Here is a 57,671-nt window from a genome sequence, read left to right as displayed (position 1 = left end):
GGTGGCCAAGGTCCGCGACCGGATCGGCAGCCGCCCGCTCTACATCTCCGTGGACATTGACGTCCTGGACCCCGCGCATGCGCCTGGAACCGGCACGCCGGAAGCCGGCGGCATCACCAGCCGCGAACTTCTGGAAATCATCCGCGGCTTCCGCGGCATGAACCTGGTGGGCGCCGACGTCGTCGAAGTGTCCCCGGCCTACGACCACGCCGAGATCACCGGCGTCGCGGCCAGCCACGTCGCGTACGAGCTGGTGACCCTGATGGCGGACAACGCCGTTCCCGGGGACCGCTTCGGTGCGGCAAACGGCTACGAGGCCCAGGCGCTGGGCCGGGAGGCCCACCGGCCCGCCGGTTTCGCTGCCGCCGCCAAGGAGTAGATCCATGACCGAACCTGTACACCCCACTCCTGCCGGCGCCCCCGGGGGAGGCGCGCGCAATGGCGGGGATCTCGTCGTCGAAACGCTTGAAGCCCTGGGCGCCAAGACGGTGTTCGGCATTCCGGGCCAGCACGCCTTGGGACTCTTTGATGCGATGGGCCGCGGCAACCTGCAGTTCGTCTCCTCGCGGGTGGAGAACAACTCTGCCTTCGCCGCCGACGGCTACTCCCGAGCCACGGGAGAGGTCGGCGTTCTCTTCCTCTCCACCGGCCCCGGCGCGCTGACGTCCCTGGCCGGGCTGCAGGAGGCCTATGCCACCGGCGTGCCGATGGTGGTGGTGGCAAGCCAAATTCCGCTCGAAGGCCTCGGTGCCCGCCGGAAGGGCATGCTGCACCAGCTCGATGACCAGAAGGCCTCGGCCGCCAACGTCACCAAGAGCCAGCGGCTGATTCAGCACGCGTCCGGCATCCCCTCGGCCATCCAGGACGCCTGGACCGAGGCGATCTCCTCGCCGCAGGGCCCGGTGTGGCTCGAAATCCCGCAGAACGTCCTGCTGGATCCCATCATGGTGCCGCCGGTGGAGGATGCGCTCGCCGAGGCCGCGGACAACCCGCCGCGCGTTGAACTGGTCCGCGAGGCTGTGTCCTGGCTTTCGGAGGCGAAGCGCCCGGCGATCATTGCCGGCGGCGGCACCCGGCGCGGCCGCGCGGAAAAGTCCCTGCTGTCCCTAGCCGAGAAGCTCCGCGCCCCGGTGATCTGCACGCCCGGCGGCAACGGCGCGTTCCCCTGGAACCATGAACTCTCACTCCAGTCCTGGATCGAGGACCAGTTCATGACGGAGCTGCTCGAGGACGCCGACGTGCTGGTGGTCATCGGCTCCTCACTCGGCGAGGTCACGTCCAACTACTTCACGTTCGAGCCGCGCGGCCGGATCATCCAGATCGACGCCGAACCCCGGGTCCTGGAGTCGAACCGGCCGGGCCTGGGCATCCGTGCCGACGCCGGCCAGGCGCTGGCGGCGCTCGACGGCGCCCTGACGGAGCCGCACGGGGAACAGGCGGACTGGCACGGCACCTCGCCCGAGGACTTGGTCAGGGACACGCTCGCCAAGGTCAAGGCCCGGCTCGAGTCCCAGGACCTCGGCAAGGAACTGAAGTTCATGGCGGACATCCGTGAGGCAGTGCCGGCGGACATGCAGACGTTCTGGGACATGACCATCAGCGCCTATTGGGGCTGGTCCTGTTGGGACGCCCGCCAGGGCCAGTTCCACTCGGCCCAGGGCGCCGGCGGGCTCGGTTTCGGCTTCCCGGCGGCGATCGGCGGTGCGGTGGGACTGGAAACCACCGGCAAGGGCGCCAACGCCGCCCGGGTGCTGGCAGTGTCCGGGGACGGTTCGGCGATGTATTCCATTGCCGAGCTGGCCACTGCCAAGCAGCACAACGTGCCGGTCACCTGGCTGATCGTGGACGACGGCGGCTACGGCATCCTGCGCGAGTACATGGTGGGTGCCTTCGGCAAGGCCACGGCCACCGAACTGGCCCGCCCCGACTTCGTGAAGCTGGCGGAGTCCTTCGGCGTGCCGGCAACCCGGGTGGCCCCGGAGGATGTGGGGAACGCACTCAAGGCAGCGTTCGCCGCAGACGGCCCCAACGTCGTCGTGGTTGAAACGCTCCTGAAGATGTTCGCGCCCACCCATCTGGACCGCTGAACCCAAGGCTTCTGCGCATACGCTCCCTTACGCGCCGGCAACGGCTGCGTGGGGGAGCGTATGCATTTAAGCGACATCCACGACAATAACTTCGTTTCCCTAAGCAACCTTTTGCTGGTACAGTTGCTTGCAGCAACTAATTCTTTAGGGAGGATCATGTCTGTCGCACCGGCCACCGCAGCCGACCTCGTCAGCCATATCTATGACCTCCAGCGCGCGCTGCGCTGCGTCACCATGGTCAACGTCAAAGGTCAAGATACGGGCATCGCACTCCAAGGCGTGCTCAAGTTCATTGGCGAAGGGGAAACCCGTGCCGCGCACCTCGCCGAACGGCTGGGGGTCAGCGCTCCGGTCCTCAGCCGGCACGTCGCGGAACTGGCGGACGCCGGCCTGGTGCTTCGCACTCCGGACCCCGACGACGGGCGGGCCCAGCTGCTGGCCCTCTCCCCCAAGGGAAAGGAAAAGCTCGCAGAGCTGGTGCGCCACCGGGCAGAAACCCTGCAGGGCTACCTCGCCGACTGGAACGAGGACGACGCCGTTGCAACCGCCGCGATGCTGAACAAGCTCACCGCATCCCTGAAGAATTCCATCCGGGCAAGGGCGGCCGGAACCACCAACGAACACGCAGGAGTCAACTAATGGCCAACGTCACCGCCGCCGCGGACCAGGAGCAGGAGCGCCAGCGCCAGCGCTCCGCTAAACAGGAATCGCGGCAATCCAAGCGCCACGAACCCGGCGCACCCATGAACCACCGGCAGATCATGGAAGCCCTGACCGGCCTCCTTGCCGCCTTCTTCACCGCCATCCTCAGCAGCACCATCGTGGCGAACGCGCTGCCCACCATCATGTCCGAGCTCAAGGGCACCCAGACCGACTTCGCTTGGGTCATCACGGCCGCCCTGCTGGCCAACGCTGCCACCACCCCCATCTGGGGCAAGCTCGCCGACCTCTTCGACAAAAAGGTCCTGGTCCAGCTGAGCATCGTGATCTTCGTTGCCGGCTCGGTCATGGCAGGTTTCTCCGAAAACATTCCGTTCCTGCTCACCGCCCGCGTGATCCAAGGCATCGCCATGGGCGGGCTGACCGCCCTGGCGCAGGCCATCATCGGCTCCATCATCCCGCCGCGCGAGCGCGGCAAGTACTCCGGCTACATGGGCGCCGTCATGGCTGTCGGCACGGCCGGTGGCCCGCTGCTCGGCGGCTTCATCGTGGACAGCCCGCTGGGCTGGCGCTGGACCTTCTTTGTCTGCGTGCCGCTCGCCGTCGTCGCCCTGATTTTGCTCCAGATCACGCTCAAGGTTCCGCATATTAAGCGCCCCGCCAAGATCGACTGGCTCGGCGCCATCCTGCTCACGTCCGGCGTCAGCCTGCTCCTGGTCTGGGTTTCCTTCGCCGGCAACCCCGACTACTACGACTGGTGGTCCTGGCAGACCGCGGTAATGGTGGGCGGCGGTGTCCTCCTGCTGGCACTGCTGGTCCTGGTGGAATCCAAGGTGTCCCAGCCGATCATCCCGCTCAAGATCATCTCCGAGCGCACCACCGCCCTGGCCATCGTTGCGTCCGTGGCCGTTGGCGTGGCCATGTTCGGTTCCTCCACCTTCCTGGGCCAGTACTACCAGGTGGCCCGCGGCGCCACGCCCACCGAGGCCGGCCTGCTGACCCTGCCCATGATCGCCGGCAACCTGGTCGGTTCCGTCGTGTCCGGCCAGCTGATCAGCCGCTACGGCAAGTGGAAGCGCTTCCTGATCGGCGGCACCATCATGTTGATCGGCGGCCTGGCCCTGGCCGGGACCATGGACCACACCACCGAACTCTGGCTGACCGGCCTGTACACCGGCATCTTCGGCCTCGGACTGGGCATGCTGATGCAGAACCTCGTCCTCGCCGTGCAGAACACCGTCCAGGCCAAGGACATCGGTTCCGCCAGTGCCTCCGTCGCGTTCTTCCGCTCGGTGGGCGGCGCCATCGGCGTGTCCGTCCTGGGCGCCGTCATGGCCAACCACGTCAAGGACCTGGCCACCGACGGGCTCGCGAAAATCGGCATCCAAGCCGGCGGCAGCAGCGGTGCCACGCTGGACCTCAAGGACCTGCCCGCGCCGATTGCGGACATCATGCGCGCGGCCTACGGCGACGCCACGGCAGGCATCTTCATGATCACTGCCATTGTCAGCGTGGTGGCCCTCATCGCCGTCATCTTCATCAAGGAAAAGCCGCTGCGAAGGACCGTGGACATGACCCCGGAGGCGACCTTGCAGGCCAATGCCGCCGGTGAAGCGGGAATGACCGCCATGACCGGCCAGCTGCCGGTGGTTGCTGCCGCCGGGAACGGGCCCGTCCCCGGCGGACTGGGAACCGCGGCACGGACTTCGACGCATGCCGGTGCCGCAGTTGCCCCTGCCAAGACGTACGACGGCGGTGCTGCCGCCGCGGCGGCAGCGTCCGGAAGGGTTGCCACGGAGGACTTCGAGGAAGTCTTCGCCAGGAGTTTCCGCTCCGACGGGCTGGACCTGCGGTCCGCCGACAGCGTCGACAAGGCCGCGGACGCCGTGGCCAGCGCCGCTGACACGCTCCGGAAACTGCAGGACACCCAACAGCTCCTGGCCCGCCAGCAGGTGGAACTGGGCGGCCTGGTCCTGGATGTCCAGGAGCAGCTGCGTTCGCAGCGGGAGGTTGCAGCCAAGCAGGCGGCCACGGCCGCTGAGCTCAGCAGGGTCCAGCGCAAGCTCCTGAAGGAGCGCAAGCTGCAGGCTGCGGCCGCGCTGTACCTGGCAGGCCACGGCAAGCACAGTGCCGCCGCCCCCTCGCAGTCTGGCGCCGACCGGCCGGAGTCCGTGCAGGGAAGCTAGCCCGCCGCCGGCGGACCAGCCACGGCCCCCTTCCCGCCGACCTAGTGCCGCGGACCCAATGCCGCAGCCCGCGCCCGGAGCACCCTCCGGGCGCGGGCTGCGCATTTCCATCTGGTCACGGACCACTTTGGGGCAGAAAAAGCATTGATGCCCGGCGTCAATGTCAGTGGGGATCGCTAGAGTGAAACCATGCTCCTGACCCTCATTCGGCGCTACTCCAAACCGTACGCGCCGTACATCCTTGCTGTCGTCGTTTTCCAGCTTGCATCCACCATCGCCGCGCTTTACCTTCCCAGCCTGAACGCGCAGATCATTGATGAAGGGGTGGCGCGCGGAGACACCGATTTCATTTGGCGTACCGGTGCCATGATGCTCCTGGTGGCCTTCGCCCAGGTGGGTGCGGCCATTGCCGGCGTGTATTTCGGCTCCCGCACGGCCATGGCGGTGGGCCGGGACTTGCGGCGCGCGGTGTTCCGGAAGGTCACGAGCTTCTCTGCCAAGGATGTCAACGGGTTCGGAGCCCCCACCTTGATCACCCGAGGCACCAACGATGTCCAGCAGGTGCAGATGCTCCTGCTGATGGGGCTGAACTTCATGGTTGCCACCCCCATCATGTGCGTCGGCGGCATCATCATGGCGCTGCGCGAGGACCTCAACCTGTCGTGGCTCGTCTGGGTATCGGTTCCGCTGCTGGCAGTCGTGGTGGGGTACCTGGTGGTCCGGCTCATGCCGCTGTTCCGCACCATGCAGCGCAAGATCGACCGGATCAACGCCGTGCTGCGGGAGCAGATCATTGGCATCCGGGTGGTCCGGGCCTTCGTGCGTGAACCGTTCGAAACCGAACGTTTCGGCGGCGCCAACAAGGAACTTACGGACGTCTCGCTCCGGATTGGGGCACTGTTTGTCCTGATGTTCCCGGCCATCAGCATGATCCTGCACCTGTCCACCGCCGCGGTGCTCTGGTTCGGCGGCCAGCGGGTGGACGCCGGGGCCATGCAGGTGGGATCGCTGACGGCGTTCCTGCAGTACCTGCTCCAGATCCTGATGGCCGTCATGATGGGCACCTTCATGGCAATGATGATCCCGCGCGCCTCCGTCTGCGCCGACCGCATCGGCGAGGTGCTCGGCGTGGAACCCTCCATCCACGATCCCCAGGACCCGCAGGCCCCGGCCTCGCTGGCCGGCGTGGTGGAGTACCGCAACGTCACCTTCGCCTACCCGGGAGCTGAGTCACCGGTGCTCAGCAACATCAGCTTCACGGCCCGGCCCGGACAGACCATTGCCATCATCGGGTCCACGGGTGCGGGCAAGACGTCACTCCTGTCCCTCCTCCCCAGGCTGTACGACCCCGTGGAGGGCCAGGTACTGCTGGACGGCGTTCCAGTGGACCGCATGGACCGTGCCGAGATCACCAAACGGGTGGCCCTGGTGCCGCAGCGTCCCTACCTGTTTTCAGGGACCATCGAGCACAACCTCCGCTTCGGCAAGACCGAAGCCACGGACCAGGAATTGTGGGAGGCGCTCCGGGTAGCCCAGGGCGAGTCCTTCGTCCGGGAGAAGAAGAACGGGTTGGAATCACGGATCGCACAAGGTGGAACCAACGTATCCGGCGGCCAGCGGCAGCGCCTCTGCATTGCCCGTGCGCTGGTGACGAAGCCCCGGGTCTACCTCTTCGACGACTCCTTCTCGGCCCTGGACGTGGCCACGGACGCCCGGCTCCGGGCCGCCCTCAAAGGCACAACCTCGGACGCCACCGTCATCATCGTGGCCCAGCGGATCTCCACCATTACCGACGCCGACCAGATCCTGGTGCTGGACAACGGCAGGATCGTGGACCGCGGCACCCATGAGGAACTGCTGGAAACGTCGCCTACATACCAGGAAATCGTCGAATCCCAGCTGAGCGTGGAGGAAATGGCATGAGCGCCCGCAAGAAGGACTCCAGCCCCATGGAAGAAACCCCGCTGCCCGCCCAGCCGGCGGCAGGCGCCGGAGAGGTCCCGCCCGGGCAGCCCGGCGACGAGGACTTCGTCGAGGAGGAGTTCACGCCCACCGAAGCGGACGGCGGCATGTTCGGTGCCATGCCCGCCAAGAAGGCCGAACACTTCTGGCCATCGGCCAAACGCCTCATGGGCCTGCTGAGGCCCGAAGCCGTTGGCATCTACGCCGTGGTGGGCCTGGTGGTGGTTTCCGTGGTCCTCAATGTCATTGCCCCCAAGATCCTCGGCCAGGCCATGGACGTCATCTTCGCCGGGGTCGTCGGCAAGCAGCTGCCCGCCGGGGCGAGCAAGGAGCAGTTCGTCGCCGGCCTTCGCCAGCAGGGCCAGGACAACTTCGCGGACATGGTGTCGCGGATGGAACTGGTACCCGGGACCGGCATCAACTTCGACAAGCTCACCACGCTGATCGCCGTGGTCCTGCTGATGTACTTCGTTGCAAACATCTTTATGTGGCTGCAGGGGTACGTGCTTAACCGCATTGTCATGAAGGTCATCCGGCGGCTGCGCGACGACACCGAGAGCAAGCTCAACCGCCTTCCGCTGAACTACTTCGACACCCGGCAGCGCGGCGACGTGCTGTCCCGGGTGACCAACGACGTCGACAACATCCAGCAGGCACTCCAACAGGCCTTTGCCCAGTTGGTCAACTCCGTGCTGACCGTGGTGGGCATCGTGATCATGATGTTCATCGTGTCCTGGCAGCTCGCCCTGATCGCCCTGATCGCCCTCCCGCTCTCCGGCGTGGCCGCGGGCATGATCGGGGTTCGAAGCCAGAAGCTCTTTGCGGCCCAGTGGAAGAACACCGGAACCCTTAACGGCCAAATCGAGGAGTCGTTCTCCGGGCACGACCTCGTCCGCGTGTTCGGCCGGGATGCGGACATGCTGGAGCGGTTCGAGGAACGCAACGAAGCACTCTACAAGGCAAGTTTCGGAGCGCAGTTCGTTTCCGGGATCATCTTCCCCGTCATGCAGTTCGTGTCCTACCTCAGCTACGTGGGCATCGCCGTGGTGGGCGGCCTGCGGGTGGCCTCCGGCGCCATGTCCCTGGGCGATGCGACGGCGTTCATCCAGTACTCCCGCGAGTTCACCCAGCCGCTGGGGCAGATGGCCGGCATGGCCAACATGCTGCAGTCGGGCGTGGCGTCCTCCGAGCGCGTCTTCGAATTCCTGGACGCCGACGAAGAGGAAGCGGAAACCGCCACCGAGCACCTGCCCGCCAAGACCGACGGCCATGTGGACTTCAAGAACGTCACCTTCAGCTACACCCCTGACAAGCCGCTCATCGAGGACCTGTCCTTCACGGCCGAGCCTGGAAACACCGTCGCGATCGTCGGTCCCACCGGGGCAGGCAAAACCACCTTGGTGAACCTGGTCATGCGGTTCTACGAGCTCAACTCCGGCTCCATCATGCTCGACGGCGTGGACGTGACCCACCTCAGCCGGGCGGAGCTGCGCTCCAAGGTGGGCATGGTGCTCCAGGACGCCTGGTTGTTCGGCGGGTCCATTTACGACAACATCCGGTACGGCAACCTCGAAGCCTCCGAGGAACAGGTCATGGCAGCGGCGAAGGCGACCTTCGTGGACCGCTTCGTCCGCGCGCTCCCCGAGGGCTACGACACCGTGATTGATGAAGAAGGAAACAACGTCAGCGCCGGCGAGAAGCAGCTGATCACCATCGCCCGCGCCTTCGTGGCCAACCCCTCGCTGCTGATCCTGGATGAAGCCACCAGCTCCGTGGACACCCGCACGGAACTGCTGGTGCAGAAGGCCATGGCGGCACTGCGCAGCGATCGAACCAGTTTCGTGATCGCGCACCGCCTCTCCACCATCCGTGACGCGGACACCATCCTGGTCATGGAGAACGGACGAATCGTCGAACAAGGCAACCACCAGGTGCTGCTCGCGGCCGGGCGCGCCTACCACCGCCTGTACATGTCCCAGTTTGCCGGTGCGGATGCGGGCGAGATGCCGGTGGATGATTCGACGGCGGTGCACAGCTGAGCGCGCACGGGGGCGGCCGGATCGAAGTCCTGGTGCCCATGCGGTGGGGCGACATGGACGCCTATGGCCACATCAACAACGTCCAGATCGTACGCATGCTGGAGGAGGCGAGGATCGCAGCCTTCGGACCGCCCCGGGGCGCCGGCCTGCCGGGCATCGAGCCGCACGTGTCCCTCTTCAATGACCTTCCGCCCGGAACCTTGGCCCTGGTGGTTGACCATAAGATCCGGTACGTACGGACACTCGAGTACCGCAACGTCCCGGCCGTGGTCCAGGTATGGATCGGCGCCGTCAAGGGGGCCAGTTTCGACATCCACTACGTCCTCCAGGACCCCGTCAGCAGGGAGGACTGCGTGAAGGCCAGCAGCCACCTGGCGTTCGTGGACGAAGCCACCGGCAGGGTACTGAGGCTCACCCAGGAACAAAAGGACCGGATGGCCCCGTACAGGCACTAAGCCCCTGTACAAGTCCGGCCCGACCCATTGGACTGGACCTACGACGGACAGCGAAAGGAAACCCTGATGGCCAGGACTAAGAACCGTGCCGCGCGGAAGAAGAAGACATGGAAGGAGATGTCCCCTTCCGGCAAGGCGGGCACCATCCTGACGGCGATTGTGCAGGTGTCCCTGCTCATTGCCGCCCAGCGGGACATCTCCCGGCGGCCTGCGGAGCTCATCAACGGGCCGAAGGCTGCCTGGCGGGCGGCTTCCTTCGTCAACTTCATCGGACCCATGGGGTACTTCGTCTTTGGCCGGAAGCGGTCTGCCGGCGGCGCCTAAACCGGCAGGCGGGGACGCCAGGCCGCGGCGGCAGCGAACCGGCGTGGAGCCGCCGCCCAGCTTGACCCTGTAAATTTGAGGGCATGACCCCCACCGCCATTGCTGCCATGACCCGCGCCCTCGGCATCTCCAGGGAGATCGAAGACGCAGCGTGGTTTGTCCTGGGCCCCGGCCTGCAGGGAAAGGCGTCGCCGCTGGACGGGCGAACCCGGACGTGGTCGGTCGCGGCGGCTTCAGAGCTTCTGGACCGCCTGGAGCGGGGTATTCCGGACGCCAAGGCGCCGATGATGACCAACCTCCGCGAGAACCTGGGCGGCGCCACCCGTGGAGCCAAGCAACTGGCGGTGGAGCTGCTCTTCCTGCAGTCCCTGCCGTTGGCCCACGAAGTGAAATCCCTCAAGGTCAAGCGCGCCCGCGTCGCCGAGGCCGCCGGCTGGCTGGAGCCGCCGCTTGAGCTTCCCGAAGAGCTTTACGCGGGCATGACGGACCACGGCGTGATCCGCGACCGGACGGCTGAATTCAACTGGACCATCTGGGACCACCTCAAGTGGCTTTGCCGGTTCGTCCGGAACGTCGCACAGCGGCCCGCCGCCGTGGTGCAGGCCGCCATCAAGGATCCCCTGCAGTTCCACCGCCTTGCGGCCTCCACGCCGGATGACCAGCCTGCCATCCGCCGCAGCATCGAATTCCTGGCGTGGCCCAGCTACTTCGAGCCCGTGGTGGCGGATGTGGAGCGGCAGGAAATCCGTGACGCGTTCGCCTCGCTCGTGGGCGGGGCCAACGGCGACAGCGAAGAGGACATCACCGCGGACATCCACCGCATCCGCCTGCACCTGGACGAGCAGGCGGGCCAGCGCATCGACTGGTACTCCCGGCAACTGGTCAGCCAGTGGCGCAAAGTCGGGGACCCCGGACGGCGGGCCTGGCTGCTCCGGACCCACGGCGACCACCCCGAGCTCCTCACAGCCTGGCACGCGGAGGAGAAAGTGACCCTGGACGTCGAACATCTCCGCCCCCTGGAGCCGGGGGTCAGTGCAGGCGTGGTCCAACACGCCGTGGACGAGGACTACAAGCACCTTGGCTACGTGGAGCGTGAGGACACCAAAACCGCTGCCCTGGCGTTCCTCACCGTCATGAAGCCCGGGGACCTGGTGCTCTACCAGCACGCCGGTACGGTGCGGCTGGGCGGCGTGCTGGGGGAGCCGGAGTATAACGACGACAACCGCCGGCTGCGGCGCAAGGTGCGCTGGTTCGACGACGGCCACGCCACCACCAGCCTGCCCCGCCACGTCCAGCGCCAGCTCAGCACGCCCGGCATCGTCGTGGACGCCACCAGGGTGGTGCAGGCGCTGCAGGCGCTCCTGCCCGCAGAAGCGGAGACCGAGCCAGACGCCGATACCGAAGGCGCCGCCGTCGTACCCCCCGTCCAGGAAGGCTTCCGCGCACTGACGCCCGAGTTCGCCGCGTCCCTGCACATGGAGCTGGAACCGCTCCAGGAGATCGCCGAGCTGCTCGAGGAAAACCGCCAGGTGGTCCTCTACGGTCCGCCCGGCACCGGCAAGACCTACCTGGCCAAGCACCTCGCGGCGGAGCTGGCGGATGACACCACGGACGAACGGGTCAAACTGGTCCAGTTCCACCCGTCCTACGCCTACGAGGATTTCTTCGAGGGATACCGGCCGGACAAGACCGACGACGGACAGGTCTCCTTCAAACTGGTGGCCGGCCCCCTGCGCCGGCTGGCGGAAGAAGCCGCGAAACCCGGGAACGAGAAGAAGCCGTACTTCCTCATCATTGACGAGATGAACCGTGCCAACCTGGCCAAGGTGTTCGGCGAGCTGTACTTCCTGCTGGAATACCGCGATGACCGGATCTACCTGCAGTACAGCCCCAACGAACCCTTCACGCTGCCGGACAACCTCTACATCATCGGCACCATGAACACCGCGGACCGGTCCATCGCCATGATGGACGCCGCCATCCGGCGCCGTTTCTCCTTCATTGAGCTGCACCCGCAGACGGAGCCGGTGAAGGGGTCCCTGCTCCGGTTCCTGGCGGCCCGGCAGCTGGACACCACCCCGGCTCTGTTGCTGGATGCGCTCAACGGTGCCATCGACGAATGGGACCGGGACCTGATGATCGGGCCGTCCTACTTCATGAAACCGGCAGCCCAGACCCCGGCCGGGCTGCGCCGGATCTGGAAATACGAGCTCATGCCGCTGCTGGAGGAGCACTACCATGGCCAGCTGACCAGGGCCCAGCTGGAGGAACGTTTCGGGCTGGACCAGCTGCTGGGACGCCTTGCAGCGCGCTGACCCCCGGGCGTCCGTCCGGCACCTGGTCCTGGACGAGCTGTCCGGCGGCATGGTGGAACGGCTGGACGCACCAAGCGCCTCCTTCCTGAACGCCAGCGGCCTGGCCAGGGCCTCGCCCATGGGCATGGGGTTGTACCGGATCGAGCCGGTGGGCAAGGTGGGCTCCGTGCGGACCCCAACGGTGCAGCTCGACGTCCGGCCCAAGGACCGGCTGGGTCTGGGCAGGCTCCTGTTCCTGCTCAGCTACGCGGGGGAACAGGGCTTTCGCCCGGACGCCGTGGCCGCCGACGAAGAACGCGACCTGTGGAGTGCGCTGGCGGAATCCCTGGCGCAATTGGCCGAACGCGCCTTGGGCCGCGGCGTCCTGCAGGGCTACCTCACGGTGGACGAATCCTTGCGGACCGTCAAGGGGCGGATCCGGATTTCGGACCAGATCTCACGCCGGCCGGGAATGCTGGTTCCCTTGGAGGTCTCCTACGACGAGTTCACCGAGGACATCGCGGAAAACCGGATCCTGCGGGCGGCCCTGGAACGAATGGGGCAGGTGCCCGGCGTGCGGCCGGAGGTGCTGGGCCGGCTGCGGCAGCTGAAGGGAAAGCTCGACGCCGTCACCCGCCTTCCGTCCGGGGCGCCGGTTCCGCCGTGGAAGCCAACCAGGATGAACCTGCGCTACCACGCCGTCCTGCGCCTGGCCGAGCTGATCCTGCGCAACGCCTCCGCGGAATCAGGCGAGGGCAAGCAGCAGACGGCCTCATTCGTGGTGGACATGGCGCAGGTGTTCGAGGATTTTGTGGGCACCGCGTTGCGCAGCGCGATGGCCGCCTACCCGGGGGAGCTGCGGCTTCGCTACAACGCCCTGCTCAGCGAGGCCGTGCGCGATTCCGACCGTTTGTCCGTCCGTCCGGACGCCGTGCACCTGCTGGGTGGGCGCCCGGTGGTGGCCTACAACGCCAAATACCGGGCAGCCTCCGACGCCGGTGCTTCCCTGACAGCTGACCACTACCAGGTGCTGGCGCACTGCACCGCCCTTGCGGTGCCTACCGCCTGGCTCGTCTACGCCGGGAAGGGCGAAATGAAACTCCGCCGGATCCTGAACACGGACATCGACATTGTGGAGTTCCCGCTGGACCTCAGCCTGCCGCCGTCGGACATCCTGGACTCCATTCGGGACCTTGCCCGGCAGTCTTGGGGCGAAGTCGCCCGCGTTTCGGCAAGCTCAACCACCGGTGGTTGAGCCGGTCGAAGTCAGACCGGCACCCGGAACGTAAACGTCGTCCCCTTGCCGAGCGTGCTGTCGACGTCGATGGTCCCGCCGTGGGCCTCGACGATCGCCTTGCTGATGGGCAGGCCCAGCCCCACCCCGGGGATCGCGGTGCGCCGGACGTTGCTGGTGCGGAAGAACTTGGCGAAAACCTCCGACGCGTCTTCCGGGCTCATGCCCATGCCCGTGTCCGATACCCTGCAGGCCAGGTGTCCGTCCTCCTGCGCCAGCGAGACCACCACCTGGCCGCCGTCGGGGGAATACTTGATGGCGTTGGACACCAGGTTGTCCAGCACCTGCGAGATCCGGGCGCTGTCCACGTGGGCCTCGAGCTGCGGCGGAGTTTCGGCACGCAGCTCCACCCCGGCCGCGGCAGCCCGCGGCATCGCCGAGGACACACTGCTTTGCACCAGTTCGGCCACGTCAACGGTGTGGGGTGTGACGATCAACTGGCCGTTCCGGCTGGACAGCAGGTCCGAGACCAGGGTCAGGAGCCGCTCGGAATTGCGGTGGATGATCTCCAGCATCTCCCGCTGCGACTGGTCCGGTTCGTCCGCGAGCAGGATCTCGACGTAGCCCAGGATGGACGTCAGCGGGGTGCGGAACTCGTGCGAGACGCTGGAGACGAAGTCGTCCTTGGCGGCGAGGGCGTTCACCAGGTCCGTGACGTCGCTGAAGACGATCACGGAACCGGCGAAGCGGCCGTCCGAATCCTTCATGGGCCGGGCTGTGGTCACCAGGGCCCGTTGTTTGCTTCCTTCACCCAGCCACACCAGGTAGTCGGTGAAGGTTTCCCCCAGGACGGCGCGGCGGACCGGACGTTCCGCCACGGGGACCAGGGTCTTCCGGTCCGGGCCGAAGACCAGGAGCTGGGACTCGTTGGGGTCCGCAATATCCTTTGGCCGTGCCAGCTCGTGGTTGGCCCGCTGCTTCCGGTTCATCAGCACGTCGTGGCCGTCGGCGTCCACCGCCAGGACACCAAGGTGCACGGTATCCAGGACGGTGTTCAGCAGCGACTCCTGCCGCTTGCTGGTGCGCAGGCTGGCCCGCAGTTGCTCGTCCTTGTCCTCCAGTTGGTTCTGCTGGCGCATCATGCTCAGCGTCAGGACGCTGACGGACACTCCAATCCCCAGCATCATGACGGGCAGCAGGAGGGACCGGGCGAAGTCCTGCGGGGTGTAGTTGCCTTTCAGGAGCAGCGGCACCCAGATGATGGCCAGTGGACCCAGGAAGGAGAACCACAGTGCCGCCTTGGGATAGTACCCGGAGGCGCAGAGCCAGATGACGGGGAACACGGCCAGCAGGCTGATTCCGGTAAGGCTTTCCTGCCCGCCTTCGCGGCCTGCACCGATGGAGATGAAGTCCAGCACCGGGATGGCCAGGAAACTGGTGTACGGCAGCCGGTCCCACGGGATGGCGTAGCAGAGCGCCATGAGCACCAGCTGGGAGATGAGGAACGTGACGAACAGGGGATTGTCCATGGTGTCCGGGAAGAACGCCCACACCAGGAATGCCGTGAGGAGAGTGGTGACGAACAACGGCATCTGGCTCAATGCCACCCGGTCCGTCAGCCGGTATTCATGGAAGGGCCGCTTGAAAAACCGCAGCCGACCGGATGACCAGGCCGTCGGGGCGCTCATCGTTCGGTAGACGCGGAAGTCGGGGTGTTCGAGACCATACCAGCAGGATATCCGCAGCCAGCTATACTTCTGACGTTGGCACTGAGGGGGCTCTATGAGTGAGGCACGTGTGGGTCTGGTCATCGAAGATGACCACGACATTCGGGAACTGGTTCGCACTGTGCTGACCCAGGCTGGATTTGACGTTACCGTCGCCAGTGGCGGCGCTGAGGGCGTTTTGATGGCCAAGAGCCTGAATCCTGACGTTATTACGCTGGATTTGGGACTGCCGGACATTGACGGCTTTGAAGTGTCCCGGCAGATCCGGGAGTTTTCGGACGCCTATATTGTGATGTTGACGGCGCGTACCGAAGAGCTGGATACGTTGATCGGGCTCGAATCGGGTGCGGACGACTACCTCACCAAACCGTTCCGGCCCCGGGAGCTCCGTGCCCGGGTCGCGGCCATGATGCGGCGCCCACGGTCCGTTCCGGACTCCGGCGACGTCGCGGTGGACCCGTCGTCGGACGGCGCCGCCCACCCGGAGCGTGGAAACTTCAGCCACAACGGCCTTGAGTTGAGCTACGCGTCCCGCACCGTAACCGTCGACGGCACGGAAATGAACCTGACCCGCACCGAATTCGAGCTGCTGTACGCGCTCCTTGAGGCGGGCCGCACGGTCCGGACCAAGTCGGACCTGGTGCGCCGGCTCCGGGACGAGGATTACGACGTCGGCAGCTACATCAGCGAGGCTGACGAACGTTCCGTCGAAGTCCACATGGGAAACCTTCGCAAGAAGCTGGGCGACTCGCCGCAGCAGCCGCGGTGGCTGCAGACGGTCCGCGGGGTCGGTTACCGGTTGGCGCCGGGACAACACTGAGCCTGTAACCGGTGGATGGTCTGCCGGCTGCACTGGGTGATGGGCCGCAGGAACGTCGCCGCCAGCCTCGGCAACGCCACCGACATGTCAGCGTGGCGGGCCTCGGCCCTGATTTCGGCTTCCAGGTCCTGGGCCATGCCCGCCAGCCGTTCAGCACCGACCATTTGGCTTGCCGTCTTCAGGCTGAGGACCGCGTCCATTGAACCTTCCAGGTCACCGGTGGTGAGGGCGAGCCTCAGCTTTTCCAGCCGCTCCGGGAGGTAGTCGATGAAGTTGGCCACGAAGACCCGGCTGTAGCCCTCTTCCTCCTCAAGCTCTTCCCGCAAACGGTCCAGGACCGATGGGTCCACCAGCGGTCTGGGTGCATCATCTGAGGTGCTCATGACACTCCTTTCGGCTGACATTGCGGACTCTGGAACCACGTGAAATTGCGGACTCTGGAACCACACGGTTAGGCGTGGGAACCGGTGTTTGTTCAGGTTAGGACTGTTCCCGGGCGGCATTCGGGGTTGGGAAATTAATTGCGGGTTTCTTGATGAGATTGCGGTTTTTGGCCCTATCATCAAGCCAGTGCTTTTCGCGCTATCACACAAGCGGCCTGGCCGCCTTCAAATCTGGGGATAGATTGCCGTGTTTCGTTCGCTGAAGATTCTTGTCCTGGCTTTGTTGGTGGCCTCCGGATTGGTGGTGGCCGCGGTCCAACCAGCCAGCGCGGCCACCTCGCCTCAAATCACCCTCAACCCGGCGTCCGGTCCGGCCGGTTCGGCAGTGACGATGGCTGGAACCGGGTTCAAGGCCTCCACTACCGGGACGGTGATTGTGGGTTCGGCGACTTTCGCGTTCCAGACCAGCTCCACCGGGGCGTTCAGTACCGGCATCACCATTCCTGCCGCGTCCACCGGAAGCATCACCATTACCGCCAAGACCTCGTCCATCAAGGCATCCGCCACGTTCGTGGTGCAACCGGCGCCGGCCCCTCCCACCGTCAGCAGCGCGGCCCTTCGCTTCGGGGTGGCCAACCCCGGGGGGCCGTTGGCCGGCAGTGAGTTGGACGAGGTAGCCACCCTTGCCGGGGAAAGTCCGTCCATCCTGATGATCTACAAGGATTTCCTCCAGGCGCCTCCGGTGGCTGAGATGGACGCCGCCCGCTCCCGGGGTGCCACCCCGTTGATCACCTGGGAACCGTGGGCGTGGGGTGGTGGGGTGAACCAGCCTGCCTACGCTTTGGACCGGGTGGCCGCCGGCGATTTCGACGCGACCATCACCCAGTGGGGCCAGTCAATCGCTGCCTGGGGCAAGCCGGTGATGTTGCGTTTCGCCCATGAAATGAACGGCAACTGGTACCCGTGGGCGGAGGGCGTCAACGGCAACCAGCCAGGCGACTACGTGGCCGCCTGGCGGCATGTGCACGACGTCGTCGCCGCCACGGGTGCCGCCAACGTCCAGTGGGTGTGGTCGCCCAACGTGCCCTACTGGGGGTCCACGGACTTGGCAGGTTTGTACCCGGGCGCGGGATACGTCGACGTCGTGGCCCTGGACGGCTACAACTGGGGAACGTCGCAAACCTGGAGCAGCTGGGTTTCACCCGTGGACCTCTTTGCCCCCGGCATCACCCAGCTCCGTTCCCTTGCCCCGGGGAAACCGGTCCTGATTGCCGAGACCGCCTCCAGCGAGCTGGGCGGTTCCAAGGCGACGTGGAACACGGACCTGGTGTCCTACCTGGCCGCGCAACCAGACGTTATGGGCTTCGTCTGGTTCCACATGCAAAAGGAAACCGACTGGCGCATCAACAGCAGCGCGTCGTCGGCCACCGCGTTCAAGTCAGCCTTGTTGGCCCGGAGGAGCTAGGGGATAGGGGCACTGCTCCGGAACGACGGGTGGCGGGCTGCCGTATCCCGGCAACCCAATGATCTTGTCCTGTCCGGATCAAGGACGGCGGCGGAAACAACCAAAGATTGCCTCAAGATTGCGGTGTCAGGGGCGGGCATCGAGGAACTCGAGCAGGTGGGTTTCGAGGGCTGAACGGTCCTTCATTTCGCACTCCCAGACGGTCAGCACCTTCCAGCCGGCGCTTTCCAGTTGGCGCAGCTGATCGGCGTCGCGTTCACGGGTGCGGGTGCGTTTTGCCTTCCAGAAGTCCGCATTGGCCTTGGGTGCGTGTTGACCCACCCGGCAGGTATGGAAATGCCAGAAGCAGCCATGGACAAAGATCACTTTGTGGCGCCCGGCGAAAACCAGGTCCGGATTGCCCGGGAGCTTAGTGCCGGCGGAGGTGCCGTGCAAGCGGTACCTGTAGCCCTTGGCGTGCAGGAGCCGGCGCACCAGCAACTCCGGTTTGGTGTCCTTGCCGCGGATCCTGGCCATGTTCCAGCTGCGCCTCTCCGGGGAGAGCTTGTCCGCGGTGGGTTCGGCTGCGCTGGAGGTGCCCGGCATCTTTCCAGTCTAGGAGTGCTAGATCTCGCGCTCCGGCTGTTCGCCAAAAACGAAGTGCCTGCCGCTCACGGAGGAGGGGGTGATCTCCACGTAGAAGTCTTTGAGCGTGGGAACCCAGGTTTTCAAGCCGAGCTCTTCAATGGCGGCCAGCTCGTCCGAGTTGCTCAGCACGCGCGCCGTGCCCCGCAGCACAACGGACCACGCCTCAGCGGACAGGATGCCATCGGTCTCAAAAAGGACCCGGGCGTTGATGGTCAGCTGCGCCAGTTTGTTCCCTGGTGCCGTCCGGAGATAGACCTTCCGGTTCGACGTCACGTAATTCACCGGAAAAATATCGGGTTCGCCCGCAACGGAAACCACCAGCCGGCCATGTTGCGTGGCCGCCAGAAGCCGCCAGGACTGCTCATCGTCGAGTTCCAGGACGGGATTGCCGTCCGCATGTTCAAACATCATGCCGCCATTGTTCTCGTCCGGCTGGAAACGCACCAGAGTCCGGAGTCCCCTTTACGAAGCATGCAATCCGTGCCGGGAGCAACTGGCCCACCAGCCCAGCGGGGAAACCTGGACCCGGAGCCGGCGGCCGCATGACGCGCAGAAGCGCGGCGGCTCCAGCTGGAGAAGGTCCGCGCACCTGGTGTGGTGGTACGACGGCGGTGCGTCGCCGCCGTCGTCCTCCTCCTGCTTGGGCGCGTTCTCCTCCGCGGGCGCGTTCCCGTGCAGGGAACGGGGCTGCAGAGGAAGTCCGCAGAGTTCGCAGTAGGGCGTCCCAGCTGAAGGGATCAGGTCCGGGGTGCTCACAGGGTTTTCTGCAATTCCTTGATGGGCATGTTCAGGTCCACCAGGAGGTTCAGGTCGGCGGTGGCCGGGCGGCCCAGGGTGGTCAGGTAGTTGCCGACAATCACGGCGTTAATGCCGCCAAGGAGGCCTTGCCGGGTACCGAGGTCGCCGAGGGTCAGTTCGCGCCCGCCGGCGTAGCGCAGCACGGTACCGGGCATGGCCAGCCGGAAAGCCGCGATTGCCCGCAGGGCGTCTCTGCCGTTCATGAGCGGCTGGTCCTGGAGCGGCGTGCCCGGCCTGGGGTTGAGGAAGTTGAGCGGAACCTCGTGCGGTCCAAGGGCCGCCAGTTGCGCGGCGAGTTCGGCCCTTTGCTCGAGGGTTTCACCCATCCCGATCAATGCCCCGCAGCACAGCTCCATGCCGGCATCCTTGACCATGGCGCAGGTTTCCAGCCGTTCCTCGTAGGTGTGGGTGGTGACCACCTGCGGGAAAAAGCTGCGGGCGGTTTCCAGGTTGTGGTTGTAGCGGTGGACGCCCCAGCCGGCCAGCTGCTCCACCTGCCGGCGGGTCAGCATGCCCAGGGAGCAGGCGATATTGATGTCCACTTCCTGCCTAATGCGGTCGATGGCGAACTTGACTTGGTTCATGAGTTTGATGTCGGGGCCGCGGACAGCAGCCACGATGCAGAATTCCGTAGCGCCGGTGGCTGCGGTTTCCTTGGCGGCCTTGACCAGTTCCGGTATGTCCAGCCATACGCCGCGGACCGGGGAATCGAACAGCCCGGATTGGCTGCAGAAATGGCAGTCCTCGGGGCAGCCTCCGGTCTTGATGGAGATGATGCCTTCCACTTCCACGTCTTCGCCGCAATGCCTTAACCGGACGTGGTGGGCCAGTTCCAGGAGCGCCGGGAGTGCCTCGTCAGGAAGGCGGAGAACGTCCAGCAGCTGTTCCCGGGCCAGGCCGGCGCCCTGTTCAAGGACCTGCCGCCTGGCCGTTTCCAGGATGGAGTGGTCCTGCAAGGGAGGGGAATTCGTCATTGCTGTCCTTTGGCTCGCCTTCATGTCCTTTCCTTTCCGACGCTAGTTCGGTGCGCGCCTGCTGTTTTTGTGGACCGCATACAAGGCGGGATCGCGGACTTTGTTGACACCTGCAGTCAATACTTAACGCTGCCGAAACAGTTCCGTGACCGCCCTGTCGTTTCGGCTGGATAGCGTCGCTTCGAGACGTTCCCCTCCCATCGAAAGAGACAGGCATATGAGCCAGGACCTGGATACCCAGCAGTTGCTGGAACCCGCGGCACCCGCCGGGGCCGCCGTCGTCGGACATCCTCCGGCGACCACGACGGCGGGCAACACCGCCGCCCTCAACGCCACCAAGGAAAGCCTGGAAGACTACACGCTCCGGTTCGCGCCGCGTTCCTATCGCAAGTGGAGCGCCGGGGTGGTGGCCACCAGCGCGCTGGGCGGCATCGCGTATCTTGCAGACTTCTCGATCGGCGCCAACATCGGCATTTCCTACGGAACGGTCAACGCGATCCTGGGGATTGTGGTGGCCGCCGTCGTCATCTTCGCCACCGGATTCCCGCTGGCCTACTACGCTGCCCGCTACAACATCGACCTGGACCTGATCACCCGTGGCTCCGGTTTCGGCTACTACGGGTCCGTGGTCACCAACGTCATCTTCGCTACGTTCACCTTCATTTTCTTCGCGCTGGAAGGCTCCATCATGGCCCAAGGCCTGGAGTTGGGGCTCGGAATTCCGCAGTGGATGGGCTACGCCGCGTCCACCATCATCATCATTCCGCTGGTCATTTACGGGATGAACACCCTTGCCAAGCTGCAGGTGTGGACCACTCCGCTCTGGCTGCTCCTGATGGTGGTGCCGGTGGGATACTTGCTCTTCTCCCACCCCGAGAGCATCGACAGCTTCTTTGCGTACACCGGCGCGTCCGGGGACGGCGGCCCCAACCTGGCGTCCGTCATGCTTGCCGCCGGGGTGTGCCTGTCGCTGATGGCGCAGATCGCTGAACAGATCGACTACCTCCGGTTCATGCCGCCGCGTACGGACGCCAACAGGGGAGCCTGGTGGCGAGCTGTCATCCTGGCCGGTCCGGGCTGGGTGATCTTCGGTGCCATCAAGCAAATCGTTGGGCTGTTCATTGCCATCTACCTGATCGCCACGCTGGACCCTGCCGCTTCGGCAACGGCCAACGAGCCGGTTCACCAGTTCCTGGGCGTCTACCAGGAAATGATGCCGGCCTGGCTGGCCATGACCCTTGCGGTGGTGCTGGTGGTCATCTCCCAGATCAAGATCAACGTGACCAACGCCTACTCAGGCTCGCTGGCGTGGACCAACTCTTTCACCCGGATCACCAAGACCTACCCGGGCCGGATGGTGTTCGTGGTGGTGAACCTGCTGATCGCCCTTGTCCTGATGGAAGCGAACATGTTCGATTTCCTCAACACCATCCTCGGGTTCTACGCCAACTGCGCCATGGCCTGGGTGGTCACGGTGGCGTCCGATATCGCTATCAACAAGTACCTGCTCAAGATCTCGCCCAAGGTGCCGGAGTTCCGCCGCGGCATGCTGTACGCCGTGAACCCGGTGGGATTCGTGTCCATGCTGGTGTCAGCCGGTGTTTCGATCGCTGTCTTCTTCGGGGCGTTCGGGGCCGCCATCCAGCCGTACTCGCCGATCTTCGCCGTGGGCCTGGCGCTGGTCCTTCCTCCGGTCCTCGCGGTGCTCACCCGGGGGAGGTACTACCTGCGGCGCACGGATGACGGCATTGAGCTCCCCATGTTCGACGCCGACGGCAACCCCAGCGACGCCAAGCTCCTCTGCCACGTGACCGGGATGGAATTCGAACGGCCGGACATGGTGCGCTCAGCGCAAGACGCCCCCGACGGCGGACCGCAGTACGTTTCGTCGCTCGCCTTGTCCACCGACAAGACAGGCGAACTGGTGCTGCCGGCCGCGAAATAGCAGTTCATTCTTTTCTTAGGAAGGAAGCCGGTGCGGTATGGCGCCGGCTTCCTTTATGACTTTTCCGTGCTGCGGGCTGGTGGTAGAACCGAGGACGTTGGCCTGTGGATAAGTCTTAGCGCCACATTGTGACCTGGGCTACCCTTAAGTCACTGTTCGGAGCAAGCCGTCTTGAAACTACTGGGGGAATAGCGGCCCATGACACTACAGAAGCCTTTTACGTCGCGCATTTTTTGGTCCCGTCCGCAGCGGTCCACCGCGGGGGCCCTTGTGATTGCGGGCTCGCTCCTGCTGGCCGGTTGCGCGGGCTCATCACCCGCAGATCCAGGCACAACCTCGCCGGCTGCATCGGAGAGCGCCACGCCAAGCGCCGCGGCCACCCCAACCCCGACGCCCAGCGCCGTCTACAAGCCGGCCGACGCATCCGGCCCCGCACAGAACGTCCCGGTCCCCGTGCTTCCTGACGTTGCGAAGACGGAGACGAAGGAAGGGCTCGAGGCGTTTGCTAAGTACTGGTTCGATCTGCTGAATTCCGCCTATCAGACCGGGGACGTTTCCGGATTGCAGTCAGTCACGGACCGAAACTGCGAATACTGCTCGAAACTCACCGCTTCTCTAACCACCAACTATCAAGGCGGTCGATGGTTGGCTGGCGGAAAAATCACTACCCCGGCCATCACTACATCTTTTGAGAGGTCTAGCGACGGCAACTTCCAGGTCATATTGCAGGTGTTGCAGTCTCCAATTAGCTACTACGAGACTGGCGGCAAGGAATTCAGAGCCGCGAGCAATGGGTCGAATACCGGCAACGTACTATTAGCCAATTACGTGGATGGCGCTTGGCGCGTCAACGACCTGCACCCGATACGCTGATGCTCAAGTCAGGGCCGCGAAGTCTTGTAGTTTTACTGGCAATTTTGTTTTGCGCCATCTGCGCGCCGGTCTCTCCCGTATTTGCGGACGATGGTCTTGAAGCTGACTTTGGTGAAGTAGGCATTGATATTGACGGTTGGACTATGGATCCAGCAACCGGTCACATGGTTCCGCCTGAACCCGGCGCCGTTGTTTCTGACCCCAACGAGTACAAATACGAGCTGCAGTGCCACCTTGGCGGCGGAGACTTCGACACGCCCTGCCTTGGCCGACAGCTCGACTGCAAGGACAGGGAAGACGGCGCCAAGGGTATTCCGGTCATGTGGCTCTCGCGGCCACGCGGTGTTCCCGGTGCGGTCTGGGCACACCACTCAGGCCCCACCTGCCTTTACGATGCCAAACCGGAGGATCTCCTGCCACGGATCGCTGCGGACATTCAACGGCAATTCCAGAACCTGCCTGTGAATGCGGGCAGCGTCGTGGCCCAGCCCAGCCCCAATACTCTGCGTGGCGCCGAAACCAATTTCTACGCGGAGGCCGTCGAGCAGCAGTTCGACATCACCATGTTCGGCCAGCAGGTCCATGTCGTGGCAACACCCGTCCAGTACACCTGGAACTACGGTGACGGGACTGTGTTCGGCCCCCAGCCGTCTATGGGCGGTCCCCTCCCGCAGGACCGGTGGGGAGAAAAGACGCGGACCAGCCACGCCTACGCCGCAACCGGGGATTTCCAGGTGGTGCTGACGACGTCCTTCCAAGGCACGTACTCGGTGAATTCCGGTCCACCACTGCCCATCCCGGGCCAAGGCCAGTTCAGCGCCCCGCCGCAAGGCATCAGCGTCTGGCGTTCGCTCACCCGCAACTACGCCAACGACTGCAACGCCAACCCCCAAGGCCAAGGTTGCCCAGGTGCCGTGACACCGCGCTGAGCCCGCTCCCGGATCCGAACGCCCAAAGTCCAAGAATGTGATCCCGGTCCCAGAAGGAATAGTTGCACGCGCCCTACAGTTGGCATGAACAGTACGTCTCCAGCCTTCGAAAGGAACTGCGCATGCTGTTTTCCCCCCTCACCCTCGGCGAACTCGAACTTCCCAACCGCCTGGTGATGGCGCCCCTGACCCGCCTCCGTGCAGGCGAAAAGGGCGTCCCGGGCCCGCTCCTGGCGGAACACTACCGCCAGCGCGCTTCCCTGGGCCTCATCGTCAGCGAGGGCACCTACCCCACTCCCGCCGGCCAGGCATACCCCGGCCAGCCCGGAATCGTCACCGAGGAACAGGTCGCCGGCTGGAAGAAGGTAACGGATGCCGTCCACGCCGAGGGCGGCCACATGTTCGCCCAGATCATGCACGGCGGACGGGTTTCCCATTCGGACATCACCGGGGGCCTGGAAATCGTCGCCCCCAGCGCGGTGGCCATTGACGGCGTCGTCCGCACTCCCGAAGGCAAGAAGCCGTACCCTGTGCCGCACGCGCTGACCACCGACGAACTCCCCATGGTCATCCAGGAATTCGTCAACGCCTCACTGAACGCCATCGAGGCAGGCTTCGACGGCGTGGAACTGCACTCGGCCAACGGCTACCTCCTGCACGAATTCCTGGCCCCCAACTCCAACGTCCGCACTGACAGCTATGGCGGATCACCGGAGAACCGTGCCCGCTTCGTCATCGAAACCGTCAACGCCGTGGTGGCAGCCCTCGGCGCCAACCGGGTGGGCCTGCGCATTTCCCCCGAGCACAACGTCCAGGGCATCTCCGAAACGGATGCAGCGGATGTCCGTGACACCTATGAGGTCCTGGTGGACAGCATCGCGCCGCTCAACCTGGCGTACCTGAGCATCCTGCACCACGAGCCCACCGGCGAACTGGTCCAGGACCTCCGCGAACGCTTCGGCGGCCCCTTCCTGGTCAACACCGGCTTCAGCGTGATCACCACGAAAGAAGAAGCCGTGACCCTGGTGGCCGACGGCCACGCGGACGCCGTGGTGGTGGGACGCCCGGCCATCGCCAACCCGGACCTGGCCCGCCGCTGGAAGGAAAGCCTTCCGCTGAACGAGCCGGACCCGTCCACCTTCTACGCAGAAGGCGCCACCGGCTACACGGACTACCCGGTGTACCAGGGCTAGGCATTTCCCCGGCCAACCCAAATCAAACGACGACGGCGGCACCCAGCGTGGGTGCCGCCGTCGTTGGCTGTCAGGGGTGCTGGTCCCGGGCAGCAGTGCCGCGAGGCCATCCGACGGCCTCCGGCTGAGAATTTATGTGGCCCGCCGGACTCCCTCGGAAGCCGGCGGTGATCAGATGATACTCCAACGAATGGACTCCTGCCAGAGCCACTTTGTGAGTCGGCATCCGGCTCACATCACGGCCTCACGGCCAGTGCTCCCGCATCAGCAGCCTGCCGTCCTCAATGGAGACCAGCACGCTTTTGGGCCTGCCGCTGACCTTGGTGATGGCCTTGAGCCCGCGGTTGGTGACTTCAACTCCCACCTGGGCACCCTTGGCCGGAAGCTCCACCGAAACTTCAGAGGCGATGCCCAGCAACGGATTGGTGGAAACATCCATGTCCCTGCGCACAACTTTGCCGTTGACCGTCACGGTGATGTTGGCTTCTTCAAACCCCTCCTGAAACACGACAAGCAGTTCCCGCATGGTGGCCTCTTCCTCGAGCATGGGTGCCAGTGACTGCAAGACCACTACAGCACTTTGCGGGCCCGAGTGGAATACTCGCTTTCGCTGGCGCTTGCCGGTCATTGCCGGCCGCGGTGGAGCCATGCGGGCCGGTAGGGCAAGATGTTCTGGTGACCCAACAGCCTGTGCCTTCCCCCGCTTCCACCTCCTCAGCCGTGACCGCCGAGGACCCCATCTACGGCCAGATCGCCGATGAACTGGGGGTCAAGGCCTGGCAGGTGAAGGCGGCGGTAGGACTGCTCGACGCCGGGTCAACCGTCCCCTTCATCGCCAGGTACCGCAAGGAAGCCACGGGGACGCTCGACGACACCAAACTCCGCGACCTCGACGAACGCCTCCGCTACCTCCGCGAACTCGAGGACCGGCGTCGAACAGTGCTTGAAGCGGTTGAGGCGCAAGGCCAGCTGACGCCGGAACTCCGCAGGGCGATCCTGGCGGCGGACACCAAGTCCAGGCTGGAGGACATCTACCTGCCGTTCAAGTCCAAGCGACGCACCAAGGCCCAGATTGCCCGGGAAGCCGGACTGGAACCGCTCGCGGACGCGCTGCTGAAGCGCCCGGACCTCCACCCTGGACGGGAGGCCGCAAAGTACCTCAACAGTGAGCACTCCATTGGCGATGCCGCCGCCGCGCTCGCCGGCGCCAGGGCCATCCTGGTGGAGCGGGTGGCCCAGGATCCAGACCTTGCCGCCACCCTGCGGGACCGGCTGTGGAGCCAGGGCCGGATGGTATCCCGCGTCAAGAAGGGCAAGGAAAACGAGGGCCAGAAGTTCTCTGACTACTTCGAATTTGCGCAGGCCCCGGACCGGATGCCGTCCCACCGGGTGCTGGCGCTGCTTCGCGGCGAGAAAGACGGCATCCTGGACCTGGATCTCACCGAAGCCGACCCCTCCGACGACGCCGCGCTGACCGCCGCCCGGGCACGCTACGAGTCCGCGGTGGCCAGGTTCCTCGGCGTCGCCGACCGTGGCCGTCCCGCCGACGCCTGGTTGCTGCAGACCGCCCAGGTGGCATGGCGTTCGCGCGTCCTTGCCCGGCTCACCGCCGACCTCCGGGGCCGGATGTTCGCCGCAGCGGAGGACGAAGCGGTGCGGGTGTTCGCCGCCAACCTGCGCGACGTCCTCCTGGCCGCCCCCGCAGGGAACCGAGCCACCCTGGGACTGGACCCCGGGCTGCGGACCGGAGTGAAAGTCGCCGTCGTGGACGGTACCGGCAAAGTCGTCGCCACGGACACGGTGTACCCGCACGCGCCAGCGCGAAAATGGGACGAAGCCCTAACCACCCTGATGCACTTGGCCCGCCGGCACTCGGTCGAACTCGTGGCGGTCGGCAACGGGACCGCGTCGCGGGAGACGGACAAGCTCGCCGCGGAACTGATCAAGCTGCTGCCGGACGTGGACCGAAAGCCACAAAAGCTCGTCGTGTCGGAAGCCGGCGCCTCGGTCTACTCAGCGTCGGCGCTCGCCGCCGCCGAACTCCCGGGGATGGACGTTTCGCTCCGCGGCGCCGTGTCCATTGCCCGGCGCCTGCAGGATCCACTCGCCGAACTCGTCAAGATCGATCCCAAGTCCATCGGCGTGGGCCAGTACCAGCATGACGTGACAGCGTCCAAGCTGGACCGTAGCCTTGACGCCGTGGTGGAGGACTGCGTGAACGCCGTGGGCGTGGACGTCAACACAGCTTCACCCGCGCTGTTGAGCCGGGTGGCCGGCGTCGGACCGTTGCTGAGTGAAAACATCGTGGCGTACCGCAACGAACACGGGCCCTTCTCCAAGCGGACCGACCTGAAGAAGGTCCCACGGCTGGGCGCCAAGGCGTTCGAGCAATGCGCCGGCTTCCTCCGGATCACCGGGGGAGCGGAACCGCTTGACGCCTCGAGCGTGCACCCGGAATCGTATGCCGTGGCGAGGAAGATTCTGGTGGCCGCCGGGTCGGCGCCCGCGACATCCCTGGACCCCCGGAACTTCGTCGACGATTCCTTCGGGCTCCCCACGGTCAAGGACATCCTGGCCGAGCTGGATAAACCCGGCCGGGACCCACGCCCCGCCTTCGCCGCAGCCACCTTCTCGGAGGGGATCGAGAAGATCTCGGACCTCAAGCCCGGCATGGTCCTGGAGGGGACGGTGACCAACGTTGCGGCGTTCGGGGCGTTCGTGGACGTGGGAGTGCACCAGGACGGACTGGTTCACGTTTCGGCCTTGGCCAACCGGTTCGTCTCCGACCCCCGCGAGGTGGTCAAGTCCGGGCAAGTGGTGCGCGTCAAAGTCTTGGAGGCTGATCCGGAACGGAAGCGGATTTCGCTGACCCTAAGGCTCGACGACGAACCGGCCGGCGGCGGGGCAGCTTCGGGGCGGCGCGGCCCGGGCGCCGGTAAGACGGAGCGGACTGGAAAGCCTGAGCGCGGCGGAAAACCTGACCGCGGCGAGCGTGGTGGCCGCCCCGACCGCCAACAGCCAAAGCAAACGGCCGGAGCGCCCGGCTCTGTCCGGTCGGCTCCCAAACCCCAGCCCGGCAGCAATACGGCCATGGCCGAGGCGCTCCGGAAAGCCGGCCTGGCTTAGCAGCCTTGCGGTGAGCCCGGACACGCTGTTATCCGGGCCCACCGATCATGCGCGGCCGTCCGAACCTGGTCCGGACTCCCGGCGAATAGAGCACTGAATCCGGCGGTCCGTCAACAGTGATCCCGGCAGCTCCAATCAGTCCATCGGTTAGCTGCCGCACCTCCGCGTGGAAGAGCGGCCACGCCTGGTGGGTGTTCGGCACGTAGGCGGTCCGGCCCAAAAAGCAGCCGTGCATCCCGAACCTCGCGGTCAGGAAGACAGACAGGGAATCAGTGGCCGGCTCCCGGAGCTTGGGGACGACCACGAAGTCGCTCCGTGCTCCCGTGCTGCCAAACCGGCGCACGGTGTAGCCGACTGGAAATTCATCAGTGGACCCGGCAGCGTCTCCGCCGGGATGCTGTGGTCGGCTCCTGGCGTCCGGAAAGGGCGGACGTTGCCGGATACGCGACCAGACGTAGGGGATGCCAGCCGCCCGTGTGGCCAGGACCACCGGCAGCCGGTTCGCATCCAGGCTCAGGAACACCACTCCGCGGGTCCCGTCCGGCTCACGGGAGTACAGCCGGACGTTCACCTCGTTGAAGCTGCCCAAGTACGGAACGCCTGGGCCGCGCCCAAGCCCCGCCTGCTCCATGCGAAAGCCGATCAAACCCACCCAGGAACTGCCGTCGAACACGTCCGGCCGGATTCCCTCAGGCATGAACGCCGCTGCCTCCGCCTCCGGGATACGCCAGTGAAGGAAAACGGCCTCAAGCCAGCGTTGGTCGGAGAACACCGGCGCAGGAAGTTCCGGAGGCCGCGGCCACACTCCTGCCGCACTTGCACTTCCGGTCACAGTCAATCGACTCCTTCGCTGGGCACGGCTGCCGACCCTCCTAGTTCAAGGGACGGGTGTCTTCGGGAAGCTGTCCGCCGGCGAGCAACGCGGCCGCGGTGTCGGCCAGTGCGGTCAGTGCCACGCGCTGTGTCCACGGACCGTAGGAGATGCGGGCAACGCCCAGTTCCTGCAGCCGGGCCGGGGGAAGGGACCCGGGGACGTTGATGACGGAGACCTTGTTCCAGCCAATACCCTCGACCAACGCGGTGACGGTAGGCTCATCAAGCAGCCCGGGCACGAAGACTGTTGTGGCACCCACGTCCAGGAAGGCCCTGCCGCGGGCGATGGCGTCCGCGAGCACCTCGCCGGGGTCCCGGTCCTTGCCCTTGAGGAAGGCGTCGGTCCTGGCGTTAAGGACGAAATCGATCCCTTCCGTTGACGCGGCGTGCACCACTGCTGACATTTGGTTGACCGCATCCGCCAGCGGCCTCATCTGGTCCTCGATGTTTGCCCCGACGATGCCGACGCCGATGGCCTTGCGGGTGGTCTCCCCGGGGTTGCCGTAGCCGGACTCCAGATCGGCACTGACGGGAAGATGCGAGGCGGCGGCGATGCGGCCAACGGCGGCGATCATCTCGTCGACGGGAATGTTCTCGCCGTCTTCGTAGCCCAGCGAGGCCGCGATGGAGTGGCTTGCCGTGGCGAGGGCGGTGGTGCCCGGGACGTCCGTGATGACTTTGGCGGTGATGGCATCCCACACGTTGACCACTTGAAGGATCTCAGGGGCCTGATGGAGTCGGAGCAGTTCGGACGCTTTGGTGCGAAGAGTTTCAGCCATGGCTGAAGCCTAACGGACGTTGCAAGGGTAACGGCGGGGCGTAGCGCAAACCTGTATTCCCAGGCGCGGATTAGCCCCTGCCAGGGATGGGCCCGACGGCGCGGCCTCAGGCGCCCTTATCCGGCAGGGGCGGAGGCTCCGGGGTGGGCTGCCGCCGGGTCCTTTTGCCAAGGCCAGCGACCCGTGATCTCAAGCTCCAGGGAAAAGCTGAGGAAGGTCCTGATCAGCACAATGACGGCCAACACCCCGACGCTTTCGAACGTCGGAGTGACCGCGACAGTGCGGATGATGTCCGCAGCGACCAGTAATTCAAGGCCCAGGAGGATCGAACGGCCCAGCGACTGGCGGTAGGAGCGGTAGAAGCTCAGTCTCTTCGCCCCGGCCGGGACCTGCCGCGGCTGGTAACCGCGGATCGCCAGCGGGAGGGACACCAAGGCCCCAATCACCATGACCGCAACCCCTGCAAAATCGACCAGCTGGCCGGTGGCTTCAATGATCTGCCTGAATTCCATTCCCTGCCTTACTTAGAGCCTGGCATGTGCCGCCCGACGTGGAACCGACTGGGGCACGGGGCCGGGCTACGGATGGCGGCTGCCGTTCCCTGCGATGACGTCCCTGTACCCTTCCCGGAAGGTGGGAAACGTGAAGTTGAACCCGGTGCTTCGGAGCAAGTCGTTCCGGCAGCGCTTGTTGCCGCCGCGGGCGGGACCAGCATCGCCCGCCTGGGGTTCGGGCAGCCCGAGTTCGGACGCCAGGAAACGCAGTACGGCACCCAGATCGGCCGGTTCGTCGTCCACGCCGATGTAAACCGGAGCAGGGACATCCGCCATGGTGGCCAGGTGCACGATCGCCGCCGCGGCGTCATCCCGGTGGATCCTGTTGGTGTAGCGCACATCGTCCGGAATGACGGCGGAGCCGCTCCGCACCTGGTCGATCAGCCTGGTCCGGCCGGGTCCGTAGATGCCACCCAGCCTGAGGGCCGTGGTGGCGCTCCTGCCGGAAAGCCGGCCGTGCAGGAGCTCCTCGGCCTCAAGCAGCACCTTCCCGGAGAAACCACCCGGGTTCGGCTCCGTGGCCTCATCCACCCAGCCGCCCGCTGCGTCCCCGTACACCGCCGTGGAAGACACAAAGAGGACGCGTTCCGGTGTCACGCCGTCCCGCTCCAGCGCATCCAGCACATGTGCCACGCCGCGTACATACGCAGCACGGTATGCCTCCTCTGAGGGGGCATCAGCCGCAACGGCGATGACGACGGCGGTGGTGTCCGCCGGGATCGGCGGCAGGTCTGCGGATCCCAAGTCTGCCGCGGCTCCCTCGATGGCTGCCGGCAGTTTTTCGGGGGACCGCCGCCACCCTATGACCCTGTGGCCAAGGGCGGCGAACCGCAGGCCCGCCTCGGTGCCCAGGTCGCCGCACCCTGCCAGCAAAACAGTCATGGCTACGGGGCCTCGACCGGAAAGAACACCCGGGGGTCCTGCAGCAGGGCGGGGTAGGCGAATGCCGAACGGTCCATGATCTCCAAAACCTCGAAAGTCCTGCCAAAGCGGCCGTCATCGAGGTTGATCGGACGGCCCACTACCTGGCCGAGCGCGAACTTTGCCCCGTGTTCCAGCGGGACAGCGACGGGCGTCTTCCCTGGGAGGGTGCGGAATGCCTCCTCCTGCGCCTGCCGTTTGCGGGTGGGCTTCTTCACCTGGGGCCTGGGCGGCGCCTTCTTCGGGGCGCGGGACGGACGTCGGGAACCGTCGTCAACATAGACCGGGGCGTAACCATCGTCCCCGGCTGACGCCGCTGCGGAGGCGTTCCGGTTCACCGGCGGAAGTGCCACCGTGGTGAGCGACTGCGGGTCGACGTCGTCGTGAGGGTCGCGGAGGATCCACAACAGGTCTCCGTCCGGCTCCTGCGGCAGGAATTCGTGCCGCGGCTCCGGCCAGACGTAGTCCATTGCCGGAATGGCGTCCGGGAAAACGGAGGCGTAGAACTTGGGTTCCTTGTGCACCAGCTTGGACCGGTGGCTCAGGTGGAAGTCGGGCTCCCCGAGCCACGGCGGCATGATGATCTTGGCGGCGTAGTCCGGGTGGGCTGCCTGCGGCGCGAACTCGGCGATGTTGGCCCGTGTGTTATCCGGGTGGCCCCGTTCCATCCACTCGTCCACCATCGCGAGCCCATACATGGTGAGGGCAGGAACGTGGCCCATCCACATCCGGATCGCCGGGTGGGTCTGCCAGCCGTATTCGGGGATCACCAGGGCACGGAGGGTTTGCAGCGCTTCAACCCGCTGCTTGCCCAGCCGCGCGGTGTCCAGGGCTGCGGCGCTTTGGCGGAAGTCAGGGTACGGGAGGAAAGTTTGCATCCATTCAGTCTGACGGCAGCCGGCGGAAGTGCCAATTGCTGTGCCGGCGGCCACATCCCCTGGCCGGCCCGTGGCGCGGTCTCCGCCACCAAGCTTGTCCAGATATTGGACGCATACATACGGCTCCCAGGATAAACCACTAAGATCTCGGCAACCACCCCAGCGTTTTGGAAGCTCACTCATGACATCTACACCTGAAAAGTCCACAGCCGCCGCCCGCCCGGCGCTGCCCCGCTACGGACAGATGCTCGGCCCCGAAGCCCAGGGCATCCTGGTCCTCGACGAGTTCACCATCGATCCCGCAGCCGCCCGGAAGGACCAACACCGTTTCCGCGACGGCATGGCCGCCGTCGCCCGGACCGTCCGCCGGATAGCCGCCCTGCGCGTGGTGATCGCGCTGGTCGCCATCGGAAACCTGCCCCTGTTCCTGCTCTCGAGCGGATGGTGGATCTACGCCGTCTCGCTCACCCTCGTCGTCGCGGTACACAGCGCCGTGACACTGCTGAACCGGCACGAGCCCCGGCTCAAGCAGCGCTCCGCGCTGGAACTGCACATGCATCGCGAACGCAGCGCCAACTACCGCAAGGTTCGCGACGCCGTGAAGTACATGATCGACACCCCCAGCCGCATGAACGAGCACCTCTACCTGGAACTGCTGGCCGTCAAGCGGGTGGCATTGAACCTGGCGCACGGAACGGTAGCGCTGTTGGATACCAGCGACGACTCCGCCTGGAAGGTGCGGATCGTCCGCGAACTGCCCGCCGCCTGACTGACCGGCGCGTCCCCGCCGCGGCAGCGGACACCGGCTTAAAAAAACGACGCCGGCACACCCCTTGTGGGGGCGTGCCGGCGTCGTCTTTGGTCAACGGAATTTGTCTATCGCCGACCTGTCTGTGGCGCCTTGGGAGGCGGTGCGGCCAAGGCCGCTGCCGTTACGCGGGGAGCTGGATGACCTGTCCTTCGAACACCAGGTTCGGATCGGAAATGGTATCCAGGTTGGCGTCGGCAAGGTGCTGCCAGCCGCCCTGGATCCCCAGCTTCTGGGCAACGATGCTCAGGGTGTCGCCGGCCTGCAGGGTGTAGGTTTCACCGCTGAGCGGAACGGACGTTGCGTGCCGCGGTGCCTGCTGCACAGGTGCGCTCTGCACCTGCGTGGCCTGCTTGACCGGGGCGCTCTGGACGGGCGCGCTCTGCACCGGTGCACCGCCCCCGCCGCTCAGGCCGAGCTGCGACGCGCAGGAGGGCCATGCGCCCCAGCCCTGGGAAGCCTGGACCCTTTCGGCCACCGCGATCTGCTGTTCGCGGCTGGCGTCCGCCGGCGAGCCGGTGCCGCCGTAGGCAGCCCACGTGCTCGAGGTGAACTGCAAACCGCCGGAGAAGCCGTTGCCGGTGTTGGTGGACCAGTTGCCACCGCTCTCGCACTGGGCCAGCGAGTCCCAGGTGGAGGTGGGGGTTGCCGCGTTTGCGGCGGTGGCGGAGAGGGCCAGGCCTGCCGCTGAGACGGCGGCAAGGGTGATTCCACGGCGTGCGGCAGTACGGAATTTGGTGTTGTTCATGATGTGATGCTCCCGAGGGCCACCAGCGCTGGTTCCGTCCCCGGAGATCGTCGCGCTACTGCCCACCCCTGACAAATAGAGGTCAACGTCGGTGGCTGCCGCTGGGCAGTTCTGGTGGAGGCAGCACCGGGCAATCAAAAAGCCCGCCAAACGGGCATGCATTTCACGCTAAGACATAGCCTTGGCGTTATCAAATCGGGACCGGGCCGGGTGTTGGCTGGCAGTTTCCTGGCCGAGTGCGGTTGCCAGGTAGGGAGCGGTCCGGCTTTCCACGGACTGCGCGACAGCCGCAGGTGTGCCCGCGGCCATGATGCTGCCGCCTTTGTCCCCTCCGGACGGCCCAAGATCAATGACCCAGTCAGCACCGGCCACAACGGCCATATCGTGTTCAACCACCACCACGGAGTTTCCGGCGTCCACCAGGCCGTGGAGCTGTGCCATCAGCAGCTGCACGTCCGCAGGGTGCAGCCCGGTGGTGGGCTCATCGAGCAGGTAGAGGGTGTGTCCGCGCTGCGCCCGCTGCAGTTCTGTGGCGAGCTTGATCCGCTGCGCCTCGCCGCCGGAAAGCTCCGTGGCGGGCTGTCCCAGCCGCAGGTAGCCCAAGCCGACGTCGCGCAGGCTGGTAAGGCTCCTCGCCGCGGCAGGAACGTCCGCCAGGAACTCGGAGGCGGCGTCCACGGTCATGGCCGGGACCTGGGCCACGTTCTGGCCGTGATATTCCACCTCAAGGGTTTCGGGGTTGTAGCGGGACCCGCCGCACTCCGGGCATGGGCCGTAGCTGCCGGGCAGGAACAGCAGTTCCACCGCCACGAACCCCTCGCCCTGGCAGGTCTCGCAGCGTCCGCCGGCCACGTTGAAGGAGAACCGCCCGGCGCCGTAGCCGCGGGCCTTGGCTTCGTCCGTGGCGGCGAAGACTTTCCGGACCGCGTCGAAGAGTCCGGTGTAGGTGGCCAGGTTGGAACGCGGGGTCCGTCCGATCGGTTTCTGGTCAACTTTTACCAGCCGGTCGATGTGTTCCAGTCCGGACACCGGGCCGACGCTGAGCGGGGCGCTGAGCTCCCCTTCGTCCACTCCGCCGTCGGCTGCGCCCGTGGAAACGGCGCCCGGCCCGTCGGGACGCAGCCAGCCGCCTGCCACCTCGGCCAGGACCTGGCTGACAAGCGTGGATTTGCCGGACCCGGAGACGCCTGTGACAGCGGTCAGGACACCCAGGGGGAACTCAGCGTCGAGGCCTTGCAGGTTGTGGCGGCTGATGTCCCGCAGCTCCAGCCAGCCTGCCGGTTCGCGGTCACGGCCCGGGGCGTCGTCGTCTGCTTCCTGACCGGAGAGATCCGGGAACAGGTACGGCCTGGTGACCGAATCCTCCACTCCGGCCAGCCCGTCCACCGGACCGCTGTAGAGCACCTCGCCGCCGCCCTCGCCGGCGCGCGGACCCACGTCCACCAGCCAATCGGCGTGGCGGACAACGTCCATGTTGTGCTCCACCACGAACACCGAATTGCCGGAAGATTTCAGTTGCTCCAGCACCTCCAAAAGGGGCTCTGCATCGGCAGGATGGAGCCCTGCAGAGGGCTCATCGAGCACATAGACCACGCCGAACAGCCCGGAGCGCAGCTGGGTGGCGATCCGCAGCCGCTGCATCTCGCCGGGGGAGAGCGTGGGCGTGGAGCGGCCCAGGGCCAGGTAGCCCAGCCCCAGGTCCAGCAAAACGGTGACGCGCTGGAGCAGGTCGCGGGTGATGGCGACGGCCACCTCGTTGGTTTCGCCGGAAGACTGCTTCCTGGACGCCGTCCCGGCTGAGGCCAGCTCGGTGGTGGGGCGGATGATGCCCGCCAGCTCTGTCAGTGGTACCGCGTTGAGCTCGGCGATCGTCCGCCCCGCGAACGTCACTGCCAAGGCCTCAGGCCGCAGGCCGCTGCCACCGCACAGGGGGCACGGACCGGATTCCATGTATGCAAGCACGCGTTCGCGCATGGACGCGCTCTGCGAATCGGCCAGGGTGTGGAGGACGTAGCTCCTGGCGCTCCAGAACCGGCCCTTGTACGGTTTGGCCACGCGGTCGCGCTGCGGAGTGACTTCCACCACCGGCTGCTCCTCCGTAAAGAGGATCCAGTCCCGGTGCTTCTTGGGCAGCTTCCGCCAGGGAATGTCGACGTCGTAGCCCAGGTGGGTGAGGATATCCCGCAGGTTCTTTCCCTGCCAGGCGCCGGGCCACGCGGCGATGGCACCCTCGCGGATGCTCAGCGACGGGTCCGGGACCAGCGAGGCTTCGGTGACGGTGTGCGCCACACCCAGGCCGTGGCACTCCCTGCAGGCACCCGCGGCCGTATTGGGGGAGAAGGCATCCGAGTCCAGCTGTGGGCTGCCCTCCGGGTAGGTGCCGGCGCGCGAGAAGAGCATCCGCACCGAGTTGGAGAGCGTAGTGACGGTCCCCACCGTGGACCTGCTGCTGGGGACGCCGCGGCGTTGCTGGAGTGCGACGGCGGGCGGCAACCCGCTGATCAGCTCCACCTTGGGGTTGTGGCCCTGCTGGATGAGGCGGCGGGCATACGGGGCGACGGATTCGAAGTAGCGCCGCTGCGCCTCGGCGTAGATGGTGCCAAACGCCAGGGACGACTTGCCCGAGCCCGAGACGCCGGTGAACGCCACGATCGCGTCACGGGGGACATCCACGTCGACGTTCCGGAGGTTGTTCTCGCGAGCTCCCCGGACCCGGACAAACCCGTCCGCGGCGGGGCTGGGAGCCGGGTCCTGCAGGTCATCAGTGTGCTTGGCGTTCTGCATTGGTTTGACTCTAGTGGTGATTCGGCCGCCGGGCATTATCCTGTCCGGATGGAAACCTACGCCGGCGGCAGCACCATGCCCGAATCCGAAGCGGTCCCCGCGGAACCCGCGGTCCCCACCAAGCCCCTCCCGGTGGCCGAACTGCACCTGCATATCGAAGGTACGCTTCAGCCCGAGCTCATCTTTGCCCTGGCCGAGCGCAACGGCATTGTCCTGCCTTACTCCGGGTTGGAAGAACTCCGCGAAAAGTACGAGTTCACGGACCTGCAGTCATTCCTGGACCTCTACTACGCCAACATGGCCGTGCTGCGTACCGAGCAGGACTTCGCGGACATGACCCGTGCCTACCTTGAGCGGGCGGCCGCCGCCGGCGTCCGGCACGCCGAAATCATGATGGACCCTCAGGCACACCTGTCCCGCGGCGTCCCGCTGGAAGCATGCGTCAACGGCGTGGCCTCGGTCCTGGCCACGTCCCGGGAGGACTACGGCATCTCCACCATGCTCATTGCCGCTTTCCTCCGGGACCTTCCGGAAGACTCGGCGTTGGAAGTCCTGGAGCGGCTGCTGGCCATGGACGCTCCCATCGGAGCCATCGGCCTGGACTCGGCCGAGGTCGGAAACCCGCCTTCCAAGTTCGAGCGGCTTTATGCAAAGGCCCGCGCGGCCGGCCTCCGGCTGACGGCGCACGCAGGGGAGGAAGGCCCGGCGTCGTACATCATTGAGGCCCTGGACCTCCTGGGCGTGGAACGCATCGACCACGGTATCCGCTGCATGGATGACGCCGACCTGGTGGAGCGCCTAGTTGATGCCCGGGTTCCCCTCACCGTCTGCCCACTGTCCAACGTGCGGTTGAGGGCAGTGGACACGCTCGCTGACCATCCCTTGCCCGCCATGCTGGCCGCGGGCCTGAACGTCTCGGTCAATTCGGACGATCCTGCGTACTTCGGCGGTTACGTGGATGACAACTTCGCCCAACTGACCGCGGTGTTTGAGCTGTCCGACTTTGACAGGGCCCGCCTGGCGGCGAATTCCATCCACTCTTCCTTCGCCTCGGAGGAGCGGAAAGCTGAGCTGCTGGAGGAATTGAACAGCCGGGAAGCCACCGCCTGAGCACCCGCTGTGCCGCGGGCAACAGTGCGGCTCCCGGGCCGGTAAACTGGGAGCCGCAGGCGTGTCTGGGGAGTGCAAGGCAGCACCCATGTCAGCGCTTGAGGGTTATGCAGCCGGCCCTTACCCGAGACCTCCGTCTCACTTGCGGGACTATCCGCTTCATAGTCGGTCACGACACGCAGAGTTAACCAATTAAAGTCGCGCGATTTAATAGGCAGTTGGCAAGATGCCTAAGACCGATCGCTTTTATATAAGGGGAATCATGGCCAAGTCCACCGCAGAAAACACCTATCTTCGTCTCAAGACCGTCCTGGATGTCCTGACCGAAGGCGTGTGGTCCGGCGATGCACTGAATGCTGGCCAGGTCCTGGCGGAAGCAACGGCCCGCGTGCCTTTCAACGAGCACGAAGCCGAACTCCTCAGCGGCGGAATTCCCCGCGGCCACAAGACCCTTACCTCGGCGACCGCCAAACTGGTCAAGGCCGGCTGGCTGGTCAAGGGCCGTACCGGCTGGACCATCACCGAGGACGGGATGCGCGCCACGGTTGCCTTCCCTGACGCGGTTTCCTTCGCGTCAGCGCTCGACGCCGGCACGCCCGTCCCTGCCGACACGCCGGTCCCCACCGCTCCCGAAGGCTTTGTCCGCCCGGTCTCCGCAGCTGCTTCCGTCCTGGAAGTTCCCGCCAAGGATGACGCCAAAGCGGCGAAGAAGGCTCCTGCCAGAAAAGCGCCGGCCAAGAAGGCGGCCGCCGCTGTGGGCAAGGCCGCCAAGGCCATCGAAGACGCCGTGGAACCTGTGGTGAAGGCTGTCCGGAAGAAGGCGCCGGCGAAGGCCAAGGCCGAAACCGCGGTGCCCGCAACCGAATCGTTCGAGGGTCCGGATGTCGAAACCCACCCGCAGCCGGAGGCCGTGGCACTGGCCGGCGACTTCAACACCATCCTGGGCGCACCGGAGAACTGGGCGCCGCAGTACGACGAAGCGCAGATGGAGTTCGACTTCCTGGACCAGCTCTGGAAGAAGAGCGCCGAGCTTCCTGCCGGTTACTACACCTTCAAGATCGCCCTGAACCGCTCGTGGGACGAAAACTATGGTGCTTTCGGTGCGTTTGACGGCCCCAACCACGAACTGCACCACGCCGGCGGCACGGTGACCATCCGCTACAACCACGCCACCCGCGACATCACCATCAACTAGCCGGTATCTCCTCCCGGCCCTGGCAGGAAGCCGCGCCTTCAGTGCGTTAGGTGCCGCGGCCGGGAGGAAGTTGGCCGGTCCCGAGGAGGAACACCATGGGCAGGCACGCAGGGACACCGAAGGACGGTTCGGCTGGGGATGCCGTGCGGCTGGATGCCCAGGTGCTCGGCATGGTCCAAGGTGTGGGCTTCCGGTACTGGACCATGGCCAAAGCGGAGGAACTGGGATTGTCCGGTGAGGTGGCCAACCGCGACGACGGATCGGTGTCAGTCGTGGCCGAAGGACCCGAGCCCAAGGTCCGGCAGCTCCTGGAGTGGCTCAACTCCGGCAGCACCCCGGGCCGGGTGGAACGGGTGGACGGGTCAACGTCCCGGGCCGGGGGACACTTCCCCGGTTTCCGGGCGCACTGACCGCCCCGTCCCAAGCTTGCGCCCCGGCGCCCGCCGCGACTACTCCCGCGGGCTGAGGCCGATGAAGGCGCCGAGTTCCTCCAGTGCCGCCGGTTTGTGCGGCATATAGCTGGTGAGCTCGGGGGAGCGGATGATGACGGCCCGCCACTGCCCGCGCGAGACTGCCACATTGATGCGGTTCCGGTTGAGCAGGAATTCCGCGCCGCGCGGAGCCTCCGCTACCGCCGAACACGCCATGGAGACGAACACTACCGGGGCTTCCTGGCCCTGGAACTTGTCCACCGTGCCCACCTTCACCTCCGGCAGCCCGGCTTCGGCCAACGCTCTCCGGACCAAATGCACCTGGGCGTTGTAGGCGGCCACCACCATCAGGTCCTGCTGCTCCAGCGGGCGTGACCCCGCGTCCGGGCCGGAGGTCCACTTCAGGCCGAGGTGGCGGCGCGCCTGCCGCACCACTTCCTCCGCCTCTTCCTTGGACGCTGTGGCATTGCCACTGTGGTTGACGAACACCGTCTCCACCCCGGGCGGCAGCCCATCGAGTTCGCGCTGGCCCGCGGCCGGTGCGGACTGCAGCTTGCCGTCGTAGCTGAGGTTCGAAACTGCCCTGCACAGCTCCGGGTGCATCCGCCAGGTATCGGCGAGGAAGTAGCCCAGGCTTGCGGGGAGGGTCGCATGCCCCGCGGCGAGCCAGCCCAGGGCTGATTCGTCCACTGGTTCCGGATGTGCCCCTTGGGTGACCTGGGGGAGCTGCTGCGGATCGCCCAACAAGAGGAGGCGTTTCGCCGCGCGGGAGACCGCCAGGGTGTTGGCCAGCGAGAACTGGCCGGCTTCGTCGATCACCAGCAGGTCCAGGGACCCGGCGGGGACTTCCTTGCCGGTCATGGTCCATGCGGTGCCGCCCACCAGGCAGCCGCCGGGTGCGGCCAGCATGCGTCCCACATCACGCTCATCCGTTGCCGTCCACGGGACAGAGTGGGGCGCGGCGAGCTTTTTGGCCACAAGCGAAGGGTCCACGCGGCCCGCCTCGACGGCACGGCAGAGGAGGTTTTCCACCACATTGTGCGACTGCGCAACCACCCCCACCTTCCAGCCCGCCCGCACCAGCTCGCCGATCACATGCGCGCCGATGTGGGTCTTGCCCGTTCCCGGGGGTCCTTGAACGGCCAGGTATGAGGTATCGAGGTCCCGCAGGGATGCGGCAATGGCTCCGGCGTAGTCGACGGTGCCGTCCGGCAGGTGCCGGACCCCGGCCGGGGCGCCCATGCTGCGGAACCGCGGAGGCACCTTGCGCAGGATGTCCAGGCCCGGCTGTGCGGGCAGTCCGGGCACGGTGGAGCCGACAGTCCTGGCCAGTTCCGCGATGGCGGCCTCAATGTTGTCTGTTGGGATGGGGGTGTCCTCGGTCAGCGCTATGGGAAGGTGCGGGTACGCGGCCACCTTTCCGGATTCCCGCTCCGAGATGGTGATGATGGTGTGCTCCGGGTTGTCCGGCGCCGCCGCGAGGTCGTGGATGCGGGTCTTGAAGGCATAGGCCTTGGCCTGTGGTGTTGCATTCGGGGCAGCCATGCCCTCGGGCCCGGGGGCTTCATAGAGCCGGCACCAGTTGGAATCGACCCGGAAATCTGAACCTTCCGTCATGGTGCCGCGGAGCTGCAAGACCCTGGTCCGCATCCGTTCCCGTGGTTTGGCGAGGGCCCAGTCCGAAATGACCTCCGCCGATGACACTGTGAACACGTTCCGCTGGTCCGCCCAGTTCTCCACAGGCGCTTCGACGCGGTCGAAATGCTGCCACCAAAACTGTTTCCGCTCGCGCCGGTGGTAGCCGGTGGCCGCTGCCACCATGGCGACGGCCCGCTCATCATCGGTCCAGGGCCGGTCATCGGGAAGGGCCGAGAGGTACCCGCGCAGCTGCAGTTCCTCGGGGGTTTCGTCCGGCGCGTCCGGGAGGTCGTCGGGCGGGGGATTTCCGATAGGCGTGGTGGCGGCCGGCGGGCCACCGGCCCGTGCCGGTTCCGCGGTGTTTACCGGCAGCCGGGCGGACCGGGTGTCTGGGACCGCCGTCGGGGCGATCTCCAGCAGCCAGTCCCGGAGCCGCAGGGTGGAAAGGCAGTCGTATCGGTTGTAGTCCGAAATGGACGCCAGGACGGCATCGGCTTCGTCCCGGCGGCCGGCATCACGGGCGGCACAGTAAGCGGCATATGCCACCACGGAGGCGCCGGCATCCTTGACGTCCCCGGACCGCAGGTTGTCTCCCATATACAGCGGTTCCAGCTTCTTGATGGAATACGAGGCCTCGGAGATCCGGATGGAATGCTTGACCGTGGCGTAGAGGTCCACCAGCAGTCCTTGCCGAAGCCAGTCGTCCACCGTGTCCTCGCCTGCCTGGTGCACCAGGGAAAGATTCCGCAGGGCTGTCTTTTCGTAGGCGGCGTAGTGATAGACGTGCATGTCCGGGTACGTCGCACGCCGCTTCTCCACGTAGTCAAGGAAAGCCAGGAAGGCGCGGCGTTCACCGGCGCGGGAATGCGCCCAGAACGGACGGAATGCGGGCTCCTTGGCGGCGTCCGTCCCGGGGGCCTCGATGACCCCGAAAAGGTACTCGATTCCCCAGGCACCGGTGGCTGGATCCTGCCAGAGCGGATCGCCTTCGAAGTCGAAGAAGATGTCTCCGGCGCTCGGAGCGGGAAGCGAACCGACGGCGTGGTCCGCAAGGACGGTATAGGAGACCGTATGAGGCTGCCCGTCCTTCATGAACGTGCGGGATCCTGCGGCTGTGTCCAAGCCCAGCTGCATCCGGGCCTGCGCGCGGAGGCGGGCCAGTGACCCCTGTGCATCCGGGGCGGGCATGGCCGCGAGCTGGTCAATGGTGGTGACTCCGGCGGCATGAAGCTTCCGCCGTTGGACGACGGACATCCCGGCGACCATCAGGAGGTCCCGGTGGCGGGTCACCTGCTCGGCGCAGTAGTCGCAGCGGCCGCAATGCACGATGCCGGGCTGTTGCCACTGCACAGGGGCATCTTTGGCGCGGTGGCCGGCCGTCAGGTACCGGAAACGCCGGCGCCGTTCGCGGAAGACCGGAAGCAGGTCCGGCAGGGAATGGCTGCTTCGGAGCCAGTCGTCGCCGACACGGGTCCCCAGCACCAGCGTGACGACGGGGGAGGGATCCAGCCCCATCCCGAGAAGCTGGTCGCCGTAGGCAGCCAGTTGCAGCAGGGCCCCCACCTTGGCGTGCCGGGCAAGCTTGGTGTCCCAGACCTCGTACCGGCCCGGGTTTCCGGTGCCTGCGGCCTCGTTGACCAGGAAGTCGGCGTAGCCCAGGAACTCGCCGTCGAAGAAAGTTGCCTGGAACACCACGTCGGCCCCGGAGCGAAGGGCAAGTTCGGTTTCAGCATGTTTTGCCTGCAGCTCACCGCGCAGGTTCAGGCCGCGTTCCAGGGAGTAGACACCCGAACCCCGGCTGGCATCCCACGGGCCATACTTGGCCACCAGGCTGGCCAGCACGGTTTGTTCATGCCGGTCGCCCAGTTCGCCGGCCCGCTTCTGCATCTCGTCCACGGGGAACTCCGCTTTGGGAGCACGACCCAGCTTTTCGTCCAGGATCCGGAGTGTGCGGTACTCACATTCGGAGGCCGCCACAAGGTCGCTGGCGGAGAAGACCAGGTCCGGCGGCGCGTCGGATCCGGCATCATGACCGGCAGCGTCCAGCAGAAACACGGGGCCTCCCCAACTGTTTGCGGGCCCGGAGTCGGTTCCCCCGGCCTGGAATCAAACCTAGCAAGGAGGGCCGACAAAAAGGGCTGCGCGCTTTCCAGCACCTTGAGGGACAGGTGCATGGACCCGGGCGCGGCCCGCCGGGCTGGGCGTAGAGTTCAACGGGGGCGCCTCCGCGCGGTTTCCCTTCGACCCCAAGACCGCGCCTGTCAACCGGCGCCTGGACGGATCGGTGTACGACTGGTGAACACTGCAGCCTTTGAATCCTTTGACGTGGTGGTGATGGGGGAGATCCTCATCGAAGTCGCCACCGACCAGCCCTTCGGCCATGGCGTACCGGCACGGCTGGGCATCTCCGGAGACGCCCTCAATGTCGCTGCAGCCGCCGCAGCAGCGGGTGCCCGCGTGGGCCTGCTGTCCGTGCTCACGGACGACGACCTGGGTCAGGCCATCGCGGCCCGGATCGCCGAGCTGGGGATCGTCACCGACCAGTTGACGTTCCGTCGCGGGCAGCAGGGCGTCTACCTGGTGCACAGCGACCCCGACGGCGAACGCGAATTCACCTACGCCCGCAGCGGCAGCGTCGGGTCCACCCTTGGGCCGGACGATGTCGACCCGGACGTCTTCGGCGCGGCCGGCGCGGTGGTGGCGGGCGGCATCACCTGCGCCATTTCGACGACGGCGCGCGCCGCCGTCGTCAAGGCCGCGTCCGCAGCCAAACGCTTTGTCTACGACCCCAACTACCGGCCCCGGCTCACCACCGCTGTGGACGCGGCGGCGGCACTGACCGAACTTGCCGCACAGGCCTTCCTGGTGACGCCCTCCTTCCCGGGCGAGACGGCAGCCCTGCTGGGAGTTTCCTCGCCCGAAGCATCGGCCGCGAAGCTGCGCTCGATGGGGGCCGCCAACGTAGCTGTCACCTGCGGCGCCACGGGCGTCCAGCTCGAATGGTCCGGCGAAACCGGCGTGCAGTCCGCGTGGGTACCGGCCATTCCGGCGCCCGCGGTAGTGGACCAGACCGGCGCCGGGGACGCGTTTGTGGGCACGCTCACCGCACGCCTGGTGCTGGGCGACGACTTCCCGACGGCGGCCCGGTATGGTGCGGCGGCTTCCTCACTGGTGGTCGGAGGCAAAGGCGGCACAGGCCTCATCCCCACGTTCGAGCAGATCTCTGCCCACGCCGCAGCCACCTTCCCTGGCGACTGCCGCATCATCGACACCAACGGGCCGGACGGCCTGGGAAATGAGGTCAACCATGGCTGACGCATCAGGAGTCCTCCGCGTGTCACCCGTCATCCCGGTGGTCACCATCGACGACCCCCAGGATGCGGTGCCCCTGGCCCGTGCCCTGGTGGACGGCGGCGTGAAGATCATTGAGCTGACCCTGCGCACGGACTCCGCACTGACCTCGCTGAAGCTGATCGCCCGGGAGGTGCCGGACATCCTGGTGGGCGCCGGCACCATCCTCACGCCGGGGCAGGCCGACGCCGCAGTCCAGGCGGGGGCCACGTTCCTGGTCAGCCCGGGTGTCACCCCCGCGCTGCTCACCCACATGCTGTCCCTGGACGTCCCGGTGCTGCCCGGCGTCGCCACTGTCGGGGAGGTAATGGCCGTCCTGGAGGCCGGTTTGGATGCGATGAAGTTCTTCCCCGCCGGGCCTGCAGGCGGGCCGTCCTACCTGGCCGCCATCGGGGCCCCCATCCCGCACGTGCAGTTCTGCCCTACCGGCGGCATCAGCCCGGCCACCGCCCCGGACTACCTCAAGCTGCCCAACGTGGCCTGCGTCGGCGGCAGCTGGCTCACCCCGGCAGACGCCGTCGCGGCCAAGGACTGGGACCGGATCACCAGCCTGGCAGGCGGCGCGGCCGCGCTGGGCCGGTAATCCGCCCCGCCGCAGCGCCCGGGAGTCAGCTTTCGGCCGCGGCGCCCCTGACCTGGGCCTTGTCGTGCTCGTCATGGGCGCTGCGAAGCAGCTCCAGGAACTCCGTTTCGTGCCGGACAAGCCGCTTATACTTTTCCGGAAGCTTGCGGATCTGGTCTTCTTCGCGGCACATCTTGGCGAAGATCTTGTCCCGTTCCGCCATGTCGGTCTCGTAGTTGAGGTCAAGGTACTCGACGGCGTGCCGCCTGGCCCCGGAGACAGTGTTCTTGGCTTTGCCCTTGGGGCTGAAGATCGACGCCAGGATCGTCAGCAGCAGCACGCCGAGGATCACGCCCAGGGAAACCCCGGTGCTGACTTCCACCACGTTGACGTGCTCGCCGTCGTTGATGAACGGCAGGGTGTTCTCGTGCAGGGCGTGCAGGACCAGCTTCACGCCGATGAAACCGAGGATGACGGCCAGCCCGTATGAGAGGAAGATCAGCCGGTCCAGCAGGCCGTCGATGAGGAAGAACAGCTGGCGCAGGCCCATCAGCGAGAACGCCGTGGCCGTGAAGACGATGAACACGTTCTGGGTCAGGCCGAAGATCGCCGGGATGGAATCCAGGGCGAACAGGATGTCCGTGCCGCCGATCGCCACCATCACCAGCAGCATGGGGGTCAGCACCCGCTTGCCGTTCTCCACGGTGAACAGCTTGTCGCCGTCGTAGTGTTCGGACGCCGGCAGGAATTTCTTGGCGAGCCGCACCACCAGGCCGTCGGAGTCGTCGTCGTGGTCATCCGGTTTGAGCAGGTGGCCCGCGGTGACCAGCAGGATAAGCCCGAAAATGTAGAAGACCCAGGCGAAACTGTTGATCAGCGCGGCGCCCAGGAAGATGAACGCGGTGCGGGCGACCAGGGAGAAAATGATGCCGAACAGGAGCACCTTCTGCTGGTCCGCGCGCGGCACTTTGAAGCTGGCCATGATGATGAGGAATACGAAGAGGTTGTCAACGGACAAGGCCTTTTCCGTGACATAGCCCGCGAAGTATTCGGTGCCCATGTCCGGCCCGCCGAAGATTAGGACAGCCAGCCCGAACAGCACCGCGATGCTCACGTAGATGGCGGACCAGACGGCCGATTCCTTCAGGGACGGGGTGTGGGCCTTCCGGACATGGAAGAAGAAATCGAAGGCCAGCAGCCCTGCGATAACCACAATGGTCAGGATCCAGGCGTAGGCAGGGGTTTCCACGCGGCGGGCCTTTCGTCGGAGGTTACCCCAGCCTACCTAAGCGGGCTTCAGGAGATGGTGCTCCACGACGGCGGACCGCGACAGCGTCTTGTACCCCTCCTGTTCGAACAGCACTGTGATGACGTCCCCCTCCTGCCGCATCACCAGGCCCGGCCCCCACTCCTTGTGCACCACTGTGGACTGTGGCGGGAACGGTGCACCGGCGCTGTACGCCGGACCGCCGTCGTCGTCCGTGTCCTTGCCGGCCGGAGGCGCAGCTGCTCGGTGGACTTCCGCCGTGCACGCGTCGCAGTTTCCGCACGGTTCAGGCATGTCCTCGCCGAAGTAGCCCAGCAGGAACCGCCGCCGGCAGCCGTCCGCCTCGGCGTAGGCGCGCATCATGCCCAGCCGGGACTGGTCCACGCGTTGCCGGGCTTCGGCGAGCTCCACGGCGTCCTGCACCAGCGCTGCCGGTTTGGCCTTGGAGGTCAGGCGGACTCCACGTTTCCCGCTGCTTGCGGCACCGATCTCTTCCAGCAGGTTGACCAGCGCCGTGATGCGACGGGCCGGGAGGCCCGTCAGTTCCGCCAGGGATGACTTCGGCGCGGGAGCCTTGGCGGCTTTGAGGACCTTCAGGACCGCCAGCAGCGAACCGGGATCGGGCGAGCGGCTGCTGAAGAATTTCCGCAGCCCCAGGTCCTCCGATCGGTAATGCAGCACGGCGGCCGCGGAGTTTCCGTCGCGGCCGGCGCGGCCTATCTCCTGGTAGTAGGCGTCGAGCGATTCTGGAATGTCGGCATGGACCACGAAGCGGACATTCGGCGTGTCGATGCCCATGCCAAAAGCAGTCGTGGCCACCACCACATCCAATTGGTCATGCAGGAACAGCTCGTGGATGCGTTCCCGGTCCGCGGCGCGCCGGCCGGCGTGGTAAGCCTCGGCGCGCAGCCCCTTTGCCGCCAGCCGCGCCGCGTACTCTTCGGTGTCTTTCCGGGTGGCGGCGTACAGGAGGCCCTTTCCCGTCCGGGCCAGGTCCGCCACCTGCCCCATCACCGCCTTGCGTTTGTCCTTGTCCTTGTGGTGCCGGACCACAGCCAGGCTGATATTGGGCCGGTCGAAGCCGTGGACCAGGACCAGCGGGTCCTTCATGGCCAGCCGCTCCACGATCTCATCGCGCACCGGCGGGGAAGCCGTGGCGGTCAGCGCGGCCACGGGCGGGTTGCCCAGTTGCTCCCGGACCGTGCCCAGGCCCAGGTAGTCCGGGCGGAAGTCATGGCCCCAGGAGGAGACGCAGTGGGCCTCGTCCACCACGAACAGGGACACATCCAAAGCCTTGAGCCGGTCCACCGTTGACGGCCGCGCCAGCTGCTCCGGGGCCAGGAACACGAACACGGCCCTGCCGTCCGCAACCGACTGCCAGGCGGCGTGGACGTCGGCGTCGCTGTGTGCGGAATTGATGGCGACGGCGGCATCCGGCCCCAGATCCGCAACCAGCGATTCACGCTGGTCCTCCTGCAAGGCGATCAGCGGCGAAACCACGACGGCGGGACGCCCGGTGAGGTTGTGAAGGTGCAGGGCTGCGACCTGGTAGATGGCGGACTTTCCGTACCCCGTGGGCATGACGGCCAGGACGTCGCGGCCCCCGGTGAGGGCGGCCATGCCGGCCAGTTGGCCTTCCCGAAGGTTGTCCAGGGAGAAGGACGAGGCCGCAAGGGCGCGAAGGGCAGGTTCGTCGGACATGAAAAAAGGGCTCCGCACGGAAGGAAACAATGGCCGCCTGCTTCAGCCGTGGGAACCAGCCTACGACAGGGCCCTGGTGCTTGACTTCACGGGAATGCTCAACAACTGTGGAGTGACATATCCGCCAATCCAGCCGGTCCTTCCGGGAGCCGGCGAACAAGGAGCATGTTGTGGCGCGCGAGAACCCGAAGGTCGAAGAACCGGAAGAGTCCGATCTCGAGGTGACCGGCCACCCCAAGACCTGGGCCGCGGGAGTTCCGGGCGTCTACCACTCGATGCAGCCGGCGGTCCAGCACATGGGTGTGGAACGGTCGCGGAAAACCCTGTTGGCCCTCAACCAGAAGGACGGCTTCGACTGCATGAGCTGCGCGTGGCCTGATCCCGGCCACCGCAAGACGTTCGAGTTCTGCGAAAACGGTGCCAAAGCCGTCACTTGGGAGGCGACCCCGGTGGTGGTCGGCAGCGAATTCTGGGCAGAGCATCCGGTCAGCGAACTGCGGAAGCGGTCCGAATACTGGTTGGGCATGCAGGGCCGGCTCACCGAGCCCGTCTACAAGGCTGCGGGGGAGGACCACTACCGCCCGGTGACGTGGGAGCGCGCCTTCCAGATCCTGGCTGACAAGCTCAAGTCCCTCCCGGACCCCAACCAGGCCACGTTCTACACCAGCGGCCGCACCTCGAACGAAGCAGCCTTCCTGTACCAGCTGTTCATCCGCGCCTACGGCACCAACAACCTCCCCGACTGCTCCAACATGTGCCACGAATCCTCGGGGTGGGGCATGGGGCAGACCATCGGCGTGGGCAAGGCCACCGTGTCCTACGATGACTTCGGCAAGGCGGATTTGATCATCGTCATGGGCCAGAACCCGGGCACCAACCACCCGCGGATGCTGACGGCGTTGGAAGAAGCCAAGGAAGCCGGCGGCCATATCGTCGCTGTCAACCCGCTGCCCGAGGCTGGACTTCTGCGCTACAAAAACCCGCAGAAGGTCAAGGGCATCATCGGCCACGGCACCCAAATCGCCGACCAGTTCCTGCAGGTGCGCATCGGCGGTGACATGGCGCTGCTCCAGGCGGTGTCCAAGCGCGTGCTCGACGCCGAGGCCGCCAACCCCGGTAAAGTCCTGGACCACGCATTCCTTGCCGAACACTGCGACGGCCTCGAGGAACTGCGGGCGCACCTGGCCCACCTGGACGAAGCCGCGGTGCTGGAAGCCACCGGCCTGCGGTCTGAGGAAATCGACGAACTGGCGGCCCGCTACCTGGGGGCGGACAAGGTGATCATCACCTGGGCCATGGGCATTACCCAGCAGAAAAAGGGCGTTGCCACCATCAAGGAGATCATCAACCTGCTCCTGCTGCGCGGCAACATCGGCAAGCCCGGTGCCGGCGCCTCGCCCATCCGCGGCCACAGCAACGTCCAGGGCGACCGGACCATGGGAATCTGGGAACAGATGCCGCCGGCCTTCCTGGACGCCCTTGGCCGGGAGTTCCAGTTTGAGCCGCCGCGCGACCACGGCCTGGACGCGGTCCAGACCGTCCGTGGAATGCGCGACGGCGGCGTCAAGGTCTTCGTAGGGCTTGGCGGCAACTTCGTGGGCGCCATTTCAGACACCGAGGCCGCCGAAGCGGCCATGGAGAACACTGAACTTTCCGTCCAAATCTCCACCAAGCTCAACCACTCCCACGCCGTGACCGGGGCCGAGGCCCTGATCCTGCCCACCCTGGGCCGGACCGAGATCGACCGGCAGGACTCCGGCCCACAATTCGTCTCGGTGGAGGACACTGTCTGCGCCGTCCATGCCAGCCATGGCGTCGTGGAGCCGGTGGCCCCCGGGCTGCTTTCCGAAGTTGCCATCGTGTGCCGGCTTGCCGCCGCCACGGTGGGGGACCGGACGTCCGCGGACTGGGCCGGGTTCGAAAAGAACTACGACCTCATCCGGGACCACATCGCCCGCGTGGTGGTTGGCTGTGAGGACTACAACACCAAAGTCAGGCAAAAGGGCGGGTTCGTGCTGCCCAACGGTCCGCGGGATTCCCGTACCTTCAACACCCCAACCGGGAAGGCCATGCTCACCGTCAACGAACTCGAACACGTTGACCGGCCGGCCGGGACGCTCATCCTGCAGACCATGCGCTCGCACGACCAGTTCAACACCACCATCTACGGCAACAACGACCGCTACCGGGGCATCAAGAAAGGCCGCGAGGTAGTGTTCGTCAACCCCGTGGACCTTGCCGAACTGGGCCTCGCCGACGGGCAACACGTGGACATCCACGGCGTCTACAAGGACAACGTGGCACGGGTCCTGCGCAACTACCGGGTGGTGTCCTACCCGTCTGCCAAGGGCTGCGCCGCAGCGTATTACCCCGAGGCCAACGTCCTGGTCCCGTTGGAGAGCGTCGCGGAGGGAAGCCAGACCCCGGCGTCCAAAGCCGTCATCGTCCGCCTTGAGCCTGTGAAAGTCCTTGAAGAGGAGCCCGCCGCCGCAGGCTGACAGGTTGTGGGCCTGTCGAAACCCAGCTGACCGTGCCCCGGCGGCACGCGAACGAGCGACTCCCCGCCGTTTGGACTTTTCCCTGCGTCGCGCGAAGGGGATGTGTCCACATGGCGGGGAGTCTGCAGGCCGTTGCCGGTTACTGTCCCGTGTCCGCCCAGCCGCGGCCGGCGGGCCCGCCGTGCGCGCCGTCGTCGACCAGGCCCAGGGCGACCCGGGCCGCCTTGGCCACGGCAGCCGACGCCGCCTCACGGTTCCCGGCGCTGCCCGTCCCCGCGTCCAGCGCCGCTGCGTACCCCACCAGGAACGTGGTGATGGGCGCGGCCGCATGGATCACGTTGTCGGCGGATTTGCGGGCGAGGTCCAGCAACAGCTCCTGGTCCACGTCGAGGTCCAGGATCTGCAGTGCCTGCGCCAGACGATGGGTCCACTGGTCCAGCACCTGGGCTTCGTCGTCGTTGACTGTCATGGTTTCTCCTTTGCTGACACCGGATGTCTCAGGTGTCGATAGTGGACATGTTCGGGTAGCGGGCGCCCGCTGTCGACCCTGCGGGGGCCAATTCGTCCAGCAGCCGCAGCTCATCGGCGCTGAGCTCCACTTCCACCGCGCCCAGGTTCTCGCGCAGCCGCTCGCGCTTCTTGGTGCCTGGGATCGGGACAATATGTTCACCCTGTGCCAGCAGCCAGGCGAGTGCCAGCTGGCCGGGAGTGCACTGCTTGTGGTCGGCCAGTTCCTTCACCCGGTCCACGAGCTCAAGGTTCCGGGTGAAGTTCTCGCCCTGGAACCGTGGCGAATGCCGGCGGAAGTCGTCGTCGGCGAAGTCGTCCACGCTGCGGATCTGACCCGTCAGGAACCCGCGGCCCAGCGGACTGTACGGCACGAACCCGATTCCCAGCTCGTCGAGCACGGGAAACACCTTGGTTTCCGGCTCCCGCTCCCACAGCGAATATTCCGTCTGCAGCGCCGTGATCGGGTGCACCGCATGCGCCCGGCGGATGGTGTCCGCCGACGCCTCGGACAAACCGAGGTGCCGGACCTTCCCGGCCTGGACCAGTTCCGCCATGGCGCCCACCGTGTCCTCGATAGGAACCGTCTTGTCCACCCTGTGCTGGAAGTAGAGGTCGATGTGGTCCACGCCCAGCCGCCGGAGGCTGGCGTCGCAGGCCGACTTGACGTACTCGGGGCGGCCGTTGATGCCCACCCAGGAACCATCCTCGCGGCGTTCGTTGCCGAACTTGGTGGCGAGCACCACGTCATCGCGCCGGCCCGCTATTGCGCGGCCCACCAACTGTTCGTTGGTGAAGGGCCCGTACATGTCCGCCGTGTCCAGCAGCGACCCGCCGGCGTCCAGGAACTCGTGGATCGTGGCAATCGATTCCTGCTCGTCGCCGTCGCCGTAGAACTCGCTCATGCCCATGCAGCCAAGGCCCAGGGCGGAAACAGTCAATTGTCCAATAGTGCGTGTTTTCATGCCGTTCTCCTCAACGGTAGAACTTGCCTTAGGGGCAGCCGGCCCGCCTGTTTGCGCGGAAGCCGGTGGGTGCCGCGTACGCCACTATAGGCGCTTCCCCTTGGGGACGCGTCGATAGACAGTTGCCCCGGCAAACAGGGGGCACCTACCCCTAGACCGCTCCCGGGGGCCTGCCTAGACTGGGCGGACCCCACGCCGGGAACCTGCCCCTGATATTCATCAGGAATCGCCAGTGGAGCAGGGCGGGTCCCATGTCCGGGGTTTTTCAACCTACCCAGATCACTGCCGTCCCACCGGACGGACCTGACTACAGGAGCGATAGATGACAGGGAACAAAGCCGTTGCCTACAAGGAAGCCGGCAAGGTCGAAGTAATTGATATTGACTACCCTACGTTCGAACTCAAGGACGGGCCGGGGGTCAACCCCGCCAACGTGGGGCGCCCCGTCCACCACGGGGTCATCCTCAAGACAGTCGCCACCAATATTTGTGGTTCGGACCAGCACATGGTCCGCGGCCGCACCACGGCTCCGCCGAACCTGGTCCTGGGCCACGAGATTACCGGCGAAGTGGTGGAGGTAGGCCGCGACGTCGAATTCATCAAGGTGGGCGATCTCTGCTCAGTGCCGTTCAACATCGCCTGCGGCCGCTGCCGGAACTGCAAGGAGCGCAAGACCGGCATCTGCCTGAACGTGAACCCGGACCGTCCAGGCAGCGCCTACGGTTACGTGGACATGGGCGGCTGGGTAGGGGGCCAGGCGAACTACGTGCTGGTGCCGTACGCCGACTGGAACCTGTTGAAGTTCCCGGACAAGGACAAGGCCATGGAGAAGATCCTGGACCTGGCCATGCTTTCGGATATCTTCCCCACCGGGTTCCACGGCGCGGTCACGGCCGGGGTGGGTGTTGGATCCACGGTGTATGTTGCGGGTGCCGGCCCGGTGGGCCTCGCCGCCGCCACCAGCGCGCACCTGCTGGGTGCCGCCGTCGTCATTGTGGGCGATATGAACGAGGGCAGGCTGTCCCAGGCGCGCAGCTTCGGTTGCGAGACGGTGGACCTGTCCAAGGGTGATCCGAAGGACCAGATCGAGCAGATCCTCGGCATCCCCGAGGTGGACTGCGGTGTGGACGCCGTCGGCTTCGAGGCGAAGGGGCACGGCCACGACGCCAAGGAGGCGCCGGCGACGGTCCTGAACTCCCTGATGGAGCTCACGGCGGCCGGCGGGGCCCTTGGCATCCCCGGCCTGTACGTCACCGGCGACCCGGGCGGCATCGACGAGGCCGCCAAGAAGGGTGCCTTGTCGCTGAGCCTGGGCACCGGCTGGGCCAAGTCCTTGAGCTTCACCACGGGCCAGTGCCCGGTCATGAAGTACAACCGGCAGTTGATGATGGCCATCCTGAACGACCGGGTGCACATTGCCAAGAACGTCAACGCCAAGGCGATTCCGTTGGAAGACGCGCCCAAGGGCTATGCCGAGTTCGACGCCGGCGCGGCCACCAAGTACGTCCTGAATCCGAACGGCTACCTCAGCTGAGCCGTGGGCGGACGGTGATGCCACGAGGGACTCCTCTCAGGCGGAAATAAGTGCTGCCCGGGCCGGGTTAGGCTTTGCACGGGCAGCACGACCGCAACGAAGGAGTTTCCCTTGAGTGATATCACCGTCCGCCACAACGCCGAGCGCAGCCGTTTCGAGATCCTCGACCGCGGGAACGTGATCGGCAAGGCCGCCTACCAGGATTACGACGGCGGCGCGTCACCACAGCGGATTTTCTACCACACGGTGATCAACGAGGAATACGGCGGGCAGGGCCTGGCCGGGAAGCTCGCCGCGGCTGCCTTGGACGCGACGGTGGAGGCCGGGACGGGCATTGTCCCGGTCTGCCCGTTCATCAAGAAGTTCGTGGCCAAGCACCCGGAGTACTCGGACAGTGTGGTGGCCGTGGCTCCGGCGCACCTGGAATTCCTCGAAACCGCCCTTTCGGCCAGGGCCCGGGCGTAGCCCCGGGCGGCGCAAACGTTGATTGTGGGCCGGCCGGGCGGTCCGGTGGAACACACCGCAAGTCTTCAGGAAGCTCCCAAACTCCGGTGATTTAATCGCATCTGTCAGCGCGGCTCAACGCCGCGCTGACGTTGTTTGTCATTGCCGAGGCGGGACAGGAGCCCTTGTATGTCCGAGCACCCCCAGGTGCCCACACCAGGCCGCGCCGCTCCGCCGCCACCGCCCGCCCAGCCGGCCCCCGGGAGGGGCCGGGGCATCCGTACGCTGGTCATCCTGGCCCTTGCCGTCATACTGGTCATCGCGGGAACCATCGCCCTTGCCGTAGCCCGGTCCGAGCCGCCGACCGGTTCCGTTGCCCCCACCCAGCCTGTGGCGGCGCCGGCACCCGTTGCGGCAGCCCCGGAGTCCCTGCAGGACAGCGTGGACACCATCCTCAGCGAGGCGGACCAGTACCGGATCGGGCTGGCGCTCGCGGACGTGTCCGGCGGCGCGGAACGCACGTTCGGCGATGCGGACGCCTTCACCGCGGCCAGCACGGCGAAGATCCTGACAGCTGCTGCCTACTATCACTTGGTGGAAGAGGGGGAGGCGGCCCTGGATGAGCCCATGGGCGACTACGACGCCGCTTTCCAGCTCAAAGCCATGGTCAACGACAGCAACAACGACTCCTGGCAGCTGCTGATGGACGCCGTCGGGTACCCCCAGTTGATTGCCTACGCGGCCTCCATCGGTGTTACCTACGACCCCGAAAAGAACCTGTTGACCGCGGCGGACATGGCCCTGATCCTGAAAAAGCTGTACGCGGGGGAGCTGCTCAACGCCGACAACACCGCCCAACTGCTCAGCTACATGCAGGACACCAACAACGAAGACCTCATTCCCGCCGGCTCCAGGGCAGGCATCGACGTCCACCACAAATACGGTGAGCTCTCCGGCGAACTGCATGACGCCGCACTGCTGAGCTACCGCGGCTCGACCTTCGCCCTGGTGATCTACACGGAAAACCGGGACGGCGTGGCCGATGACGGGCAGGCCGAGGTGATCCGGGACCTGACCCGGGCCGTTGAGGATGCATTGTTCCCGGCTGGGGTGGCGGGCAGGTAGCCAACGCCAACCCGCGCCGTGGTCCGCCGACTCGCCCTCAGTGAGCGCTTTGGGCCAGACTGTTACCGTGAGCAACAACCCACGGACTGCCTTGGCCGTCGCAGGCCTCAGCCTGGGCACGGCACTGAACCCGCTCAACTCCTCCATGATCGCCGTGGCCCTGGTGGTGCTGCGCGCCGATTTCGGGCTCGACGTTGCGGCCGTCACCTGGGTGGTCACATCCTTCTACCTTGCTTCTGCGGCCGGCCAGCCGGTGATGGGCAGGTTGGCGGACCGGTTTGGGCCACGACGGATGTTCATGCTGGGCATGGGGCTGGTGGCCGTTACCTGCGCCCTGGCACCGCTGGCCCCGAACTTTGCCTTGCTCTGCGTGGCCCGGGCGGTCATGGCACTGGGCACGGCCACCGCGTACCCCAGCGCCGTGGTGATGGTGGGGGCGATTGCGCACCGGGCCAAGGTGGACTCGGCCCGGCCGCTGGGCCGGCTCCAAATGGCGAACACGTCGGCAGCTGCCGTGGGGCCCGTCGTCGGCGGTTTGCTCGTGGGCTTCGTGGGCTGGCAGTCGCTGTTCCTGATTAATGTTCCGCTGGCGGTGGCGGCGCTGCTGATCGTGCGGCAGGCCGCACCTGCGGACCAGGTCCGCGAGCGCGGCAGCGTGGCCCAGCTGGTGCGGGACTCGGATGTTCCGGGCATCGCAGGCTTTATCGGTGCCCTGCTGCTGGTCATGATGGCGGCGCTGAATGTGGCGCCTGACTACCGCTGGTGGATGCTGGCCGCCGGCACGGTTGTGGCAGCCCTCTTCGCCTGGCGGGAGCTGCGGTTCGCCAAGCCGTTCCTGGACCTGCGGCTGCTGGGCCGGAACAGGCCCCTCATGCTCGTTTACCTGGCGTTCGCGGTGTTCAGCAGCGTCTACTACTTCGTCTTTTTCGGCCTGCCCCAGCTCTTGCAGGAGGCGGGCGGCTATGATCCCGGCGTCGTGGGCCTGTTGATGCTGCCCCTTGCCGGGATGTCGGTGGTGGCCACTCCGTGGGCGGTCTCCGCGATGGGAAGGTTCGGTGTGCGCCGGGTGCTGCTCGCCGGCGTCGTCCTCCTGACGCTTGTGGCGGCACTGATGTGGCTGCTGACCGGCACACTGGCCATCCCCTTCGTGGCGGTCCTGACCGCGCTGATGGGGATTCCCTACGGAACCGTCAGTATCGCCACCAACCAAGGCATGTTCGTCTCCACCCGGCCGCAGGACCGCGGCGTCGCGGCAGGGATCTACCAGACGTGCCGCTACGTTGGCGCGATCACCGCTACCGTGATGATCGGTGTGTTCGCGTCCGGTGGCGTGCACCAGGACAGCTGGATGCGGATGGTCCTGGCCATGCTGGTGCTCTGCGCCGTGACGCTCGGGATCTCTGTTTTCTGGCGGCAGCAGAAGGCGTAGCCGCCTTACCCGCCGGCACCCGACGGCGGCGTCACCGGGGTGACCCGGACCCGTGCAATCCGCAGCTTGTCCATGCTGAGGACCGTCAGCACGTACCCCGGGACCTGCACCCGGTCACCGGCCTGCGCCAGCCGCCCCAAGCGGGACATCATGAAGCCTGCCACCGTCTCATAGCGTCCCTCGGGCAATTCGATTCCGGAGGCTGACGTGAACTCCTGCAGGATCAGGCCGCCGTCCACCTCGATGGACCCGTTGGCAACGGTGACACGGTCCTCGTGTTCAGCGCCGGTGTCGTACTCGTCATAGATCTCGCCCACGAGTTCTTCCACGAGGTCTTCGAGCGTGACCACACCGTCGGTGCCGCCGTATTCGTCCACCACCAAGACAATGTGCTGGTTTGTCTTGCGCATCCGGGACAGCGACGGAAGGACCCTGTTGGTTCCCGGCATGGCCAGCATGGTCCGGGCAATATCCTTCACCGGCGCCTGGTCCTGCGCCTCGCCCCGGGGCATCAGGTCGCGGATATGGACGAAGCCCAGGACGTCGTCGGGGGTCCTGCCAATCACCGGAAACCGGGAGTAGGGGCCGTCCCTGACCATTTCGCGGGCGGCAGCGACCGTTGTGGTCCCGTTGATGAAGGTCACTTCCGTGCGGGGACGCATGACCTCCTGCAGGGTCCGGTCGCCGGCGCCGAACACATCGGCCAGGATGTGGCGGTTGCTTTCCTCAAGGGCCTCGCTTTCCGCCACCATGTCCCACAGCTCCTCCGACGTGATGCTTGCCCGTTTGGCATGCGGGTCGCCGCCGAACAGCCGTACCACCGCATCGGTGGAGACGGACAGCAGCCAGATGACCGGCCGCATAACCCTGGAAAGGGTGATCAGCGGCGGAGCCAGGATCCTGGTCAGGGCGACGGGGTTTTGCAGGGCCAGCCTCTTGGGTGCCAGCTCGCCCAGGACCAAGGACAGGTAGGCCACCAGCAGCGTCATGCCAACGAACGACGCCGGCCCGGCGGCGGCCCCGAGCCCAAGGGCTTCCAGGAGGGGCACGACGACGGGCGCGATCGCCGAGGCGCCGTACGCTGCCGAGAAGAACCCGGCCAGGGTCACCCCGATTTGGACCGTGGAGAGGAACCGGTTGGGATTCCGCGCCAGGGCGGCGGTCCGGACCCCGGACTCGCCGGACTTTTCGATGCGGCGGATCTGGCCCTCGTGCAGGGACACCAGGGCCATTTCCGCTGCGGCAAAGACTCCGCCCAGCAGAACGAAACTGAGAACCAGAGCGATGTTGACCAGGGTGCCGCTGTCCATGAGTTGACCTTAGACCCGCGGGTGGCCGCGTGGACGCGGAGCTCCAGTGCGGGATGCCGGGCGGCTGTCGTCGCTAGACGATATGTAGTAGGAGGTGGCCGGCTTGGGAGGACCACCTGTCGAGCCTCTGGACCCTTCTGGAGGTCCATTGTCGCCGG

General features: G+C 66.1%; 48 protein-coding genes (1 of these 48 running past the window's edge). 28 read left to right on the top strand and 20 right to left on the bottom strand.

The annotated features are described in order from the left end of the window. From speB to DC347_RS17290, 10 genes are all read left to right on the top strand, one after another. On the top strand, positions 1-379 hold the end of the coding sequence (speB, locus tag DC347_RS17335) for an agmatinase (protein ID WP_109863824.1). Its footprint begins 686 nt before the window's first position; only the last 379 of its 1,065 coding nucleotides appear in the window; its start codon lies off the left edge, out of view; its stop codon occupies positions 377-379. A 4-nt stretch (positions 380-383) separates the two neighbouring features. Then, positions 384-2,087 carry a thiamine pyrophosphate-binding protein gene (locus DC347_RS17330; protein ID WP_109863823.1) on the top strand — a complete coding sequence of 568 codons (1,704 nt, stop codon included), beginning with the start codon at positions 384-386 and terminating at the stop codon, positions 2,085-2,087. A 156-nt stretch (positions 2,088-2,243) separates the two neighbouring features. Then, the gene (locus tag DC347_RS17325; RefSeq protein WP_018762209.1) at positions 2,244-2,726 is read left to right on the top strand and encodes a MarR family winged helix-turn-helix transcriptional regulator; all 483 of its coding nucleotides are present in this window, start codon (positions 2,244-2,246) and stop codon (positions 2,724-2,726) included. After that, complete coding sequence (locus DC347_RS17320) at positions 2,726-4,933, top strand: MDR family MFS transporter (protein WP_109863822.1); 2,208 nt, start codon at positions 2,726-2,728, stop codon at positions 4,931-4,933. Before DC347_RS17325 ends, DC347_RS17320 begins: the two co-directional genes overlap by 1 nt. Before the next feature lie 189 nt (positions 4,934-5,122). Further along, entirely contained in the window at positions 5,123-6,856 is a 1,734-nt protein-coding gene (locus tag DC347_RS17315) for an ABC transporter ATP-binding protein (RefSeq protein ID WP_109863821.1), read from the top strand. Beyond that, positions 6,853-8,934: an ABC transporter ATP-binding protein gene (locus tag DC347_RS17310; RefSeq protein ID WP_109863820.1), complete on the top strand. Its 2,082-nt coding sequence runs from the start codon at positions 6,853-6,855 to the stop codon at positions 8,932-8,934. Before DC347_RS17315 ends, DC347_RS17310 begins: the two co-directional genes overlap by 4 nt. 38 nt (positions 8,935-8,972) lie before the next feature. Beyond that, positions 8,973-9,389: a thioesterase family protein gene (locus DC347_RS17305; RefSeq protein ID WP_018762213.1), complete on the top strand. Its 417-nt coding sequence runs from the start codon at positions 8,973-8,975 to the stop codon at positions 9,387-9,389. A gap of 66 nt (positions 9,390-9,455) precedes the next feature. After that, positions 9,456-9,713 (top strand): PLDc N-terminal domain-containing protein, encoded by a 258-nt coding sequence (locus DC347_RS17300; protein ID WP_018762214.1) that lies wholly within the window; start codon positions 9,456-9,458, stop codon positions 9,711-9,713. 83 nt (positions 9,714-9,796) lie between these two features. Further along, positions 9,797-12,028, top strand: a complete 2,232-nt coding sequence (locus tag DC347_RS17295) for an McrB family protein (RefSeq protein ID WP_109863819.1) — start codon at positions 9,797-9,799, stop codon at positions 12,026-12,028. After that, positions 12,015-13,262: a restriction endonuclease gene (locus DC347_RS17290; protein ID WP_018762216.1), complete on the top strand. Its 1,248-nt coding sequence runs from the start codon at positions 12,015-12,017 to the stop codon at positions 13,260-13,262. Before DC347_RS17295 ends, DC347_RS17290 begins: the two co-directional genes overlap by 14 nt. Before the next feature lie 11 nt (positions 13,263-13,273). Here the strand turns inward: DC347_RS17290 and DC347_RS17285 are convergent, their stop codons facing one another. Continuing rightward, on the bottom strand, positions 13,274-14,929 hold the full coding sequence (locus tag DC347_RS17285) for a cell wall metabolism sensor histidine kinase WalK (protein WP_026264705.1): 1,656 nt from the start codon (positions 14,927-14,929) through the stop codon (positions 13,274-13,276). Between the two features lie 94 nt (positions 14,930-15,023). On the opposite strand from DC347_RS17285, the gene DC347_RS17280 reads away from it, so the two are divergent. Further along, positions 15,024-15,788, top strand: a complete 765-nt coding sequence (locus tag DC347_RS17280) for a response regulator transcription factor (protein WP_026264707.1) — start codon at positions 15,024-15,026, stop codon at positions 15,786-15,788. Here DC347_RS17280 and DC347_RS17275 read toward each other — a convergent pair. Further along, a complete protein-coding gene (locus tag DC347_RS17275; RefSeq protein WP_109863818.1) occupies positions 15,761-16,171 on the bottom strand; it encodes an Hpt domain-containing protein in 411 nt (136 codons plus the stop codon). The two genes, DC347_RS17280 and DC347_RS17275, sit on opposite strands and share 28 nt — an antisense overlap. Positions 16,172-16,418: 247 nt before the next feature. On the opposite strand from DC347_RS17275, the gene DC347_RS17270 reads away from it, so the two are divergent. Then, the gene (locus DC347_RS17270) at positions 16,419-17,636 is read left to right on the top strand and encodes a glycoside hydrolase family 26 protein (RefSeq protein WP_109863817.1); all 1,218 of its coding nucleotides are present in this window, start codon (positions 16,419-16,421) and stop codon (positions 17,634-17,636) included. Positions 17,637-17,762: 126 nt separating this feature from the next. On the opposite strand, the gene DC347_RS17265 is transcribed toward DC347_RS17270, so the two are convergent. Genes DC347_RS17265 through bioB form a run of 4 tightly spaced genes read right to left on the bottom strand, consistent with a single transcriptional unit; the run spans position 17,763 to position 20,035 of the window. Continuing rightward, the gene (locus DC347_RS17265) at positions 17,763-18,221 is read right to left on the bottom strand and encodes a very short patch repair endonuclease (RefSeq protein ID WP_109863816.1); all 459 of its coding nucleotides are present in this window, start codon (positions 18,219-18,221) and stop codon (positions 17,763-17,765) included. An 18-nt stretch (positions 18,222-18,239) separates the two neighbouring features. Beyond that, a complete protein-coding gene (locus DC347_RS17260) occupies positions 18,240-18,674 on the bottom strand; it encodes a pyridoxamine 5'-phosphate oxidase family protein (RefSeq protein ID WP_026264709.1) in 435 nt (144 codons plus the stop codon). 51 nt (positions 18,675-18,725) lie between these two features. Continuing rightward, positions 18,726-19,019 carry a hypothetical protein gene (locus tag DC347_RS17255; RefSeq protein ID WP_240617836.1) on the bottom strand — a complete coding sequence of 98 codons (294 nt, stop codon included), beginning with the start codon at positions 19,017-19,019 and terminating at the stop codon, positions 18,726-18,728. Beyond that, a complete protein-coding gene (bioB, locus tag DC347_RS17250; protein WP_109863815.1) occupies positions 19,016-20,035 on the bottom strand; it encodes a biotin synthase BioB in 1,020 nt (339 codons plus the stop codon). Before bioB ends, DC347_RS17255 begins: the two co-directional genes overlap by 4 nt. Positions 20,036-20,252: 217 nt before the next feature. Between bioB and DC347_RS17245 the strand changes: the two genes are divergently transcribed. The 4 genes from DC347_RS17245 to DC347_RS17230 all read left to right on the top strand — a co-directional run bounded on the left by DC347_RS17245 (position 20,253) and on the right by DC347_RS17230 (position 24,975). Next, entirely contained in the window at positions 20,253-21,980 is a 1,728-nt protein-coding gene (locus DC347_RS17245) for a cytosine permease (protein ID WP_018762225.1), read from the top strand. Between the two features lie 198 nt (positions 21,981-22,178). Further along, positions 22,179-22,853, top strand: a complete 675-nt coding sequence (locus tag DC347_RS21545) for a DUF6318 family protein (RefSeq protein WP_133247103.1) — start codon at positions 22,179-22,181, stop codon at positions 22,851-22,853. 143 nt (positions 22,854-22,996) lie between these two features. Further along, positions 22,997-23,782: a PKD domain-containing protein gene (locus DC347_RS21980; protein ID WP_240617835.1), complete on the top strand. Its 786-nt coding sequence runs from the start codon at positions 22,997-22,999 to the stop codon at positions 23,780-23,782. Positions 23,783-23,904: 122 nt separating this feature from the next. Next, positions 23,905-24,975, top strand: coding sequence for an alkene reductase (locus DC347_RS17230; RefSeq protein WP_109863813.1), 1,071 nt, complete (start codon positions 23,905-23,907; stop codon positions 24,973-24,975). A 244-nt stretch (positions 24,976-25,219) separates the two neighbouring features. Here the strand turns inward: DC347_RS17230 and DC347_RS17225 are convergent, their stop codons facing one another. Further along, on the bottom strand, positions 25,220-25,546 hold the full coding sequence (locus DC347_RS17225) for a hypothetical protein (protein WP_240617834.1): 327 nt from the start codon (positions 25,544-25,546) through the stop codon (positions 25,220-25,222). A gap of 104 nt (positions 25,547-25,650) precedes the next feature. Here DC347_RS17225 and DC347_RS17220 point away from each other — a divergent pair, with 104 nt between their 5' ends. Next, the gene (locus DC347_RS17220; RefSeq protein WP_109863812.1) at positions 25,651-28,101 is read left to right on the top strand and encodes a Tex family protein; all 2,451 of its coding nucleotides are present in this window, start codon (positions 25,651-25,653) and stop codon (positions 28,099-28,101) included. A 28-nt stretch (positions 28,102-28,129) separates the two neighbouring features. On the opposite strand, the gene DC347_RS17215 is transcribed toward DC347_RS17220, so the two are convergent. The 5 genes from DC347_RS17215 to DC347_RS17195 all read right to left on the bottom strand — a co-directional run bounded on the left by DC347_RS17215 (position 28,130) and on the right by DC347_RS17195 (position 32,106). Then, positions 28,130-28,933, bottom strand: a complete 804-nt coding sequence (locus DC347_RS17215; protein ID WP_240617833.1) for a YqjF family protein — start codon at positions 28,931-28,933, stop codon at positions 28,130-28,132. 40 nt (positions 28,934-28,973) lie between these two features. Next, complete coding sequence (locus tag DC347_RS17210) at positions 28,974-29,753, bottom strand: isocitrate lyase/phosphoenolpyruvate mutase family protein (RefSeq protein ID WP_109863810.1); 780 nt, start codon at positions 29,751-29,753, stop codon at positions 28,974-28,976. A gap of 116 nt (positions 29,754-29,869) precedes the next feature. Then, the gene (locus DC347_RS17205) at positions 29,870-30,265 is read right to left on the bottom strand and encodes a DUF1622 domain-containing protein (protein ID WP_018762233.1); all 396 of its coding nucleotides are present in this window, start codon (positions 30,263-30,265) and stop codon (positions 29,870-29,872) included. 66 nt (positions 30,266-30,331) lie between these two features. After that, positions 30,332-31,189, bottom strand: a complete 858-nt coding sequence (locus tag DC347_RS17200; protein WP_109863809.1) for an SDR family oxidoreductase — start codon at positions 31,187-31,189, stop codon at positions 30,332-30,334. Positions 31,190-31,191: 2 nt separating this feature from the next. Beyond that, positions 31,192-32,106 carry an MSMEG_6728 family protein gene (locus tag DC347_RS17195; RefSeq protein WP_018762235.1) on the bottom strand — a complete coding sequence of 305 codons (915 nt, stop codon included), beginning with the start codon at positions 32,104-32,106 and terminating at the stop codon, positions 31,192-31,194. Positions 32,107-32,287: 181 nt separating this feature from the next. Between DC347_RS17195 and DC347_RS17190 the strand changes: the two genes are divergently transcribed. Further along, positions 32,288-32,875 carry a hypothetical protein gene (locus tag DC347_RS17190; protein ID WP_018762236.1) on the top strand — a complete coding sequence of 196 codons (588 nt, stop codon included), beginning with the start codon at positions 32,288-32,290 and terminating at the stop codon, positions 32,873-32,875. 163 nt (positions 32,876-33,038) lie between these two features. Here DC347_RS17190 and DC347_RS17185 read toward each other — a convergent pair whose 3' ends face one another. Together DC347_RS17185 and DC347_RS17180 are read right to left on the bottom strand one after the other, a co-directional pair. Then, positions 33,039-33,662 carry a transglycosylase family protein gene (locus DC347_RS17185; RefSeq protein WP_018762237.1) on the bottom strand — a complete coding sequence of 208 codons (624 nt, stop codon included), beginning with the start codon at positions 33,660-33,662 and terminating at the stop codon, positions 33,039-33,041. 168 nt (positions 33,663-33,830) lie between these two features. After that, positions 33,831-36,446, bottom strand: coding sequence for an excinuclease ABC subunit UvrA (locus tag DC347_RS17180; RefSeq protein WP_109863808.1), 2,616 nt, complete (start codon positions 36,444-36,446; stop codon positions 33,831-33,833). A 48-nt stretch (positions 36,447-36,494) separates the two neighbouring features. On the opposite strand from DC347_RS17180, the gene DC347_RS17175 reads away from it, so the two are divergent. From DC347_RS17175 to DC347_RS17165, 3 genes are all read left to right on the top strand, one after another. Then, the gene (locus DC347_RS17175; protein WP_206073956.1) at positions 36,495-37,556 is read left to right on the top strand and encodes an adenosine deaminase; all 1,062 of its coding nucleotides are present in this window, start codon (positions 36,495-36,497) and stop codon (positions 37,554-37,556) included. A gap of 262 nt (positions 37,557-37,818) precedes the next feature. Next, on the top strand, positions 37,819-38,751 hold the full coding sequence (locus DC347_RS17170; RefSeq protein WP_109863807.1) for a glycosidase: 933 nt from the start codon (positions 37,819-37,821) through the stop codon (positions 38,749-38,751). A gap of 95 nt (positions 38,752-38,846) precedes the next feature. After that, positions 38,847-39,161 carry an acylphosphatase gene (locus tag DC347_RS17165; protein ID WP_109863806.1) on the top strand — a complete coding sequence of 105 codons (315 nt, stop codon included), beginning with the start codon at positions 38,847-38,849 and terminating at the stop codon, positions 39,159-39,161. Positions 39,162-39,200: 39 nt separating this feature from the next. Here DC347_RS17165 and DC347_RS17160 read toward each other — a convergent pair whose 3' ends face one another. Continuing rightward, positions 39,201-42,875: a TM0106 family RecB-like putative nuclease gene (locus tag DC347_RS17160; RefSeq protein ID WP_109863805.1), complete on the bottom strand. Its 3,675-nt coding sequence runs from the start codon at positions 42,873-42,875 to the stop codon at positions 39,201-39,203. A 240-nt stretch (positions 42,876-43,115) separates the two neighbouring features. Here DC347_RS17160 and DC347_RS17150 point away from each other — a divergent pair, with 240 nt between their 5' ends. Continuing rightward, entirely contained in the window at positions 43,116-44,135 is a 1,020-nt protein-coding gene (locus tag DC347_RS17150; RefSeq protein ID WP_109863804.1) for a PfkB family carbohydrate kinase, read from the top strand. Beyond that, complete coding sequence (eda, locus tag DC347_RS17145; protein ID WP_109863803.1) at positions 44,128-44,754, top strand: bifunctional 4-hydroxy-2-oxoglutarate aldolase/2-dehydro-3-deoxy-phosphogluconate aldolase; 627 nt, start codon at positions 44,128-44,130, stop codon at positions 44,752-44,754. The genes DC347_RS17150 and eda overlap by 8 nt, the downstream gene beginning before the upstream one ends. 25 nt (positions 44,755-44,779) lie before the next feature. Here the strand turns inward: eda and DC347_RS17140 are convergent, their stop codons facing one another. Together DC347_RS17140 and DC347_RS17135 are read right to left on the bottom strand one after the other, a co-directional pair. Then, positions 44,780-45,982 carry a TerC family protein gene (locus DC347_RS17140; protein WP_109863802.1) on the bottom strand — a complete coding sequence of 401 codons (1,203 nt, stop codon included), beginning with the start codon at positions 45,980-45,982 and terminating at the stop codon, positions 44,780-44,782. 36 nt (positions 45,983-46,018) lie between these two features. Then, the gene (locus DC347_RS17135) at positions 46,019-47,701 is read right to left on the bottom strand and encodes an ATP-dependent DNA helicase RecQ (protein WP_109863801.1); all 1,683 of its coding nucleotides are present in this window, start codon (positions 47,699-47,701) and stop codon (positions 46,019-46,021) included. A gap of 170 nt (positions 47,702-47,871) precedes the next feature. Between DC347_RS17135 and DC347_RS17130 the strand changes: the two genes are divergently transcribed. Continuing rightward, positions 47,872-50,199: an FdhF/YdeP family oxidoreductase gene (locus tag DC347_RS17130; RefSeq protein WP_109863800.1), complete on the top strand. Its 2,328-nt coding sequence runs from the start codon at positions 47,872-47,874 to the stop codon at positions 50,197-50,199. Between the two features lie 139 nt (positions 50,200-50,338). On the opposite strand, the gene DC347_RS17125 is transcribed toward DC347_RS17130, so the two are convergent. Then, positions 50,339-50,668, bottom strand: coding sequence for a DUF6457 domain-containing protein (locus DC347_RS17125; protein ID WP_109863799.1), 330 nt, complete (start codon positions 50,666-50,668; stop codon positions 50,339-50,341). A 28-nt stretch (positions 50,669-50,696) separates the two neighbouring features. Next, a complete protein-coding gene (locus DC347_RS17120; protein WP_109863798.1) occupies positions 50,697-51,671 on the bottom strand; it encodes an aldo/keto reductase in 975 nt (324 codons plus the stop codon). A 322-nt stretch (positions 51,672-51,993) separates the two neighbouring features. Here DC347_RS17120 and fdhA point away from each other — a divergent pair, with 322 nt between their 5' ends. From fdhA to DC347_RS17100, 4 genes are all read left to right on the top strand, one after another. After that, positions 51,994-53,205: a formaldehyde dehydrogenase, glutathione-independent gene (gene fdhA, locus DC347_RS17115; RefSeq protein WP_018762250.1), complete on the top strand. Its 1,212-nt coding sequence runs from the start codon at positions 51,994-51,996 to the stop codon at positions 53,203-53,205. 111 nt (positions 53,206-53,316) lie between these two features. Next, on the top strand, positions 53,317-53,670 hold the full coding sequence (locus DC347_RS17110; protein WP_018762251.1) for a GNAT family N-acetyltransferase: 354 nt from the start codon (positions 53,317-53,319) through the stop codon (positions 53,668-53,670). Between the two features lie 168 nt (positions 53,671-53,838). Next, a complete protein-coding gene (locus tag DC347_RS17105; RefSeq protein WP_109863797.1) occupies positions 53,839-54,774 on the top strand; it encodes a serine hydrolase in 936 nt (311 codons plus the stop codon). Positions 54,775-54,841: 67 nt separating this feature from the next. Next, positions 54,842-56,203 (top strand): MFS transporter, encoded by a 1,362-nt coding sequence (locus tag DC347_RS17100; protein WP_026264715.1) that lies wholly within the window; start codon positions 54,842-54,844, stop codon positions 56,201-56,203. Between the two features lie 5 nt (positions 56,204-56,208). On the opposite strand, the gene DC347_RS17095 is transcribed toward DC347_RS17100, so the two are convergent. Further along, positions 56,209-57,513, bottom strand: a complete 1,305-nt coding sequence (locus DC347_RS17095) for a hemolysin family protein (protein ID WP_018762254.1) — start codon at positions 57,511-57,513, stop codon at positions 56,209-56,211. Positions 57,514-57,671 lie beyond the last annotated feature (158 nt).

Origin of the sequence: Pseudarthrobacter sp. AG30 (assembly GCF_003116525.1) — a bacterium.
GTDB lineage: Bacteria > Actinomycetota > Actinomycetes > Actinomycetales > Micrococcaceae > Arthrobacter.
This window is presented reverse-complemented; position numbering and strand designations above follow the sequence as displayed.

Bases quoted from the DNA above. Each gene is read 5' to 3' on its own strand.
- DC347_RS17330 (WP_109863823.1), top strand. From the start codon at position 384: ATGACCGAACCTGTACACCCCACTCCTGCCGGCGCCCCCGGGGGAGGC.
- DC347_RS17325 (WP_018762209.1), top strand. From the start codon at position 2,244: ATGTCTGTCGCACCGGCCACCGCAGCCGACCTCGTCAGCCATATCTAT.
- DC347_RS17320 (WP_109863822.1), top strand. From the start codon at position 2,726: ATGGCCAACGTCACCGCCGCCGCGGACCAGGAGCAGGAGCGCCAGCGC.
- DC347_RS17315 (WP_109863821.1), top strand. From the start codon at position 5,123: ATGCTCCTGACCCTCATTCGGCGCTACTCCAAACCGTACGCGCCGTAC.
- DC347_RS17310 (WP_109863820.1), top strand. From the start codon at position 6,853: ATGAGCGCCCGCAAGAAGGACTCCAGCCCCATGGAAGAAACCCCGCTG.
- DC347_RS17305 (WP_018762213.1), top strand. From the start codon at position 8,973: ATGCGGTGGGGCGACATGGACGCCTATGGCCACATCAACAACGTCCAG.
- DC347_RS17300 (WP_018762214.1), top strand. From the start codon at position 9,456: ATGGCCAGGACTAAGAACCGTGCCGCGCGGAAGAAGAAGACATGGAAG.
- DC347_RS17295 (WP_109863819.1), top strand. From the start codon at position 9,797: ATGACCCCCACCGCCATTGCTGCCATGACCCGCGCCCTCGGCATCTCC.
- DC347_RS17285 (WP_026264705.1), bottom strand. From the start codon at position 14,929: ATGAGCGCCCCGACGGCCTGGTCATCCGGTCGGCTGCGGTTTTTCAAG.
- DC347_RS17280 (WP_026264707.1), top strand. From the start codon at position 15,024: ATGAGTGAGGCACGTGTGGGTCTGGTCATCGAAGATGACCACGACATT.
- DC347_RS17275 (WP_109863818.1), bottom strand. From the start codon at position 16,171: ATGAGCACCTCAGATGATGCACCCAGACCGCTGGTGGACCCATCGGTC.
- DC347_RS17265 (WP_109863816.1), bottom strand. From the start codon at position 18,221: ATGCCGGGCACCTCCAGCGCAGCCGAACCCACCGCGGACAAGCTCTCC.
- DC347_RS17260 (WP_026264709.1), bottom strand. From the start codon at position 18,674: ATGATGTTTGAACATGCGGACGGCAATCCCGTCCTGGAACTCGACGAT.
- bioB (WP_109863815.1), bottom strand. From the start codon at position 20,035: ATGACGAATTCCCCTCCCTTGCAGGACCACTCCATCCTGGAAACGGCC.
- DC347_RS17245 (WP_018762225.1), top strand. From the start codon at position 20,253: ATGAGCCAGGACCTGGATACCCAGCAGTTGCTGGAACCCGCGGCACCC.
- DC347_RS21545 (WP_133247103.1), top strand. From the start codon at position 22,179: ATGACACTACAGAAGCCTTTTACGTCGCGCATTTTTTGGTCCCGTCCG.
- DC347_RS21980 (WP_240617835.1), top strand. From the start codon at position 22,997: ATGGATCCAGCAACCGGTCACATGGTTCCGCCTGAACCCGGCGCCGTT.
- DC347_RS17230 (WP_109863813.1), top strand. From the start codon at position 23,905: ATGCTGTTTTCCCCCCTCACCCTCGGCGAACTCGAACTTCCCAACCGC.
- DC347_RS17210 (WP_109863810.1), bottom strand. From the start codon at position 29,753: ATGGCTGAAACTCTTCGCACCAAAGCGTCCGAACTGCTCCGACTCCAT.
- DC347_RS17205 (WP_018762233.1), bottom strand. From the start codon at position 30,265: ATGGAATTCAGGCAGATCATTGAAGCCACCGGCCAGCTGGTCGATTTT.
- DC347_RS17200 (WP_109863809.1), bottom strand. From the start codon at position 31,189: ATGACTGTTTTGCTGGCAGGGTGCGGCGACCTGGGCACCGAGGCGGGC.
- DC347_RS17195 (WP_018762235.1), bottom strand. From the start codon at position 32,106: ATGCAAACTTTCCTCCCGTACCCTGACTTCCGCCAAAGCGCCGCAGCC.
- DC347_RS17190 (WP_018762236.1), top strand. From the start codon at position 32,288: ATGACATCTACACCTGAAAAGTCCACAGCCGCCGCCCGCCCGGCGCTG.
- DC347_RS17185 (WP_018762237.1), bottom strand. From the start codon at position 33,662: ATGAACAACACCAAATTCCGTACTGCCGCACGCCGTGGAATCACCCTT.
- DC347_RS17180 (WP_109863808.1), bottom strand. From the start codon at position 36,446: ATGCAGAACGCCAAGCACACTGATGACCTGCAGGACCCGGCTCCCAGC.
- DC347_RS17175 (WP_206073956.1), top strand. From the start codon at position 36,495: ATGGAAACCTACGCCGGCGGCAGCACCATGCCCGAATCCGAAGCGGTC.
- DC347_RS17170 (WP_109863807.1), top strand. From the start codon at position 37,819: ATGGCCAAGTCCACCGCAGAAAACACCTATCTTCGTCTCAAGACCGTC.
- DC347_RS17165 (WP_109863806.1), top strand. From the start codon at position 38,847: ATGGGCAGGCACGCAGGGACACCGAAGGACGGTTCGGCTGGGGATGCC.
- eda (WP_109863803.1), top strand. From the start codon at position 44,128: ATGGCTGACGCATCAGGAGTCCTCCGCGTGTCACCCGTCATCCCGGTG.
- DC347_RS17135 (WP_109863801.1), bottom strand. From the start codon at position 47,701: ATGTCCGACGAACCTGCCCTTCGCGCCCTTGCGGCCTCGTCCTTCTCC.
- DC347_RS17125 (WP_109863799.1), bottom strand. From the start codon at position 50,668: ATGACAGTCAACGACGACGAAGCCCAGGTGCTGGACCAGTGGACCCAT.
- DC347_RS17120 (WP_109863798.1), bottom strand. From the start codon at position 51,671: ATGAAAACACGCACTATTGGACAATTGACTGTTTCCGCCCTGGGCCTT.
- fdhA (WP_018762250.1), top strand. From the start codon at position 51,994: ATGACAGGGAACAAAGCCGTTGCCTACAAGGAAGCCGGCAAGGTCGAA.
- DC347_RS17105 (WP_109863797.1), top strand. From the start codon at position 53,839: ATGTCCGAGCACCCCCAGGTGCCCACACCAGGCCGCGCCGCTCCGCCG.
- DC347_RS17095 (WP_018762254.1), bottom strand. From the start codon at position 57,513: ATGGACAGCGGCACCCTGGTCAACATCGCTCTGGTTCTCAGTTTCGTT.